Annotated in this window: 50 protein-coding genes, 1 tRNA gene and 1 pseudogene (1 of these 52 only partly in view); 19 read left to right on the forward strand and 33 right to left on the reverse strand. The window is 73.2% G+C overall.

Annotation, left to right across the window (positions count from 1 at the left end; genetic code table 11):
- Positions 1-88: 88 nt before the first annotated feature.
- Positions 89-1,156, reverse strand: a pseudogene (rsgA, locus tag ABTW87_RS27135) (ribosome small subunit-dependent GTPase A); the annotation flags it as partial.
- Positions 1,157-1,326: 170 nt separating this feature from the next.
- On the opposite strand from rsgA, the gene ABTW87_RS27140 reads away from it, so the two are divergent.
- Positions 1,327-2,043, forward strand: coding sequence for a maleylpyruvate isomerase family mycothiol-dependent enzyme (locus tag ABTW87_RS27140; RefSeq protein WP_350653938.1), 717 nt, complete (start codon positions 1,327-1,329; stop codon positions 2,041-2,043).
- An 8-nt stretch (positions 2,044-2,051) separates the two neighbouring features.
- Entirely contained in the window at positions 2,052-2,705 is a 654-nt protein-coding gene (locus tag ABTW87_RS27145; protein WP_350653939.1) for an MBL fold metallo-hydrolase, read from the forward strand.
- A gap of 98 nt (positions 2,706-2,803) precedes the next feature.
- Here ABTW87_RS27145 and ABTW87_RS27150 read toward each other — a convergent pair whose 3' ends face one another.
- Positions 2,804-3,409: a DedA family protein gene (locus ABTW87_RS27150; protein WP_350653940.1), complete on the reverse strand. Its 606-nt coding sequence runs from the start codon at positions 3,407-3,409 to the stop codon at positions 2,804-2,806.
- A gap of 91 nt (positions 3,410-3,500) precedes the next feature.
- Positions 3,501-4,193, reverse strand: a complete 693-nt coding sequence (locus ABTW87_RS27155; RefSeq protein ID WP_502891654.1) for a class I SAM-dependent methyltransferase — start codon at positions 4,191-4,193, stop codon at positions 3,501-3,503.
- A 175-nt stretch (positions 4,194-4,368) separates the two neighbouring features.
- Between ABTW87_RS27155 and ABTW87_RS27160 the strand changes: the two genes are divergently transcribed.
- Complete coding sequence (locus ABTW87_RS27160) at positions 4,369-4,572, forward strand: cold-shock protein (protein ID WP_350653942.1); 204 nt, start codon at positions 4,369-4,371, stop codon at positions 4,570-4,572.
- 87 nt (positions 4,573-4,659) lie between these two features.
- On the opposite strand, the gene ABTW87_RS27165 is transcribed toward ABTW87_RS27160, so the two are convergent.
- From ABTW87_RS27165 to ABTW87_RS27175, 3 genes are all read right to left on the reverse strand, one after another.
- Positions 4,660-5,529, reverse strand: a complete 870-nt coding sequence (locus ABTW87_RS27165) for a hypothetical protein (protein WP_350653943.1) — start codon at positions 5,527-5,529, stop codon at positions 4,660-4,662.
- Positions 5,530-5,688: 159 nt separating this feature from the next.
- A complete protein-coding gene (locus ABTW87_RS27170; protein WP_350653945.1) occupies positions 5,689-7,350 on the reverse strand; it encodes a CocE/NonD family hydrolase in 1,662 nt (553 codons plus the stop codon).
- An 8-nt stretch (positions 7,351-7,358) separates the two neighbouring features.
- A complete protein-coding gene (locus ABTW87_RS27175; protein WP_350654002.1) occupies positions 7,359-7,871 on the reverse strand; it encodes a MarR family winged helix-turn-helix transcriptional regulator in 513 nt (170 codons plus the stop codon).
- A gap of 169 nt (positions 7,872-8,040) precedes the next feature.
- Between ABTW87_RS27175 and ABTW87_RS27180 the strand changes: the two genes are divergently transcribed.
- Positions 8,041-10,137 carry an MMPL family transporter gene (locus ABTW87_RS27180; protein ID WP_350653946.1) on the forward strand — a complete coding sequence of 699 codons (2,097 nt, stop codon included), beginning with the start codon at positions 8,041-8,043 and terminating at the stop codon, positions 10,135-10,137.
- Here the strand turns inward: ABTW87_RS27180 and ABTW87_RS27185 are convergent.
- Positions 10,127-10,975: a lytic transglycosylase domain-containing protein gene (locus tag ABTW87_RS27185; RefSeq protein WP_350653947.1), complete on the reverse strand. Its 849-nt coding sequence runs from the start codon at positions 10,973-10,975 to the stop codon at positions 10,127-10,129. The two genes, ABTW87_RS27180 and ABTW87_RS27185, sit on opposite strands and share 11 nt — an antisense overlap.
- Before the next feature lie 61 nt (positions 10,976-11,036).
- Positions 11,037-12,506 carry a DedA family protein gene (locus tag ABTW87_RS27190; protein WP_350653948.1) on the reverse strand — a complete coding sequence of 490 codons (1,470 nt, stop codon included), beginning with the start codon at positions 12,504-12,506 and terminating at the stop codon, positions 11,037-11,039.
- Between the two features lie 136 nt (positions 12,507-12,642).
- Here ABTW87_RS27190 and typA point away from each other — a divergent pair, with 136 nt between their 5' ends.
- The 3 genes from typA to ABTW87_RS27205 all read left to right on the forward strand — a co-directional run bounded on the left by typA (position 12,643) and on the right by ABTW87_RS27205 (position 16,200).
- Complete coding sequence (gene typA, locus ABTW87_RS27195; RefSeq protein WP_350653949.1) at positions 12,643-14,511, forward strand: translational GTPase TypA; 1,869 nt, start codon at positions 12,643-12,645, stop codon at positions 14,509-14,511.
- A gap of 72 nt (positions 14,512-14,583) precedes the next feature.
- On the forward strand, positions 14,584-15,444 hold the full coding sequence (locus tag ABTW87_RS27200) for a serine hydrolase (RefSeq protein ID WP_350653950.1): 861 nt from the start codon (positions 14,584-14,586) through the stop codon (positions 15,442-15,444).
- A 60-nt stretch (positions 15,445-15,504) separates the two neighbouring features.
- Positions 15,505-16,200, forward strand: a complete 696-nt coding sequence (locus ABTW87_RS27205) for a lysoplasmalogenase (protein WP_350653951.1) — start codon at positions 15,505-15,507, stop codon at positions 16,198-16,200.
- Here the strand turns inward: ABTW87_RS27205 and ABTW87_RS27210 are convergent.
- Positions 16,169-16,966: a tyrosine-protein phosphatase gene (locus ABTW87_RS27210; protein ID WP_350653953.1), complete on the reverse strand. Its 798-nt coding sequence runs from the start codon at positions 16,964-16,966 to the stop codon at positions 16,169-16,171. The two genes, ABTW87_RS27205 and ABTW87_RS27210, sit on opposite strands and share 32 nt — an antisense overlap.
- 44 nt (positions 16,967-17,010) lie before the next feature.
- Between ABTW87_RS27210 and ABTW87_RS27215 the strand changes: the two genes are divergently transcribed.
- Positions 17,011-18,108, forward strand: a complete 1,098-nt coding sequence (locus ABTW87_RS27215) for a mandelate racemase/muconate lactonizing enzyme family protein (RefSeq protein WP_350653955.1) — start codon at positions 17,011-17,013, stop codon at positions 18,106-18,108.
- Positions 18,109-18,167: 59 nt separating this feature from the next.
- Positions 18,168-19,085, forward strand: a complete 918-nt coding sequence (locus ABTW87_RS27220) for a C40 family peptidase (RefSeq protein WP_350653956.1) — start codon at positions 18,168-18,170, stop codon at positions 19,083-19,085.
- A 60-nt stretch (positions 19,086-19,145) separates the two neighbouring features.
- On the opposite strand, the gene ABTW87_RS27225 is transcribed toward ABTW87_RS27220, so the two are convergent.
- The 3 genes from ABTW87_RS27225 to pnuC all read right to left on the reverse strand — a co-directional run bounded on the left by ABTW87_RS27225 (position 19,146) and on the right by pnuC (position 22,229).
- Positions 19,146-20,144, reverse strand: coding sequence for a TerC family protein (locus tag ABTW87_RS27225; RefSeq protein ID WP_350653957.1), 999 nt, complete (start codon positions 20,142-20,144; stop codon positions 19,146-19,148).
- Positions 20,145-20,463: 319 nt separating this feature from the next.
- Positions 20,464-21,579 (reverse strand): AAA family ATPase, encoded by a 1,116-nt coding sequence (locus tag ABTW87_RS27230; RefSeq protein WP_350653958.1) that lies wholly within the window; start codon positions 21,577-21,579, stop codon positions 20,464-20,466.
- The gene (pnuC, locus tag ABTW87_RS27235; RefSeq protein ID WP_350653960.1) at positions 21,576-22,229 is read right to left on the reverse strand and encodes a nicotinamide riboside transporter PnuC; all 654 of its coding nucleotides are present in this window, start codon (positions 22,227-22,229) and stop codon (positions 21,576-21,578) included. The genes ABTW87_RS27230 and pnuC overlap by 4 nt, the downstream gene beginning before the upstream one ends.
- Before the next feature lie 102 nt (positions 22,230-22,331).
- On the opposite strand from pnuC, the gene ABTW87_RS27240 reads away from it, so the two are divergent.
- Positions 22,332-22,625 carry an antibiotic biosynthesis monooxygenase family protein gene (locus tag ABTW87_RS27240; RefSeq protein WP_350653962.1) on the forward strand — a complete coding sequence of 98 codons (294 nt, stop codon included), beginning with the start codon at positions 22,332-22,334 and terminating at the stop codon, positions 22,623-22,625.
- A 108-nt stretch (positions 22,626-22,733) separates the two neighbouring features.
- On the opposite strand, the gene ABTW87_RS27245 is transcribed toward ABTW87_RS27240, so the two are convergent.
- From ABTW87_RS27245 to uvrB, 4 genes are all read right to left on the reverse strand, one after another.
- The gene (locus ABTW87_RS27245) at positions 22,734-23,594 is read right to left on the reverse strand and encodes a helix-turn-helix domain-containing protein (protein ID WP_350653963.1); all 861 of its coding nucleotides are present in this window, start codon (positions 23,592-23,594) and stop codon (positions 22,734-22,736) included.
- A gap of 105 nt (positions 23,595-23,699) precedes the next feature.
- Positions 23,700-24,068, reverse strand: coding sequence for a VOC family protein (locus tag ABTW87_RS27250; protein WP_350653964.1), 369 nt, complete (start codon positions 24,066-24,068; stop codon positions 23,700-23,702).
- A 24-nt stretch (positions 24,069-24,092) separates the two neighbouring features.
- Positions 24,093-24,944, reverse strand: coding sequence for a helix-turn-helix domain-containing protein (locus tag ABTW87_RS27255; protein WP_350653966.1), 852 nt, complete (start codon positions 24,942-24,944; stop codon positions 24,093-24,095).
- Positions 24,945-25,028: 84 nt separating this feature from the next.
- On the reverse strand, positions 25,029-27,131 hold the full coding sequence (gene uvrB, locus ABTW87_RS27260; protein WP_350653967.1) for an excinuclease ABC subunit UvrB: 2,103 nt from the start codon (positions 27,129-27,131) through the stop codon (positions 25,029-25,031).
- A 665-nt stretch (positions 27,132-27,796) separates the two neighbouring features.
- Here uvrB and ABTW87_RS27265 point away from each other — a divergent pair.
- The gene (locus tag ABTW87_RS27265) at positions 27,797-29,200 is read left to right on the forward strand and encodes a hypothetical protein (protein WP_350654004.1); all 1,404 of its coding nucleotides are present in this window, start codon (positions 27,797-27,799) and stop codon (positions 29,198-29,200) included.
- 4 nt (positions 29,201-29,204) lie between these two features.
- On the opposite strand, the gene coaE is transcribed toward ABTW87_RS27265, so the two are convergent.
- Both coaE and rpsA read right to left on the reverse strand, forming a co-directional pair.
- A complete protein-coding gene (gene coaE, locus ABTW87_RS27270; RefSeq protein ID WP_350653968.1) occupies positions 29,205-30,386 on the reverse strand; it encodes a dephospho-CoA kinase in 1,182 nt (393 codons plus the stop codon).
- A gap of 246 nt (positions 30,387-30,632) precedes the next feature.
- Positions 30,633-32,216, reverse strand: a complete 1,584-nt coding sequence (gene rpsA / locus ABTW87_RS27275; RefSeq protein ID WP_350653970.1) for a 30S ribosomal protein S1 — start codon at positions 32,214-32,216, stop codon at positions 30,633-30,635.
- 272 nt (positions 32,217-32,488) lie between these two features.
- Here rpsA and ABTW87_RS27280 point away from each other — a divergent pair, with 272 nt between their 5' ends.
- From ABTW87_RS27280 to ABTW87_RS27290, 3 genes are read left to right on the forward strand one after another with little or no spacing between them, the layout of a single operon-like run.
- The gene (locus ABTW87_RS27280) at positions 32,489-33,298 is read left to right on the forward strand and encodes a class I SAM-dependent methyltransferase (protein ID WP_350653972.1); all 810 of its coding nucleotides are present in this window, start codon (positions 32,489-32,491) and stop codon (positions 33,296-33,298) included.
- A 39-nt stretch (positions 33,299-33,337) separates the two neighbouring features.
- Positions 33,338-33,556 (forward strand): hypervirulence associated TUDOR domain-containing protein, encoded by a 219-nt coding sequence (locus ABTW87_RS27285; protein WP_350653973.1) that lies wholly within the window; start codon positions 33,338-33,340, stop codon positions 33,554-33,556.
- Complete coding sequence (locus ABTW87_RS27290) at positions 33,543-33,977, forward strand: DUF3140 domain-containing protein (protein ID WP_350653974.1); 435 nt, start codon at positions 33,543-33,545, stop codon at positions 33,975-33,977. The genes ABTW87_RS27285 and ABTW87_RS27290 overlap by 14 nt, the downstream gene beginning before the upstream one ends.
- A 10-nt stretch (positions 33,978-33,987) precedes the next feature.
- Here the strand turns inward: ABTW87_RS27290 and polA are convergent, their stop codons facing one another.
- The 8 genes from polA to ABTW87_RS27330 all read right to left on the reverse strand — a co-directional run bounded on the left by polA (position 33,988) and on the right by ABTW87_RS27330 (position 43,964).
- Positions 33,988-36,687, reverse strand: a complete 2,700-nt coding sequence (gene polA / locus ABTW87_RS27295; protein WP_350653976.1) for a DNA polymerase I — start codon at positions 36,685-36,687, stop codon at positions 33,988-33,990.
- Positions 36,688-36,806: 119 nt separating this feature from the next.
- Positions 36,807-37,517 (reverse strand): ABC transporter ATP-binding protein, encoded by a 711-nt coding sequence (locus tag ABTW87_RS27300; RefSeq protein WP_350653977.1) that lies wholly within the window; start codon positions 37,515-37,517, stop codon positions 36,807-36,809.
- Positions 37,507-38,445, reverse strand: a complete 939-nt coding sequence (locus tag ABTW87_RS27305; RefSeq protein WP_350653979.1) for an ABC transporter ATP-binding protein — start codon at positions 38,443-38,445, stop codon at positions 37,507-37,509. Before ABTW87_RS27305 ends, ABTW87_RS27300 begins: the two co-directional genes overlap by 11 nt.
- Positions 38,438-39,595: a branched-chain amino acid ABC transporter permease gene (locus ABTW87_RS27310; RefSeq protein WP_350653980.1), complete on the reverse strand. Its 1,158-nt coding sequence runs from the start codon at positions 39,593-39,595 to the stop codon at positions 38,438-38,440. Before ABTW87_RS27310 ends, ABTW87_RS27305 begins: the two co-directional genes overlap by 8 nt.
- Positions 39,592-40,575, reverse strand: a complete 984-nt coding sequence (locus ABTW87_RS27315; RefSeq protein WP_350653982.1) for a branched-chain amino acid ABC transporter permease — start codon at positions 40,573-40,575, stop codon at positions 39,592-39,594. The genes ABTW87_RS27310 and ABTW87_RS27315 overlap by 4 nt, the downstream gene beginning before the upstream one ends.
- Before the next feature lie 61 nt (positions 40,576-40,636).
- Positions 40,637-41,785 carry a branched-chain amino acid ABC transporter substrate-binding protein gene (locus tag ABTW87_RS27320; RefSeq protein WP_350653984.1) on the reverse strand — a complete coding sequence of 383 codons (1,149 nt, stop codon included), beginning with the start codon at positions 41,783-41,785 and terminating at the stop codon, positions 40,637-40,639.
- A 304-nt stretch (positions 41,786-42,089) separates the two neighbouring features.
- Positions 42,090-43,268 (reverse strand): hypothetical protein, encoded by a 1,179-nt coding sequence (locus ABTW87_RS27325; RefSeq protein ID WP_502891656.1) that lies wholly within the window; start codon positions 43,266-43,268, stop codon positions 42,090-42,092.
- Between the two features lie 75 nt (positions 43,269-43,343).
- Positions 43,344-43,964 (reverse strand): ANTAR domain-containing response regulator, encoded by a 621-nt coding sequence (locus ABTW87_RS27330; protein ID WP_350653986.1) that lies wholly within the window; start codon positions 43,962-43,964, stop codon positions 43,344-43,346.
- A 95-nt stretch (positions 43,965-44,059) separates the two neighbouring features.
- On the opposite strand from ABTW87_RS27330, the gene ABTW87_RS27335 reads away from it, so the two are divergent.
- Together ABTW87_RS27335 and ABTW87_RS27340 are read left to right on the forward strand one after the other, a co-directional pair.
- Positions 44,060-44,134: transfer RNA gene (locus tag ABTW87_RS27335), tRNA-Leu, on the forward strand.
- A 33-nt stretch (positions 44,135-44,167) separates the two neighbouring features.
- Positions 44,168-44,917, forward strand: a complete 750-nt coding sequence (locus tag ABTW87_RS27340) for a helix-turn-helix domain-containing protein (protein ID WP_350653987.1) — start codon at positions 44,168-44,170, stop codon at positions 44,915-44,917.
- A 7-nt stretch (positions 44,918-44,924) separates the two neighbouring features.
- On the opposite strand, the gene ABTW87_RS27345 is transcribed toward ABTW87_RS27340, so the two are convergent.
- On the reverse strand, positions 44,925-46,103 hold the full coding sequence (locus ABTW87_RS27345) for a trans-sulfuration enzyme family protein (RefSeq protein WP_350653988.1): 1,179 nt from the start codon (positions 46,101-46,103) through the stop codon (positions 44,925-44,927).
- An 83-nt stretch (positions 46,104-46,186) separates the two neighbouring features.
- Here ABTW87_RS27345 and ABTW87_RS27350 point away from each other — a divergent pair, with 83 nt between their 5' ends.
- Together ABTW87_RS27350 and ABTW87_RS27355 are read left to right on the forward strand one after the other, a co-directional pair.
- Positions 46,187-46,666: an Lrp/AsnC family transcriptional regulator gene (locus ABTW87_RS27350; RefSeq protein WP_350653989.1), complete on the forward strand. Its 480-nt coding sequence runs from the start codon at positions 46,187-46,189 to the stop codon at positions 46,664-46,666.
- A gap of 46 nt (positions 46,667-46,712) precedes the next feature.
- Positions 46,713-47,723 (forward strand): LLM class flavin-dependent oxidoreductase, encoded by a 1,011-nt coding sequence (locus tag ABTW87_RS27355; RefSeq protein ID WP_502891655.1) that lies wholly within the window; start codon positions 46,713-46,715, stop codon positions 47,721-47,723.
- A gap of 163 nt (positions 47,724-47,886) precedes the next feature.
- On the opposite strand, the gene ABTW87_RS27360 is transcribed toward ABTW87_RS27355, so the two are convergent.
- On the reverse strand, positions 47,887-50,124 hold the full coding sequence (locus tag ABTW87_RS27360; RefSeq protein WP_350653992.1) for a rhamnogalacturonan lyase family protein: 2,238 nt from the start codon (positions 50,122-50,124) through the stop codon (positions 47,887-47,889).
- Between the two features lie 202 nt (positions 50,125-50,326).
- Here ABTW87_RS27360 and ABTW87_RS27365 point away from each other — a divergent pair, with 202 nt between their 5' ends.
- Complete coding sequence (locus ABTW87_RS27365) at positions 50,327-51,760, forward strand: pyridoxal-dependent decarboxylase (RefSeq protein WP_350653993.1); 1,434 nt, start codon at positions 50,327-50,329, stop codon at positions 51,758-51,760.
- A 429-nt stretch (positions 51,761-52,189) separates the two neighbouring features.
- Here the strand turns inward: ABTW87_RS27365 and ABTW87_RS27370 are convergent, their stop codons facing one another.
- The 5 genes from ABTW87_RS27370 to ABTW87_RS27390 form a co-directional block, all read right to left on the reverse strand.
- Positions 52,190-53,215, reverse strand: a complete 1,026-nt coding sequence (locus tag ABTW87_RS27370; protein WP_350653994.1) for a sulfite exporter TauE/SafE family protein — start codon at positions 53,213-53,215, stop codon at positions 52,190-52,192.
- 118 nt (positions 53,216-53,333) lie between these two features.
- Entirely contained in the window at positions 53,334-53,804 is a 471-nt protein-coding gene (locus ABTW87_RS27375; RefSeq protein WP_350653995.1) for an RrF2 family transcriptional regulator, read from the reverse strand.
- 69 nt (positions 53,805-53,873) lie between these two features.
- Positions 53,874-54,758 (reverse strand): acyl-CoA thioesterase, encoded by an 885-nt coding sequence (locus tag ABTW87_RS27380; protein ID WP_350653997.1) that lies wholly within the window; start codon positions 54,756-54,758, stop codon positions 53,874-53,876.
- Positions 54,755-56,203, reverse strand: coding sequence for a pyruvate kinase (pyk, locus tag ABTW87_RS27385; protein ID WP_350653998.1), 1,449 nt, complete (start codon positions 56,201-56,203; stop codon positions 54,755-54,757). Before pyk ends, ABTW87_RS27380 begins: the two co-directional genes overlap by 4 nt.
- Before the next feature lie 227 nt (positions 56,204-56,430).
- On the reverse strand, positions 56,431-56,739 hold the 3' portion of the coding sequence (locus tag ABTW87_RS27390) for a YciI family protein (RefSeq protein WP_350653999.1). Its footprint extends 57 nt past the window's final position; 309 of the gene's 366 nt are visible here — the last part of the coding sequence; the start codon falls outside the window, past its right edge — the gene reads right to left on this strand; its stop codon occupies positions 56,431-56,433.

A 56,739-nucleotide genomic window follows, 5' to 3' on the forward strand; every position in this document is an offset into this window, starting at 1 on the left:
AAACCCCCCCCCCACCCCCGGGCCCCCCCCGCCCCGCGGCCCCCCGGGGCGCCCCCCGGGCGGCGCCCCGGCCCGCGCGGGGGCCCCGGGGCCCCCCGGGCGGGGCGGGCCCCCCCGCCCGCCGTCGCGCCCCGCGCCAGCCGCCCCGCCGCTCGGCCGCCAACCGGGCGTCGCGGCGCCGCGTCTCGTACGCCACCTCCCGCTGCAGCCGCCGCCAGTTCTCCCACCGGCGGACGGACAGCTCCCCGGACTCCAACGCCTCCCGCACCGCGCACGCCGGCTCACCGTCGTGCGAGCAGTCGCCGTACCGGCACCCGGCGGCGAGCGCGGCGATGTCGGCGAACGCCCGGTCCAGGCCGGCGGAGGCGTCGAGCAGGCCCACCGCGCGTACCCCCGGGGTGTCCAGCACCGCGCCACCACCCGGCACCGGCACCAACGCCCGCCACGTCGTGGTGTGCCGGCCCTTGCCGTCCACCCGCCGGATCGACTGGGTCGGCATCACCACCGCGCCGGCCAGGGCGTTGAGCAGGCTCGACTTTCCCGCGCCGGAGGGGCCGAGCAGACCCAGCGTGCGGCCCGGCGCGACCTCGGCGCGCAGCGGATCGAGGCCCTCGCCACGCTCGGCGCTCACCGGCAGCACCGGCACCCCGGGCGCCACGGCGGCGATCTGCCGCGCCAGCGCGGCCGGGTCGGGGGCCAGGTCGGCCTTGGTCAGCACCACCAGCGGACGGGCGCCCGACTCGTGTGCGAGCGCGAGCAGCCGCTCGATCCGCCCGACGTCGGGCTCCGGGTGCACCGGCTCGACCACCGCCGCGGCGGTGAGGTTCGCGGCCAGCACCTGACCGCTGGCGTCCTTGCCGGCGGTCCGCCGGACCAGCGCCGTACGCCGGGGCAGCACCGCCTCGACCGTGACGTTCCGGTCCGGCCAGGTGGCCAGCAGCACCCAGTCGCCAGCACAGGGCAGGCAGGTCAGGTCGCGGGCGGCGGCGGCCAGCACGCCCCCGCCGAGCGTGGCGCGGACCGGGCCGTCCACGCCGAGAACGGTGCACACGCCCCGGTCGACCCGGGCCACGCGGCCCGGGCGGTGGTCGGTGCCCCGCCGTACTTCGGTCGCCCGGTCGGCGTCCCAGCCGAGGGCGGTCAGGTCGATGGTCATGGCTCCCCACGGATGTCGGTTCGGACTGCTCACGCGTGCTGGAACCGGCACGATCACCACCTCCTCCCGACCTTCCGGTGCCGCGTTGCCGCCGACGGTAGGGCGCGCGGCGGTACGCCGAAAGCCATTTCCCCGGCGACGTGCGAGCGCCCGACCGTTAGGGTCGATACGTGACCTCCGATCCGCTTCTGCTGACCGGCGAGGTGGACGACGCCACTGCCCGCCTGCTGCGCACCTCGGCCGCGTTCGACGACGCGGACCTCGCCGCCCCGTCCCTGTTGCCGGGATGGACGCGGGGGCACGTGCTGGCGCACCTCGCCCGCAACGCCGACGGCTTCGTCAACCTGCTCACGGCCGCCCGCACCGGTGAGCCGATCCCGATGTACGCGAGCCCGGCCGCGCGCGAGGCGGACATCGAGGCGGGCGCTCCCCGCCCGCCCGAGGAGCAGCTGGACGACCTGCGGCGCAGCGCGGACCGCTTCGCCGAGGCGGTGGCGGCGATGCCGGTCGAGGCGTGGGGCGCCACCGTCGAGACGCGGCGCGGGCCCTGGCCGGCCGCGATGCTCGTGTGGGGGCGCCTGCGGGAGCTGGAGGTGCACCACGTCGACCTGGCCGCCGGCTACGGGCCGGCGGACTGGCCGGAGGTGTTCGGCCACCGGCTGCTGCACGAGGTCGCCACCGGTCTGGCCGGGCGTGCCGACGCGCCGCCGATGGTGCTGCGGTTCGACGGCAGCCGGCACGAACTCGTCGTCGGCGACCGCGCGGCCGCTCCGACGGTGACCGGCGCCGCCGCGCAGCTCGCCGCCTGGCTCATCGGCCGCAGCCCGGGCACCGTGCTCACCGTCACCCCCGATGGCCCCCTGCCGACCCCACCGGAATGGATATAGACGACCTCATGACCTACACCGGAGACGTCACGCCCGGCGGCCCGCCGGCCGTCCGCCAGCTCGACCGGCTCACCATCACCAAGGTGTCGGTGGGCCCGATGGACAACAACGCCTACCTGCTGCGCTGCACGGCCACCGGCGACCAGGTGCTGATCGACGCGGCCAACGAGGCGCCGCGGCTGCTCGACCTGGTCGGCGACGCCGGGCTCGCCGCGGTGGTGACCACCCACCAGCACATGGACCACTGGGTGGCGCTTGAGGAGGTGGTGGCCAAGACCGGTGCCCGGGTCCTGGTGCACGCCGAGGACGCGGCCGGGCTGCCGATCGAGGCCGAGACCCTGACCGACGGCGACACCGTGCCGGTCGGCGACTGCGCGCTCGAGGTCATCCACCTGCGCGGGCACACACCGGGCTCTGTCGCCCTGCTCTACCGCGACCCGGCCGGCCCGCCGCACCTGTTCACCGGCGACAGCCTCTTCCCCGGGGGTGTGGGCAACACCGACCAGGACCCGGAGCGCTTCGGCCAGCTCATCGACGACGTGGAGCACCGCCTCTTCGACCGGCTGCCCGACGAGACCTGGTTCTACCCCGGGCACGGCCGGGACAGCACCCTGGGCGCCGAACGTTCCGCTCTCCCCCAGTGGCGGGCCCGCGGCTGGTAAGCCGGTCGAATCGGATCCGAGCCGAGGCCCGGGTCGGCGTCGGGCCCGCACCCGCGGCCGACCCGGTGCCACGTCACCGGCGGCCCCACCCCACGACCTCAGCCGACGGGCAGCAACCGACGGCGGGTCACCGCCAGGACCAGGCCGGCGAGCACGACACCGACCGCCATCGTCACCACCATCGGGCTGGGCGCACCCGGCAGCAGACCGGCGAGCGTCCGGGAGACCGTGCCCAGCGCCAGGTAGAGGCCCGCCCAGGCCGCCGCGCCGAGCGCCGCGCAGACGACGAACCGCCGGTACGACATCCGCAGCCCGCCCGCCGCCAGCGGCAGCAGCGCGTTGAACACGGGCAGGAACGGCGCCACCAGCACCATGCGCCCGCCACCGCGGCGCAGGATCCCCTCCGCCGCCGCCCAGCGCTCCTCGCCGATCCAGCCGCCGAACCGGCTGTGCCGCAGCCGGTTCCCGAAGTGCCGGCCGGCCAGGAAGCTCAGCGACCAGCCGGCCAGGCAGCCGACGACGACGGCGGTGACGGTGGCGAGGCCGGCGGTGGGGCCACCCGCCCCCACCGCCGCGAGGATCGCCACGTCCCCGGGAACCAGCACACCCAGCAGCGGCACGGCGTCGAAGAGCATCACCACCCCGAGCACCCCCATCAGCAGGGTGGTGGGAAGCTCTCCGACCTGGGCCAGCCAATCCGCCATGCCACGTACGGTATTGCCGCTGCTCCGGTCGGGCATCCGGTTTGACCCCCCACCCGCCCCTGGTTCCCGCCTCGGGGTCGCCCCTGAGCCGTCAGCCCGGCCGCAGCACCTGCACGGTGCGTACCGGTGAGTCGGGCGCGGGCTCGGTGGTGGGCACCGGGTAGTCCGCCACGACGGCCAGCGCGCCCGGCGGGACGTGGCCGCGTCCGGGATCGCCGACCAGCACCTCGGCGCCGGCGGACGCCGCGCGGAACAGGAAGGACAGCATCCGGGCCGCGATCGCCCGGTCGTAGAGGACGTCGCCGGCCACCAGCAGGTCCAGTCCGGCCGGTGTGGTGTCGAGCAGGTCCTGCGCGGTCGCCTCGACCGCCACATCGTTGGCCCGGGCGTTGACGGTGACGGCCGCGACGGCGTACGGGTCGGTGTCGGCCGCGGTGACGTGGGCGGCGCCGGCGAGCGCGGCGGCGATCGCGACCACACCGGAGCCGGCGGCCAGGTCGAGCACGCGGCGCCCGGCGACCAGGGCGGGGTTGTCGAGCAGGTACCGGGCGAGGGCCTGCCCGCCGGCCCAGACCGACGCCCAGTACGGCGGCGGCAGTGCGCGCCCGGCCCGCGCTTCCATCCGCGCCCACCAGACGATCGGGTCCTCCGCCAGGTGCAGCCGGACCTCGGGCACGAACGGGGTGGGCACCAGGCGAAGCCGGTCCAGGCCGCGGCCGGGCCGGTCGACCTCCCGTTCGAGGTCGACCAGGGCACGCGCGGATCCGCTCACCCGCGCCAGCATGCCGTACCCGGCGGGACGCCACGCCGTGTTCGACCGGTGCGACTTCGAAGGTTCACCGACTCGCCTGCGGCACTTCGCCCAGCAGATCGGGGTTTGGCCGGTTACTGTCGGGAAGGTACCGGGCGATCATCGGCCCCGCGGTCGACGGTCGCCTGCTCGGAACAGGGAGAGATGAATGGCAACCGGCACCGTCAAGTGGTTCAACGCGGAAAAGGGCTTCGGCTTCATCGAGCAGGACGGCGGAGGGCCGGACGTCTTCGTCCACTACTCGGCGATCTCGATGAGCGGCTACCGGGAACTGAGCGAGGGCCAGAAGGTCGAGTTCGACGTCACCCAGGGCCAGAAGGGCCCGCAGGCGGACAACGTCCGCGCGATGTGACCCGGTCGGGACGCGGCGCCCCGCGCACCGGAACGGGCGCCGGTCCCCGCGGCCTGGGGCGGTCGGGTGACCGGCCGCCCCCACCGGTCACTCGGCCAGGCGCCGGGCCAGTTCGTCCGCCACCTGCTGGGCGAGCGTCGGCGGGATCGCCGCGGCGATCTTCTCCGGGGTGAGCCCGGCCAGGACGCCCTGGATGATCGCCGGCTCGTCGACCACGTCGGCGCCGGCCAGGCCGGACAGCACCGGCGCGACCACCAGGGCGGCCAGGTTGGCCTTGATCGACTCGCCGATCGATCCCGGTCCGGTGTAGGCCAGATCGCGGTACGGCCTGCCGTTGGCCGCCACCCACAACGCGTCGTAGATGCCACGTGCGGTCGCCGAACGCACCTTGTCGAGGTCTTCGCTTGTGAGCGGCATGTCGCCCTCCAGGAGTCCGATGCTGGTGAGGTAGCGGCGGAACAGGGGGGTCTGGTCCCGGCCCGCCTTGATCGAGTCGCGGAAGAAGCTGAAGTGGGTGTGCCACAGGTGGGAGCTGTCGCCGCTGCTGCGCCGCCCGAGCCGGTCCCACCGCCGGACCGTCCGACCGTCCGCGCTGTAGATGATCTCGCGGATGTCCCGGGTGTCCGGGGCCCTGGCGACGCACTGCTCCACACACCAGACCGAGAAGGTCCGCAGGGTGTGGGCGCGGCCGCCGGAGGCGACCTCGAAGAGGCCGACGTCGAGCGCGGCCGCGTCGAGGGTCAGGCCGGCCGAGTCCCGGGGTGACTCGACCACCGAGTAGTCGTTGGCGACCACCCGGTCGGAGCCGCAGTGGTAGCCACCCCGGTGGTTGGCGTCGCCGACGATGCCGACCTCGGCCGGTTCGAGGTCCGATCCGCGTACGGTGTTCGGGTCGACGTTGAGATGGGCGAGGAGCAGGCCGCGCACGGCCAGCAGGGTCTCCGGGGCCCGCGTCATGGGTCCCCCTTCCGGGAGGTCGTGGCCGGGCACGACGGTGACACCGCGTACGCGGTGTGGGGGCCTCACGAGCGAGCCCGGTCGAGGTGCGCACAGCGCCGGGCGTAGCCCAACCATAACCCCCTCGGCGAACAAACGCCCAGTTCAGAGCGGCACCGTTTACCGTGGAGACGACCCCGGGCCCTCGTGGACGGTGGGCAGGAACACAGCGGACGGATGCGCCGGATCATGCAAGATCTCTCGCCATCCGGCACGCAGAGTGACCGCCGTGCCGAGGGGTTCACCGGTGCCCGGGTTGCGTGCGTACCGGGGGTGCGCGCCCCCGGAGACCTGCACGCGCAGCCGATGCCCGGGCGCGAACCGGTGGGCCGCCGGCCACAGGTCCACACTCACCCGCGCGGCACCGGTCGCGTCGGCGGGGAACGCGTCCGGGGTGACCCGGACGAGACCGTCGCACACGTTCCAGGACCGCCCTCGGATGTCCACGTCGCACAGTCGCACGAAGACGTCGAGGTGCGGCAGGTCGCTTCGGACGAACACGGTGGCCCGGACCGGCCCGACGATCTCCACCGGCTCCGCCAGCGCGGCGCTGGTGAAGGTGCGCACGTCGGGACGCGCCTCGACGGGCCGGTTGTCGACCGGTCCCGCGCGTTGGGCCACGAGCAGCGGGCCGCCCAGCGACGGGGTGGGGTCGGCCGGGTCGTACCAGAACCCGTCCGGGTCCGACTCCGGCGGCGGCGTGGTGTCCAGCCGCCCGCGCGGGTGCAGGTGCCAGGCGGCCGGCGTCGCCGGCGGGGGCCAGTCCGGCAGCTCCCGCCAGCCGCCGCCGGCGCCGCCGACGTGCACCCGGACCGGGGCGCGGGGCGGGGCGGGGTGACCGCCCAGGTGTTCGTCGAGCCAGTCGAGCCCGTCGCGCAGCGCGGCGACGAACAGTCCGGGGCTGCCGTGCGTCCACGGCCCGACGGTGAGCCGGGGTGCGGCCCCGGCGGCGCGCAGGGCCACGAAGTCGCGCAGTTGCGCGGGCAGGAAGATGTCGTGCCAGCCGCTGATCATGGCCACCGGTGCGCGGACCTCCGCGAGACGGTCGCCGAAGACCCGATTCCGCCAGTACCGCGCGTCGGGGGTGTGGTGACGCAGCCACTCCTGGAAGAAGGGCACGGTCACACCGGTGGCCACCCGGTCCGCCTCGGCCAGCGGCAGGTGGGCCAACGCGGCGGCGAGACGGGGTTGGCCCCGCTTGAGCTCCCACTGCCGGGCCAGCCACGGCACGGTCTGCGCCTGGAGCAGCTCGGCCCAGGTGAGCACCGTGTCCAGGGCGAAGGACTCACCCGCGTACGTCGAGTCGCGGGTGCCGGAGGCGGTCACCACCGCGACCATCGCGCGCAGCTCGTCTCCCGCGTCGGCGGCCAGTGCCCACTGGACGAAGCCCTGGTAGCTGGCGCCGAACATGCCGAAAGCGCCGGTCCACCACGGCTGGCGGCGCAGCCAGTCGAGGGTGTCCAGCCCGTCCTCGCGCTCGTGCACGAGCGGGTCGAACGCCCCGCCGGAGCCGCCGGTGCCCCGGCAGGACTGGATCACCACGTGCTGGCCCCGCTCGGCGGCCAGCCGGCCGAGCAGGCGCATCGGCCCGCCCCGCCCGTACGGGGTGCGGATCAACACGGTGGGCGCGTCCGGCAGGCCGGGCGCGTAATGGTCGGTGCGCAGCGGCACCCCGTCGCGGACCCGGACCGGTATGTCGCGGGTCACGGTGACCCGGCGGGTGCGGGGCGGCGGCAGGCTCAGCACGGCCGTCGCCAACCGGGTCGCCAGGGCCGGCAGCATGGTGGGACTCAGCCGTCCGCGGGGCGCGGGTCGGGACGGGCGGCCCGGACGGCGTCGCGGTGCTCCCGGAGGGTCGCCCCCATCGCGGCGACGAACCGGTGGACGGTCTCCAGCTCGTCGTCGGTGAACTCGGCCATCACCGCGTCGGTGCGGCGGCCGAGCGGCCGGAAGAACTCCATGGCGACGGTGGCGCCCCGGTCGGCGTAGTGCAGCAGGACCTTGCGCCGGTCGGTGGCGTCGCGGTCGCGGCGGATGTGGCCGGCCCGCTCCAACCGGTCGATCAGGGCGGTCACCGATCCGGAGGAGAGATTGAGCTGTTCCCCGAGGCGGCCCGGCGTGATCGGGTCGCCCTGCAGTTCGGCGTCCATGACGGCGATCAGGGCCTGCAGGTCGGTCGCTCCCAGGCCATGCAGGTTGGCGAAGGCGTGGCCGACGTGCTGGGCGTCCACCGCGTACCGCCGGAGGTTGTTGGTGATCTCCGCGGCCAGCTGGTCGCGCCGGGTGTCGCGCCGCCGGTACATGCCGTGAGCTGCCACGTCCCGCTACTTCTCCTCGTTGTCGCCTGCGGTTGCAGCATATCTGAACAGTCGATAATCTCGGTTGTCGAGATACTCGATGGCCAGGATATTCGCGCGTGCGAAGAACTCGGGCGTCGCAGCAGGTCTTCCCGTCCAGCCCCGTGAGGAAACGATGTCCCTCTTCACCCAGGTCGCCCGGGGCCGGTGGGCCGCATGGCTCACCCTGGTCGCCGCGATCGTCCTCGGCGCCGCGATCTTCGGGCTGCCCAGGCCCGACAACCCCGCTCCGGTCTCGGCCACCGGGCTGTCCGAACGGTGGCAGTCCACCCAGGTGGAGCGGCTGCAGGAGGAGCTGCCGTCCAGCGAGGTCCAGCCGGCCATCGTCGTCGTCAGCCGCGCCGACGGCGGGGCGCTCACCGCCGCCGACCGGGAGGCGGTCGCCGGCCGGTCCGGCGAGCTGAGCCGGTTCGCGGTCGGCGGCCGGGTCCCGCCCCCGCAGGTCTCTCCGGACGGCACCGTCGCGCTGGTCGCCGTGCCGCTGTCCACCGCCGGCGGGCAGGAGCGCGTCGTCGAAGCCGTCGACGAGGTGCGCGGCGCGCTGGCCGACCCCCCGCCCGGGCTCACCGTCGACGTGACCGGTGCGCCGGCGTTCACCGCCGACCTGACCAAGGTCTTCGACGGCGCCGACGTCACGCTGCTGGCGGTGACCGCCGGGGTGGTGGCGCTGCTGCTGCTGATCACCTACCGCAGCCCGTTCCTGTGGATCGTGCCGCTTGTCGTCGTCGCGGCGACCGAGCAGCTGACCCTGCGTGCCATCGAGACGATCGTCCCGGCGGTCGGCATCAACCTGCAGACCGGGGCCGTCACCGGCATCGCCAGCGTGCTCGTCTTCGGCGCCGCCACCAACTACGCCCTGCTGCTCATCGCCCGCTACCGGGAGGAGCTGCGCCGCGAGACGGACCGGTTCCTGGCCATGCGCGCGGCGCTGCGCCGCACCGCGGAACCCATCCTGGCCAGCGGCTCGACCGTCGTCCTGGGCGTCCTCACCCTGCTGCTGTCGGAGCAGGAGACCAACCGGGCGCTCGCCGTCGCCTGTGCCACCGGCATCGTCCTGGCGATGCTGTCGGCGCTGCTCGTGCTCCCCGCCGCTCTGGTGCTCCTCGGCCGGGGCCTGTTCTGGCCCTTCATCCCCCGCGTCGGCAGCGCCGCCCGGGAGGGCCGGCTGTGGGGGCGGCTCGGCGCCGCCGTCGTCCGCCGCCCGGCGGCCGTCGCCGTCCTGGCCACCCTGCTGCTGGCCGGTCTCGCCCTCGGCGGCCTAAGCATCCGCACCGGCCTGTCGGAGACCGAGCAGTTCCGGGTGCAGCCGGAGGCGGTCGCCGGGGCGCAGACCCTGGCGCAGGCGTTCCCCGCCGGGACGACCCAGCCGGTCGCCGTGCTCACCAACCCGGCGGCGGCCGGCGCGGTCACCGAGGCCGCGACCGCGGTGCCGGGTGTCGCGTCGGCCCGGCCGGGCAGCGCCGGCGAGACCGTCGCCCAGATCGACGTGGTGCTGGAGTCCGAGCCGGGCACGGCCGCGTCCGACCGGGCGGTGGCGGCGCTGCGCGAGGCGGTCGCCGCCGTCCCCGGCTCGGCCCCGCCCGCCGTGAACGGCGTCGGCCCGTTCGCCGGGGCCGTGGTGGGCGGCACGGTCGCCGCCACCTACGACTCCGACGAGGCCAACGCGGAGGACCTGCGACTGATCCTGCCGATCATCCTGCTGCTCGTCGCCGCCGTGCTGGTGCTGCTGCTGCGCGGGCTGCTCGCCCCGGTGCTGCTGGTGCTCACCGTGATCGCGTCGTACTTCGCCAGCCTCGGAGCGGCGTGGCTGCTCTTCGAGCACGTCCTGGGCTTCCCCGCGCTGGACAGCGGCGTCATCCTGCTCGCGTTCGTGTTCCTGGTGGCCCTCGGCGTGGACTACAACATCTTCCTCGTCACCCGCGCCCGCGAGGACGCCCGGCGCACGGGCACGCGCGACGGGATGCTCTCCGCGTTGCGGGTCACCGGCGGGGTCATCACCAGCGCCGGCGTGCTGCTCGCCGCCGTCTTCGCCGTCCTCGGCGTGCTCCCGCTGATCCTGCTGACCCAGATCGGGATCATCGTCTGCATCGGTGTCCTGCTCGACACCCTGCTCGTGCGGACGGTGCTGGTGCCGGCACTGGCGTTCCTGCTCGGCGACCGGTTCTGGTGGCCCGGCCGGGTCCACCGCGAACCCGGGCCGGTCAGTACGTGAGGCAGACGCACTCGGTCATCAGGGCGCGGACGTTGCGCACGTACCGGGGGTTGGGGATGGTGAGCGGCTCCCCCTCCCGGGCGACCGCGCCGTGCCCGTAGTTGTACCCCGCGATCACCGCGTTGAGCAGGCACGAGTTCAGCTCGGTGGTGCACAGGGCGGCGTCGAGCCGGTAGTCGGACTCGAAGTACATGTCGCCGATGTACTTCGTCAGCCAGGCCAGGTAGTTCGCGCCGAGGTACGCGTTGTCGCGGTAGTCGCGCACGTCGTAGCTCTGCCCGAACCGCTGGTTCATCCACTCGGCGGTCGCCGGCATCACCTGCATCAGGCCGATGCCGCCGTCGCAGGCGATGATGTCCGACTGCCAGCCGCTCTCCTGCCAGGCCGTCGCCTTCACCAGGTCCAGCGGGATCCGGATGTCCGGCGCGGAGGTCGGCCAGTAGGTCCTCGCCGCCGCGTCGGCAAGCGCCGACTTCACCTGTGCCCGCGAGGCGCGGGTCCCCTCGTAGTGGGGCGTGCAGGCCGTCGACGACGGCTTCGGCGGCGCCGGCGGGACCTGCGTCTCCTTCGGCGGTCGGGCCGCCGCTCGTGGGGCGGTGGCCCGGGTCGGCTTGGGCTTCGCCCGTGAACTGGGTGAGGCGCTGGGACGCGGTGCCGCCCCCATCGACTGCCGGGCGGACGGCGTGGCCGTCGCGGCCGGCTCCTGCGGCGCGGTCGTCGCCGCGGTCGTCGCCCCGGCCGGGGCGGCGACGGGCTCCACGGCGTCCCGCGCGCAGCCGGCCAACCCGGTCACCAGGACGACCGAGATCACCGCCGCGCACACCGGACGTCTGTCCATATCGGCCCCTCTCCCCGTGCCCGCCGCACGGTAGCAGGCACCGAGGCCGGCCGCCGCCCCGTCACACGCCGGCGACGTCCTGCGGGGGCCGCGGAACCGGGTCGGTCTCCGCCGCTCCCGGCAGGTCCACCGCGCCCCGGTCCCGGGCGTCCTGACCCCCGGCGCTCTGGTCCGCGACGTCCTGATCCCCGGCGACCACGGCCCGGTCCCGGGTCACCCACGCCACCATGAACACCGCCGTCCAGGCGACGCCCAGCAACGCGCCGGTCAGGGCGCTGCTGGCACTGCTCAGGCCCAGGTAGAGACGGGCGCCGCCGAGCCCGACCACGCCCGCGGCAGCGACCGTCCACGCCGCCACCGCGACCGGCCAGCGCGCACCCCGGGAAAGCAGCCACGCGAGGGTGCACAGGCTCGCGGTGACCACTGCGGTCTGGGTCGGGAACAGCACCGGTGGGCCCGCCTGATCCGGCCCGGCCACGTCGGCGGCGACCGCCAGCACCACCAGCGGCACGAACGCGCCGGCGGTGCCCAGGACGCTGAGCAGATCGGCCTGCCACGGCCGCTGCCGCCAGGCGACCACCGCGGCCACCAGCGCCACCGCCACGATCAGCACCGGCGCGCGCAGCACCGAGACCACCGCCAGTGTCACGTCGACGGCCTCCGGCGTACGACGGGCGGCGAACCAGTCGGCGATCGCGCCGTCGATCACCGCCAGCCCGCTGTGCCGGACCACCAGGTCGAGCAACCAGGCCACCGCGATCCCGGCCACGAACAGCAGCAGCAGTCCGGCGGCCAGGTTCAGCAACAGCGTCCAACCCGGCCCGATGTGCATGGCGAGCAGGAAGAACAGCACCCCGTACCGGCCGGAGAGCCAGCTCACCGGCGGCAGCGCGCCGGCCCGAGCCAGCAGCGACCGCACCGGATCCGGGTTGCGGCCCAGCCAGCGCCCGGCCAGCAGCACCGCGACCACCGCCCCGAGCAGCACCAGCACCGCGCCGGTGGCCCGGCCGAGCAGGTGCGACACCTTCTCGTACGACTCCCCGGCCAGGTTGCCGGCGATCACCGAGCCACCCACCCAGGTCATCACCCCACCGAGGTTCCACGGCGCGAACCGCCGGTACGGCATCCCGGCGGCGCCGGCCAGCCGGGGTACCAGGGTGCGGGCGAAGGCCACCCAGCGGGCGGTGAACACCCCCCGGCCGCCCACCTTCCCGAGGAGCGCGTCGGCCCGCCGCCACCGGTGCGGCCCGACCCGGGCACCGAAGCGGCTGGCCCGCAGCCGGGGCCCGTACCGGCGGCCGGCGCGGAAGGCGAGTGTGTCCCCGATCACCGCTGCGGCCACCATCACCAGCAGCGCCGGGCCGAGCCGTAACGTCCCCGCGTACGCTAGAAAGCCAACCAGCAGCAAGGTCGCCTCGCCCGGCACCAGCAGTCCGAAGATCACGGCGGTCTCCGCCATGACGATCAGGGCGGCGACCAGGTAGATGAGCAGGGGCGGCAGACCCTGCAGCGCGGTCAGCAGGTCGTGCACGTGGCCCCCATGAACACGAGGGTCAGCATGCCAGCCGGCCGAACGGCTGGGACAGGAGTTTCACCAGAGACCCGGGCCAACTGGGGGTTGACCCCGACGCGTCCCGGGCGACCGCAGACAGGAGAGTATGGAGGGTATGCAGCTTCGCACCGACCTCCGCAACGTCGCCATCATCGCTCACGTCGACCACGGCAAGACCACCCTGGTCGACGCCATGTTGCGGCAGGCCGGCGCCTACGGCGCCCGGGGCGAGGTGACCGAACGGGTGATGGACTCGATGGACCTCGAACGCGAGAAGGGCATCACCATCCTCGCCAAGAACACCGGCGTGCGGTACCTGCCCGCCGACGGTTCCGACCCGGTCACCATCAACATCATCGACACCCCCGGGCACGCCGACTTCGGCGGCGAGGTGGAGCGGGGCCTCACCATGGTCGACGGGGTGCTGCTGCTGGTCGACGCCAGCGAGGGCCCCCTGCCGCAGACCCGGTTCGTGCTCCGCAAGGCCCTCAAGGCCCGGCTGCCGATCATCCTGGTGATCAACAAGGTGGACCGCCCGGACGCCCGGATCAAGGAGGTCGTGGACGAGGCGTACGAGCTCTTCCTCGACCTGGACGCCGACGAGGAGCAGATCGACTTCCCGATCGTCTACGCCTGCGCCCGCGACGGCATCGCCTCGCTGACCCAGCCCGCCGACGGCTCCGTACCCCAGGACAGCCACAGCCTGGAGCCGCTGTTCCGCACCCTGCTGGACACGATCCCGCCGCCCGCCTACGACGAGACGGCCCCGCTCCAGGCCCACGTCACCAACCTGGACGCCTCGCCGTTCCTCGGCCGGCTCGCCCTGTGCCGGGTGCGGCAGGGCACCATCGCCAAGGGCCAGACCGTGGCCTGGTGCCGCACCGACGGCAGCACCCAGCGGGTACGCATCTCCGAGCTGCTGATGACCGAAGGGCTGGAGCGCAAGCCCGCCGACTCCGCCGGACCTGGCGACATCATCGCCGTCGCCGGCATCCCGGAGATCATGATCGGTGAGACGCTCGCCGACGCCGAGGACCCGCAGCCGCTGCCGCTGATCACCGTCGACGAGCCGGCCATCTCGATGACCATCGGCACCAACACCTCGCCGCTGGTCGGCCGGGTCAAGGGCGCCAAGGTCACCGCCCGGATGGTCAAGGACCGCCTCGACAAGGAGCTGGTCGGCAACGTCTCGCTGCGGGTGCTGCCCACCGAGCGCCCCGACGCCTGGGAGGTGCAGGGCCGCGGCGAGCTGGCCCTGGCGATCCTGGTCGAGCAGATGCGCCGCGAGTCGTACGAGCTGACCGTCGGCAAGCCGCAGGTGGTCACCAGGGAGATCGACGGGAAGACCTGCGAGCCGGTCGAACGGCTGACCATCGACGCACCCGAGGAGTACCTGGGCGCGATCACCCAGCTGCTGGCCACCCGCAAGGGCCGCATGGAGCAGCTGGTCAACCACGGCACCGGCTGGATCCGGATGGAGTGGCTGGTCCCGGCGCGCGGCCTGATCGGCTTCCGCACCGAGTTCCTCACCGAGACCCGGGGCACCGGCATCCTGCACCACGTCTTCGAGTCGTACGAGCCGTGGTTCGGCGAGCTGCGGACCCGCAGCAACGGCTCGCTGGTCGCCGACCGGGCCGGCGCCGCGACCGCCTTCGCGATGATGAACCTCCAGGAACGCGGCACGCTGTTCGTGGAGCCGGGCACCGAGGTGTACGAGGGCATGATCGTCGGGGAGAACTCCCGCTCCGACGACATGGACGTCAACATCACGAAGGAGAAGAAGCTCACCAACATGCGCTCCTCCACGGCGGAGGAGACGGAGAAGCTGATTCCGCCGCGCAGGCTGTCCCTGGAGCAGGCGCTGGAGTTCTGCCGCGAGGACGAGTGCGTCGAGGTGACCCCCGCCGCGGTCCGCATCCGCAAGGTGGTGCTCGACCAGACCCAGCGGGCCCGTGCCGCGGCGCGGCGCAAGCACGCCGGCTGAGTGTTAAGAAGGGGCCCCTTCACCTCGCGAGGCGTTAAGAAGGGGCCCTTCCTTACCGGCTACCCTCGGCGGGTGATCTTCGACGCTCTCGACGCGCGCCTGGACCGGGTGCCCGGCACGGTCTCGGCGTACGTGGGGCGCCTCGACGCCGCCCCCACCTGGACCCGGCACCCGGACGCCACCCACTACGCGGCCAGCACGATGAAGGTGGCCGTCCTGGTGGCGTTGCACCGCGCCGCCGAGGCCGGCCGCCTCGACCTGGACGCTCCGGTGCCGGTACGCAACGAGTTCGACTCCGCCCAGCCCGGCGCGCCGCGGTTCTCCTGCGCGCGCCACTACGACAACGACGACGCCGTCTGGGAGCGGCTCGGCGACGTCGCCCCGCTGCGCTGGCTCGCCGAACGCATGATCATCCGCTCCAGCAACCTCGCCACCAACCTGGTCATCGGCCACGTCGGCCTGCCCGCGGTGTCCGACGTGTGGGCCCGCGCCGGAGCCCGGCACAGCGTCACCGGTCGCGGCATCGAGGACTTCGCCGCCCGCGACGCGGGCGTCACCAACCTGGTCACCGCCGCCGACCTCGCCGCCCTGCTGGGCGGCCTGGCCCTCGGTGCCGGCCGGCCGGGCCCGCTGGCCGCCCCGGGCAGCTGCGTCGTCATGCTCGACACCCTCGCCGCGCAGGAGCACCTCGAGGACATCGCCGCCGGCCTGCCCGACGGCACCCGCGTCGCGCACAAGAACGGCTGGGTCCGGGGCGTCCGCCACGGCGCCGGCGTCGTCTACCCCGACGACGCGCCCCCGTACGCCATCGTCGTCTGCACCACCACCGACCTCGCCGACGGCGGCCCGAGCGGCGAGGACGACGACGACGCCTGCCGCCTGATCGCCGACATCTCCCGCGCGGCCTGGACCGCCCGCCACGACCTGACCTGACGCTGGCCGGGGCGGCCCGGTGCCGCCTACGCTGCTGCCACCTGCCCCGAGGAGCCGCACATGCCGTCCCGCCGCGCCCTGCTGGCCGCGTTCGCCGTCGTGACAGCGGCCAACCTGCTCGCCAACGCCACCGACAGCACCACCGGCGTACTGCTGACCAAACCGCTGCTGATGCCGCTGCTCGCCGCGTACCTCTGGCGGGCCGCCACCGCACGCGGCGCCCGACCGGACCGGCTGGTCCTCGCCGCTCTGGCCTTCTCCACCGGCGGCGACGTCGCGCTGCTCGGCGACGGCGACGCGGCCTTCCTCGCCGGCATGGCGCTCTTCCTCGCCGCCCACGTCTGCTACGTCGCGGCCTTCACCCGGGGCGGCGCCGCCGCCGCGCTGCGCCGCCCGCCGCTGGTCGCCGTCCCCCTCGGGTACGCGGCACTGACCGCCGCCGCCCTCGCCTGGATGTGGCCGGGCCTCACCGACGCCGGCCTCGCCGTTCCCGTGGCCGGGTACGCGGTGGCCCTCGCGACAATGGCGAGCACCGCCGCGGCGCACGGCTGGCGGGTCGGCCTCGGCGGCGCGCTCTTCCTCGGCTCCGACCTGCTCATCGCGACCGGTGTCGCCGAGGTGGCCACCCTGCCCGGCCCGCCGGTCTGGGTGATGGCGACCTACGCCGCCGGTCAGGCCCTCATCGTCACCGGCTGGGCCGCCCGCCGGCCCGCCGCCACGGCGGTCACTCCAGCAGCCGCCCCCGCAACGCCGTGACCGTCTCCCGGTCGACGCCGAGCCCGTCGCGCAGGTACGCCCCGAACGAGCCGTGCACCCGCCGCACCTCGGCGTAGCCGGCGTCGAGGTACTCGTCGCGCACCTCCAGCACCGGCCGGACCGCGTCGACGTCCAGCTCCGGGTTCCGCCGGCGCATCGCGCTCAGCAGCACCTCCCGCAGGCTCTCACTGAGCGCGTTGTTGGCGAGGTAGTCGGCCCGGATCGCCGCCTCGTCCACCCCGAGGGCGTGCAGCAGCACCACGGTCAGCCAGCCGGTCCGGTCCTTGCCGGCCGAGCAGTGGTAGAGCAGGGGGAGGTTCTCCGCCTCCGCCGCAAGCCGTACCGCCGTCCCGAAACCGGCCCGCGCCGACTCACCGGTCACGAACCAGCGGTAGATGGCCGCCATCGCCGACGGCGTGCCCTCCCCGGCCAGTTCGTCGTACGCGCTCAGGTCGTGGCCGAGCAGCACCGCCGACACGTACGTGAACACCGGGTGCGCGGCGTCGTGCACCGGCAGGTGCACGACCCGCGGCTCCCCCGGCAGCCGGTCCGGCGGGGCGACCGCCTGCTCCGCGACGTCCCGCAGGTCCACCACACACGCCGGCCCGAGCTTCGCCAGCACCGGCAGGTCCTCGTCGGTCAGCCGGCCGAGCGCCGGGGTACGGATGAGCACCCCCGGCCGGACCCGCCGCCCGTCCGCGCCGACCAGCCCGCCGAGATCGCGGGCGTTCGGCGCACCCACCAGCTCCCAGTGCCGCTCCGACATGCAGCCTCCCCATCGTCCGTCGGTCCCCTTATAGGGTGCCCGACATGACGATCACCGCGGTACGCACCCACCGGCTCTCCGCGCCCCTGCACACCCCGTTCGTCACCGCGCTGCGCCGCACCACCACCGTGGACACCCTGGTGGTGGAGGTCGTCGACGCCGACGGGAGGCGCGGCTTCGGTGAGGCGCCGCAGGTGTGGCAGGTGACCGGCGCGTCCGTCGCCGGCTCCGAGGCGTGCGTCCGCGAGGTGCTCGGCCCCCGGATCGCCGGCCGCGATCCGGACGATCTGGTGGCGCGCTGCGCCGAGGTGCAGCGGGCGGTCGCCGGCAACGAGGCCGCCAAGGCCGCCGTCGACGTCGCCCTGCACGACCTGGCCGCCCGGCGGCTCGGCGTACCGCTGGTGCGGCTGCTCGGCGGCGCCGGCCGCCGGGTCCCCACGGACGTCACGCTCGCCGCGGGCGACGCGGTGGACCTGGCGGCCGCCGCGCGGGCCCGCCAGGCGGAGGGGTTCGGCGTGCTGAAGCTCAAGGTCGGCACGGACGCCGCCGGGGACCTCGACCGGGTCCGCGCGGTCCGCTCCGCGGTCGGCAACCGGGTCCGCATCCGGCTCGACGCCAACCAGGGCTGGACGCCCCGGGAGGCGGTCCGGGTGATCCGGGGCATCGAGGACGCCGGGCTGGACGTCGAGCTGGTGGAGCAGCCGGTGCCCCGGTGGGACCTCGACGGGCTGGGCTGGGTGAGTGACCGGGTGAGCACGCCCATCCTCGCCGACGAGGCGGTCTTCGGCGTCCGCGACCTGGTGGAGGTGATCCGCCGCCGCGCCGCCGACCTGGTCAACGTCAAGCTCGCCAAGTGCGGCGGTCTGCACCCCGCGCGCACCCTGCTCGACCTGGCCGTCGCGCACGGTATGGGCACGGTGGTCGGTTCGATGATGGAGAGCCAGGTCGGCATCGGCGCGGCGGCGAGCCTGGTCGCGGCGTACGGCACGACCGCGGTGTCGGACCTGGACGCCGCCTGGTGGCTGGCCTGGTCACCGGTGCGGGGCGGCCCCCGGTACGACGGGGCGTCCGTCGTCCTGCCGGACGCGCCCGGACTCGGCATCGATTCCGTCGATGAAGTAAAGATTCAGACCGACGTTTGATCTTTGGTGGAAACTTTCATAGGGTCGCGACAGCGCACGGGGCGAGCTGGGGGTGGACCGTGGAGCTGCAACCAGGCCGCGAGGCCGTCGTCCGGGTCGGCGTCGCCACCCTCTGGGCCGCACCCGAGGCGGTACGGAAGGTCGACGGCCCGGCCCTCTCCCCGCAGGCCGACCTGCCCACCTGGATCGCCGCTCTGGACACCGACCAGCAGGTCGGCGACTGCGTCCTGAGCCAGTTGCTGCTCGGCGAGCGGGTGCTCGTCACCGAGTCACGCACCGACGGGTGGGCCCACGTGATCGCGGTCGAGCAGCCCGCCGCGAAGCTGGACCCGCGCGGCTACCCCGGCTGGGTCCCGGCCGTCCAACTGACCCCGGTGACCGCGCACCCCGCCGGCGACCCGCTCGTCGTCGACGCCACCGTCACCGCCCTGCACGCCACGCCGGACGGCCCGGTACGGCTGCCCGGCGTCATCCTGGGCACCCGGCTGTCCGCCGCCGGCCCCGTCGTGGCCGGGTGGCGCCCGGTGCACGCCCCCGGCCACGACGCGCCGCTGTGGCTGCCGGCCGCGCACACCGCCGGCCTGCCGACCGCCGCCCCGAACGCCGAGCAGGTGCTCGAGGTCGCCCGCCGGCTGCTGGACGTCGGCTACGTCTGGGGCGGTGTCTCCACGTACGGCATCGACTGCTCCGGGCTGGTGCACCTGGCCTGGCGACGGTTCGGCGTGCTGCTGCCCCGCGACGCCGACGACCAGGCCGGCGCGACCACGCCCCTGGAACCCGGTCGCGAACGCCCCGGTGACCTCTACTTCTTCGCCCGCCCCGGCCGACGGATCCACCACATCGGGATCGTCACCGCCGATCCGCGCCCGGGCGACGACCGCCGGATGCTGCACGCCTGCTACCGGCAGCGCCGCGTCCTCGAGGAGCGGCTGCCCGCCGAGCGCACCGCCACCCTGGTCGGCGCCCACCGCGTCTGACGACGCCGCCGAGGGCCCCGGTCGGAGGCCCTCGGCGATCGCGTCACGCGGACAGGGCGGTCAGCCGCGGGCCTTGACCAGACTCCGGCGTCGGTCCCGGGACGACTTGACCAGGCTGGCCACCGTCGCCACCAGCAGCGTGCCCAGGATGACCGTCAGCGAGAGCCAGATCGGAATGTGCGGCGCCCAGCCGACGTGCTCGCCGCCGTTGATGAACGGCAGGCGGTTGTCGGCAAGGGCCTCCAGCACCAGCTTGACGCCGATGAAGCCGAGCACCACGGCGAGGCCGTAGCTCAGGTAGATCAGCCGGTCCAGCAGGCCACCGAGCAGGAAGTAGAGCTGCCGCAGACCCATCAGGGCGAACACGTTCGCGGTGAACACCAGGTACGGCTCCTGGGTGATGCCGAAGATCGCCGGAATCGAGTCGAGCGCGAAGATCAGATCCGTCGTGCCGATCGCGATCATCACGATCAGCATCGGGGTGAACAGCCGCCGGCCGTTCTCGTGCGTGGTCAGCTTCGCGCCGTCGTAGTCCCGCGAGATGGGCAGCGCCCGGCGGCTCCACCGGATCAGCACGTTCTCGGTGAACTCCTCCTCGGCCGGCTCGCCCTGCCGCGCCAGGTTGACCGCCGTGTAGATCAGGAACGCGCCGAAGATGTAGAAGACCCAGGAGAACTGGGAGATCAGCGCGGCACCGGCGGCGATGAAGCCGCCACGCATCACCAGGGCCAGCACGATGCCGATGAGCAGCACCTTCTGCTGGTACGGGCGGGGCACGCCGAAACGCGCCATGATGATCACGAAGACGAAGAGATTGTCCACCGACAGGCTGTACTCGGTGAGCCAACCGGTGTAGAACTGCCCCGCCACGCTCGGCCCGGAAGCGAACCAGAGGCCCGCGCCGAAGATCAGGGCCAGCCCGACGTACAGGCCGACCCAGATGCTCGACTCGCGCACGCTCGGCTCGTGGGGTCGCCGGCCGATGATCAGCAGGTCGACCACGAGGATCGCGGTCAGTGCGACGAGTGTCCCCGCCCACACCAGTCCGGACACGTCCAAGATTCATTCCTCCGGCAGACACGCAACGACCGGCACACCGTACGCCCCCCAGGGGGCGCGGCGTGCCGGCGACGCTGACTCTGGTGACTGTCGGAGGTCTCTTCCGCCACCGCCCGGAGGCGGCGACCGACGGGGCCGGGTCACGTCACCGAGGGGCGGTGGGCGACCGTGCTGACGACTCCGTCGCGGGGGAATACTCCCCTCCGTCGTTCATTCTCACCTATCGGGCCAGTGACCGCAGCCCGGGGGCTGGTGTCCCTCCCCACGTCGACACCTCTCGCCGCGACCGAGTGCGACCCCGCTCGCCGCGTAGGGCGTCCTAGGAGGCTAGCCTCGATTGGTCGGCGGAGGTGGCGGGCAGGAGCGGGTCGGCCAGTGCCCAACCGGCAGCCAGCAGCTCGTCGCAGGCCGCGACCGCCCGGGCCAACCGCCGCTCGTGCGGACCCGTCAACTCGACCACCGGCACGCCGCACTCGGCGAGCGCCGCGCGGAACCGGCCGGTCATCCACGCCCGCAGATGCTCCCCGTCGCGCAGCCCATCGTCGTCGAAGGGCACGCCGACGTGGTCGGTGAGCAGGTACAGCGCCGGGCGCCGGGCCGCCGCCCGCACCTGCGGGGAGGTCGAACCGAGGTACCGCTCCTCCCAGACCGCGGTGGCCCGCGCGTCGGTGTCGCAGAACAGCAGCGGCCCGGACGATCGGGCGGCGGCGTCCTCGGCGGCCTGCTGCTCCCGCACCACCTCGACGAAGTCGTTCCGGTCCCAGGTGACGTCGAACACCGTCGCGTCCGGCCGGTCCCGCCGCAGCCGCGCCAGCTTGCGCGCGGTCAACTCCCGGCCGTACTCGGGCACCCACGCGGTGCCGAAGTAGGCGGCGAGCGAGGCGGCCATCGTGGTGGTCCCGGTCGACTCGGCGCCCACCACGACGACCCGCCGGACGAACCACGCCCGCACCGCCGGGTGGAGCCGGTCCCAGTGCGCTGCCGGGTCCCTGCGCACGGCCGTACCCGAGACCGGCACGGCGCGCCGGCCCGGATCCACACAGACCGGTACGGCATCGAAGCGGCGCGCCAACTCGTCACCGTACGCCTCGGAGGAGAAGACCGCGTCGACCCGCTCCCCGCCCAGCGCCGCCCGGAACACCCCGCAGTGCAGATCCCAGACCGCCGGGTCGGCGTAGTCGACGGGATGGTCGTCGTACGCGCCGACGAACCCGACCCACGGCGTCTGCGCGTGTGCCTCGCGCAGCCAGTCCAGGCGAAGGTCGAGGGGGATGGACTCGCGGTGCGACGGCGCCACCACCACGGTGACCCGGGCACACCGCGCGGCGGCGGCCTCGATCAACGCGTGGTGCCCGGCGTGCGGCGGGTAGAACTTCCCCACCACCAGGCCGTGTCGGAAGTCCACCGGCCGGTCCGCGGCGGTGCCCGCGCTCACGCCACCACCGGCGCCGGGCCGACCGGTGTCACAGTGGCCGACGCTCCGCGTCGCAGGTCGGTGCGCCACTCCCGCAGGCCGAGCACGCACAGGCCGAGAAAGATCACGTAGAGGGTGGCGGTCAGGTACAGACCCTTGTAGGCGTACAGCGGAACGTAGACAAGGTCGGCGGTGATCCACAGCCACCAGCTCTCCACCCGCTTGCGGGTCTGCCCGTACGTCGCCAGCAGCGACAGCACCGTGGTCAGCGCGTCCGGCAGCGGCACCGTCGAGTCGGTGGCCCGGTCCAGCAGCAGCCAGATCACGCCGGTCAGCACCACCCCGACGGCGGCCAGCGCCCACCACTCCCCCCGGCCGGTCCGGCTCACCGTGAGCCGGGTCCGCCGCTCGCCACCGAAGAGCCAGGCCCACCACCCGTAGAGGCCCAGTCCGACGTAGACGATCTGGAGCGCCGCGTCGGCGTACAGGCCGGCGGTCCAGAAGAGCAGCATGAGAAGCAGGACGTTCGCGATGCCGAGCGGCCAGTTCGCGATCCGCTGCCGGACCACCAGCCAGACGGTGAGCACCCCGGTGGCGAAGCCCAGCAGCTCCGCCCAGGTGGTCGGCGTGCCCGCCACGACGAACGCCGTGCCGGTGAGCCAGTCGATCATGCCGCTCCCCTTTCCCGAGCGATCACCCTAGGGATCCGCCCGCCGGATGGGAACCGGCCCCCGGGGCGACGGCCACGCGGGCCCACGTGCGAGGCTGCGCACATGGTGCTTGAGGTTGCGCTGATCGACGTACTGCCCGGACACGAGGACGCGTTCGCCGCCGCGTACGCCGAGGGGCACCCGGTACTCGCCGGCACACCCGGCTGCCGGTCGGTGCGGATGACCCGGGGCGTCGAGTCCCCAACGCGGTTCGTGCTGCTTGTCGAGTGGGACTCGGTCGAGGCGCACAACGAGAACTTCCGCGCCACCGAGCGGTTCACCCGGTGGCGGGAGCTGATCGGCCCGCACTTCGCCAACCCGCCGCTCGTCGAGCACTTCGTCGACGTACCGGCCTGAGATTCTGTCGTACCCCCCGCCTATCGTGCTGTCGCACGTGGCCGGCCGCCGGTCCCGGCGGGCTCGGGGGCGCCGGGCCCGGCGGCCGCGCCGATCCGCCGTCGCCGGTCAGCCGGCCAGCCGCTCGCCGAGGGCCGCGACGGTCTCCTCCGGCGTGAGCGCGGCGTCCAGCAGCCAGGTGGTCAGCCGTTCGTAGCGGTCCACGTCCATCGGGGCGACCAGCCGGACGTCGGTGGTCAGGGCCTCCAGCATCACGGTGCGGGGATCCGCCGGGTCCGGGAAGGCGTAGCAGGAGAAGGGCGTCAGCGGCTGCACCCCGCCGCGCGGCACCCGGTCCCGCGGGAGCAGGCGGATCGTGACGTTCGCCAGCTCGGTCAGATCGAGCAGGTGCCGCAACTGCTCCCGCCACACCTCCGGCGGCGCGTCACCTTGGTCGCACACCGCCTCGGCCAGCACCGCCGTGTACCGGGGCGGGTCCTCCCGCCGCAGCACGTCGTGCCGGATCAGCCGGGCGCGCACGTCCCCCTCGACGTCCACTGTGGAATCGACCAGGTGGGCCGCGGTGATGCGCAGCCGCGCGTACGCCGGGGTCTGCAACAGCCCCGGCACGACGGCGGGCTGCCAGTCCACGATGCTCGCCGCGCCGGCCTCCAGCTCGGCGTACGTGCGCTGCCGCTCCCCCATCTCGCCGAGCGCCCGCCACCAGCCCCGGCTGGTCGCCGCGTCCCGGGCGATGACGATGAGCGCGTCCCGGTGCGCCGGCGCCACCTGGTAGACGTCGAGCAGGTCGAGCACGTCGGCGAGGTCCGGCCGGCTCTGGCCCAGCTCGATGCGGGACAGCTTCGACGTCGAGGCCCAGCCGAGCCGTTCGCAGACCTGCTCCAGGGTGAGCGCCTCGCGTCGGCGCAGTTGGCGCAGCTCGGCACCGAGTCGCGCACGTCGGATGACCGGACTTGTTGGCAACGGCATTCGCGCCTCCCCACCGAGGGAGAGTACGCAGGACGGTCACCCAGTGCAATAGTGTGCTCGCGGAAAGCGACGGCCCCGGGCCTGGCGCGTGCGCCGGACGCCCGTTCAGGGCCGGTACGTGCCGAACGACCACACCCTCCCGGCGAGGTCACGGGCCACGTAGTCACGAGAGCCGTAGTCGGTGTCGAACGGCTCACGGACGATCTCGGCGCCGGCGGCCCGGGCCCTCTCGTGGTGCCCGTCGAGATCGTCCACGGCCACGTAGACGGTGTAGTCGTCGTCCGCCGGCCGGGTCGCCGGTCCGGTCCCGGTGCCGAGCATGATCATTCCGTCGCCGAAGACGAGTTCGGCGTGCGCGACCGTGCCGTCGGGCGCCTCGTGCACGGCGTGGACCTGGAAGCCGAAGGTCTGGCAGAGCCACTCGATCGCGGCCTGGGCGTCGGGGTACCGGAAGGTCGGGTAGATGTTTCGCATGCCCCGATCCTGCCGCCGCGCGCGTCAGGCCGGATTGGACGAATGTGATCCGGCGAGCGCGGCCGGGGTGTCGCCGGCGAACTGCCGAAAGTCCCGGATCAGGTGCGACTGGTCGAAGTACCCGCAGCGTACGGCCAGCTCGGCCCAGCCGGCACACTCCCCCACCGGTGCCGCGCCGCCGGGCGGGCCGGGCAGCACGTCACGCGACACGGTCGCGTACGCGCGCTGGAACCGCAGCAGCCGCGCCGCGGTCTTCGGCGGCAGGCCGATCTCCTCCCGGAAGCGGACGGCCAGATGCCGGCGGCTCCAGCCGAGCTCCTCGGCGAGCTGGGCGACGCCGACCCGCCCCGCGCTGCGGGCGAGCCGGTGCCACGCGTGACCGAGCCGGTGTCCCAGTGGCGCGGTCTCCGCCAGCCGGCCGGCCACCGCCCGGTCCAGCAGCGCGAACCGGGCGGACCAGGTCGCCTCCTCGGCCAGCCGGTCGCGCAGCCGGGCCAGCCACGGGTCGGCAAGCAGGTCGACCGCGACCGCCCGGTTGGTCAGCTCACCGAGCGGAAGGCCGAGCAGCCGGCGTGCGGCGACCGGCGTGAGGATCAGCTCCACACCCGTCCCGACGCCCTGCGTCGACGTGGCGCACCAGCCGTCGTACGGCCCGGCGACGAACGACGTCACGCCGGTGGCACCGCGAGCGGGCATACGCGGGTCGACGACGTCCAGCGGGTCGCCCCAGCCGAGGATGAGCACGACGAAGGCCCCGGCCGCCTGCCGGCGGACCAGCGGGGCCGGCGCCGTCTCCCGGTAGCCGAGGTAGTGGTCGACGAACGGGCGCAGCCGCGCCTCGGGAACGCCGAACACCATCTCGTCCAGCGGGCTCACGACGGCGCTCCGCTACGCCGCGTGCCCACGTGCGGCGCCGACGCACAGAGCTGATACTTCGCTCGCCGACGCTCGCTCATGCCCTCACTTCACCCCGGCGGCGTCCATGCCGCGCAGCTCCTTCTTCAGCTCGGAGATCTCGTCGCGGATCCGGGCGGCCAGCTCGAACTGCAGCTCCCGCGCGGCGGCGAGCATCTGGTCGTTCAGCTCCTGGATCAGCTCGGCCAGCTCGGCGCGGGCCATCCCCTCCCGGGCCGGCCCGGCGGCGGACCGGGACCGGCTGCGGGTCTCCTTGACCGGGGCCTTGCCCCGGGAGAGCTGCCGCACCGCGCCGCCGATGCGGGTGTCGGTGTCCTCCGCCTCGCGGTAGATGTCGTCGAGGATGTCGTGGATCTTCTTACGCAGCGGCTCCGGGCTGATCCCGTGCGCCTCGTTGTGCGCGATCTGCTTGGCCCGCCGCCGGTTGGTCTCCTCGATCGCCTCCGCCATCGACGGAGTGATCTTGTCCGCGTACATGTGCACCTGGCCGGAGACGTTGCGCGCCGCCCGGCCGATCGTCTGGATCAGCGACCGGCCGCTGCGCAGGAAGCCCTCCTTGTCGGCGTCCAGGATGGCGACAAGCGACACCTCGGGCAGGTCCAGACCCTCGCGCAGCAGGTTGATGCCGACAAGCACGTCGTAGTCGCCCTTGCGCAGCTCGCGCAGCAGCTCGACCCGGCGCAACGTGTCGACCTCGGAGTGCAGGTAGCGCACCCGGATGCCGTTCTCCAGGAGATAGTCCGACAGGTCCTCGGCCATCTTCTTGGTCAGCGTGGTGACCAGCACCCGCTCGTCCCGCTCGGTGCGCAGCTTGATCTCGTGCATGAGGTCGTCGATCTGGCCCTTGGTCGGCTTGACCACCACCTCCGGGTCGACCAGACCGGTGGGCCGGATCACCTGCTCCACGTACTCGCCCTGCGCCTGCTCCAGCTCCCACGGGCCGGGGGTGGCGGACAGGAACACCATCTGGCCGACCCGCTCGAGGAACTCGTCGAACCGCAGCGGCCGGTTGTCGGCGGCGCTGGGCAGCCGGAAGCCGTGGTCGATAAGCATGCGCTTGCGGGAGGCGTCACCCTCGTACATGCCGCCGATCTGCGGGATCGTCACGTGCGACTCGTCGATGACGGTGAGGAAGTCGTCCGGGAAGTAGTCGAGCAGGCAGTGGGGCGGGCTGCCGGGCAGCCGGCCGTCGATGTGCATCGAGTAGTTCTCGATGCCGGAGCAGAAGCCGACCTGCCGCATCATCTCGATGTCGTAGGTGGTGCGCATCCGCAGCCGCTGCGCCTCCAGCAGTTTGCCCTGCCGCTCCAGCTCGGCCAGCCGCTCGCCCAGCTCGGTCTCGATGTCGCGGATCGCCCGCTCCATCCGCTCCGGGCCGGCCGCGTAGTGGGTGGCCGGGAAGATCAGCAGGTGGTCGACCTCGCGGACCACGTCGCCCGTCAGCGGGTTGAGGTAGTAGAGCTTCTCCACCTCGTCCCCGAACAGCTCGATGCGGACCGCCAGCTCCTCGTACGCCGGGATGATCTCCAGGGTGTCGCCGCGGACCCGGAACGTGCCCCGCTGGAAGGCCATGTCGTTGCGCGTGTACTGGATGTCGACGAGCCGGCGCAGCAACTGGTCGCGGTCGAGCTCCTGGCCGACGGTCACCCGGACGGCGCGGTCCAGGTACTCCTCCGGGGTGCCCAGGCCGTAGATCGCCGAGACGGTGGCGACCACCACCACGTCCCGCCGGGTGAGCAACGACATCGTCGCCGAGTGCCGCAACCGCTCCACCTCCTCGTTGATCGAGGAGTCCTTTTCGATGTAGGTGTCGGTCTGCGGGATGTACGCCTCGGGCTGGTAGTAGTCGTAGTAGGAGACGAAGTATTCGACCGCGTTGTGCGGCAGCAGCTCGCTGAACTCCTTCGCGAGCTGGGCGCAGAGCGTCTTGTTGGGAGCCAGGACGAGCGTCGGGCGTTGCAGCCGCTCGACCAGCCACGCCGTGGTGGCGCTCTTGCCGGTGCCGGTCGCACCGAGCAGCACCGTGTTGCGGTCGCCGTGCCGCACCCGCCGCTCCAGCTCGTCGATCGCCGCCGGCTGGTCGCCGGCCGGCTGGAACTCGCTGACGACCTGGAAGCGGCCGTCGAGCCGGGGAATGTCGAGCGCCATGACCCCAACGGTACGCCCGGGGTCCGACACTCCGGTGCCACTACCGACGGTCCGTGATCGGCTTCGATATTCCCATTGTGTGCCCCAACCCACAGGGCTACGCTTTTCGCGTAGGCCGCTCGCGGCGGCCGACCGGGCAGGCGGCCCGGCCCTCGACGGCCGGTCGCCCCCGGCACAAGGGGTCGCAGCACCCGCTTCCGGCGTGCGCACCCGACGTGGTCGCGCGGATCGCGCTGACCGGCCGCCGCGAGCGCCCCTGCTCGTCACCCCCGGCGGGTGAGTTCCGTTCAACATCCGTGGAGTCCTCCGCCCGTCCCCGCCGCAAGCCCACCGGCTCCGGCCACCGGCCGCTCACCGGTCCCCGCCCGAACGAGCCGGATTCGAACAAGCCGGAACCGACCGGGCCGGACCCGAACGGACCGGACCCGAACGAGCCGGATCCGAACAAGCCGGAACCGACCGGGCCGGACCCGAACGGGCCGGACCCGGTGGGAGACGATCCGGTCGGGCCGGAGCCGGTCGAGCCGCGCCGACCGGACGCGGCCACGGCACCACCCGGCGCCCGCCGTCCCCGACCCCAGAAAGCGGCGCGGGAGGGCGGCCGCCCTCCCGGTCCGCCGGAACCGGCGTGGGGCGTCGGCCGCCGGCGGCGGGCACCCGCCGCCATCCCCGCGCCGCCCGCGCACCGGCCGCTGCCGGACGGCACCCAGACCGGCCAGTTTCCCCGGGTCGTCACCGGTCGCCGCCGCACCGTCCTCGGCGCACTCGCCGCGGTGGCCACGACCTCCGCCGCCGCCCTGGTCGTCGGGCTCAGCTGGGCGCCCGACCGGTCCGAGCCGCACCGCGCGCTCACCGCCGAGGAGCGGACCCGCCTCGCGGCGGTGCGCGTCACCAACTACCGCGACCTGCGGGCGGGGGTGCACGTCACGACCGGCACCGGGGCCGGGCGCACCGAGCTGATCGGCTGGGTCGACTGGTCCCGCCCGCTGGTCTACCTGGACATCGGCGGTCCGGGCGCCGGCGCCGAACGGGGACTGCTCCAGGCCACACCCGGGGTGGCTCTGCTTCGCCCGGACCCGGCTGCCGTACCGACTCCGGCCTCCCCACCGCTGGTGCCGCCCACCGGTGGGTGGCGCCGGGCCGCGCTGCCCGCCGACGGGCGCCTCACGCCGCTCCTCGACCTGCTGTTCGGGCTCGCCGCCGACCGGCCCGACCCACCCGCACCGGACGCCGCCCGCTGGACCGGGCGAGCCGACGCGGCGGCCGGGCCGGTGGACGTCCTCGACGCGCCCCTGCCGACGGCCGGCCCCGGCGCTCCCCCCGGCACGGCGGGGCCCGCACGCTGGTGGGTCGACCGCGACGCCCGGCTGCACCGCCTGGAGGTCCGGTTGGCCGGTGTCGGCCCGGTCGCCGTGCAGGTGAACCGCACCGACCGGCCCACGCTGCGCCCGGTGGAGGCCCTCGGCGGGCGGCCCGGAACCCCGCGGGCGCTCACCCCGACCGAACGGCGGCGGCTGGAGGCGCTACCCGCCCGGCTGCGCGCTGCCGCCGGGGCGAGAGCCACGCTCGCCGCTCCCCTCGCGCCGGCCCGGAACCTGACCGGGACGGGGTGGATCAGTTGGAGCCGGCGCAGCGCGTACCTCGCTCTCACCGACCTCGACGCGCCGGGACGGCAGACGCTGCTGCGGCACGACGGCGGCCGCGCGACCCAGGTCCAGGTGCCGGGCCCCGTCGAGGTCGCGACGCCGGGAGAGCCGCCCCTACCGGCACCGGCGCGCGGCTGGGCGCCGGCCCCGTCCGACGGGCTCACCGCGCTTGTCGACACCGCGCTGCGTACGGCGGTCGCCGTTCCCGCTGGCTCGGCGCAGCGGATCCGGGGCGAGCGGCTGGGCGGAACCGCTCTCGACGTCGTGGAGGTGGCCGCGCCGGGCGCAGCGGTGCGGTACTGGCTCGACCGGGCCGGGTTCCCACACCGGCTGGAGTTGCGCACCTCGGCGGGCACGTGGGCGCAGCTGGACCTCGTGCCGGGACCGGTGCCCCGCCTGGCCGGCGCCACCGCCCGACGCTGAGCGGTCAGGGCCGCCAGCCGGTCTGCCCGGCCCACTCCTCCGCGCGCAGGTGCTCCTCGTCGAACCACGGGTCCTTGGCGGTGGTGTACGCGGCGCTGTCCGGCGCGGACGCCGCCAGCTCACGCTTGAGCAGCAGGTACGCGGACCGCTGGTCCGGGTCGGCCCGCAGGTGGTCCCGCATCAGCAGCGCGTAGCGCCAGCCGGGTGAGGCCGCCTCGCGGATGTGCAGGTTCACCGGCCGGCCCGGGTCGGCGCTGCCGTGCAGCCGCTTCGGCCACCGGTCCCCACCCGGAAGCCGGGGCGTGTCCCACCACTGCCCGGGCAGCCGGGGGAACCCGGCGTCCGCGAGGCGCTCGGCGAGCGGACCGTCGGCGTCGTCGAGGCGCGGCACCGTGAGCTGGATGTCGATCACGTCCTTGGCCGCCAGCCCCGGCACGGCCGTCGAGCCGATGTGGTCGATGCGCAGGTCCGCCGGTGCGAGGGCGTGCCGGATCCGGGCGGCGAGACGCGCGTACTGCTGCGGCCACGTGGGATCGGCCTCGGACAGTTGGACCTGGGTCTGGCGGACCGCCCGCCGCTCGCGGACGTTCGCCTCGTAGGGCAGCAACCGGTCCGCCCACAGGGCGTCGACCGCGGCGTGCAGCTCGGCGAGCGTGCCGTCGTTGAGCAGCACCACGTCCGCCGCCGCCCGGCGACGAGCGTCGTCGGCCTGGGCGGCGATGCGCCGCCGGGCCTCGGCCGGGTCCATCCCCCGGTCGCGGGTCAGCCGCTCCATCCGGGTCGGCACGGCCGTCTGGACGACGAGCACCAGGTGGTACGTGGCTGCGAGCCCGACCTCCACCAGCAACGGCACGTCGTTGACGACGACCGCGTCGGGCGGTGCCGCGGCGACCAGCTCGGCGGTGCGGGCCCGTACCCGCGGGTGGGTGATGGCCTCCAAGGTGCGCCGGGCCCCCGCGTCGGCGAAGATCACGGCGCCCAGAGCGGCCCGGTCGAGCGCGCCGTCCGGGCGGAGCACCCGGTCCGAGAACGCGGCGACGATCTCGGCCAGGCCTTCCGTGCCCGGCGCGACCACCTCACGGGCGACGACGTCGGCGTCCACGACCACCGCGCCCCGCTGCGCCAGCCGGCCCGCGACCGCGCTCTTGCCCGAGCCGATTCCGCCGGTCAGTCCCACCCTCAGCACCGCACCAGTCAACCGGATCAAGCCCCACCCCGCCAACCCGCCGCTCCCCCTCGCCCCCTCCCTCCCGCGATCTTGCACTTCGTGCCCGCGAGACGCGGCTTTCGCGGCTCACGTCGGGGCGGAAACTGCAAGATCGCGACCGGGGTGGGGAAAGGGCCCCGTCTCCGGCGATCTCTCGATCGCGGGGGACGGGGCCCTTTCAGTGACTGCGCCCGGCCGCTGCGCGGCGACCCGGACTGCGTCGGGTCACTTGCCGCCGGCGAGCTTCTCCCGCAGCGCGGCGAGCGCCTCGTCGGTGGCGAGGGTGCCGGCCGGCTCCTCGGCCTGCCGGCTCGGGGCCGGGCTGGTCGTGGTGGTGGTGCCGGTGGCCGGGGCCGGGTTGGCGGCGGCCTCGGCGTCGGCGGCGCGGGAGGTCTGCACCTGCTTCTGGTGCGCCTCCCAGCGCTGACGCGCCTCGGCGTACTGCGTCTCCCAGGTCTCGCGCTGCTTCTCGTAGCCCTCGAGCCACTCGCCCGTCTCCGGGTCGAAGCCCTCCGGGTAGATGTAGTTGCCCTCGGCGTCGTAGGTGGCGGCCATGCCGTAGAGGGTCGGGTCGAAGTGCTCCTCGCCCTCGACGAAGCCCTCGTTGGCCTGCTTCAGCGACAGCGAGATCCGGCGACGCTCGAGGTCGATGTCGATGACCTTGACCATGACCTCGGAGCCGACCTGGACGACCTGCTCCGGGATCTCCACGTGGCGCTCGGCCAGCTCGGAGATGTGGACCAGACCCTCGATGCCGTCGTCGACCCGGACGAACGCGCCGAACGGCACCAGCTTGGTGACCTTACCGGGCACGATCTGCTGGATCGCGTGGGTGCGGGCGAACTGGCGCCACGGGTCCTCCTGGGTCGCCTTCAGCGACAGCGAGACCCGCTCGCGGTCCAGGTCGACGTCCAGGACCTCGACCTCGACCTCCTGGCCCACCTCGACGACCTCGGACGGGTGGTCGATGTGCTTCCAGGACAGCTCGGAGACGTGCACCAGGCCGTCCACGCCGCCCAGGTCGACGAACGCGCCGAAGTTGACGATCGAGGAGACGACGCCCTTGCGGACCTGGCCCTTCTGCAGCTTGTTGAGGAACTCGGTGCGTACCTCGGACTGCGTCTGCTCCAGCCAGGCCCGGCGGGACAGGACCACGTTGTTGCGGTTCTTGTCCAGCTCGATGATCTTGGCTTCGAGCTCGCGGCCGACGTACGGCTGCAGGTCACGCACGCGGCGCATCTCGACCAGGGAGGCCGGCAGGAAGCCGCGCAGCCCGATGTCGAGGATGAGGCCACCCTTGACCACCTCGATGACCGAGCCGCGGACGACGCCGTCCTCGTCCTTGATCTTCTCGATCGTGCCCCAGGCGCGCTCGTACTGGGCGCGCTTCTTCGAGAGGATCAGACGCCCCTCCTTGTCCTCCTTCTGGAGGACAAGGGCCTCGATGTGGTCACCGACCGAGACGACCTCGGCGGGATCCACGTCGTGCTTGATCGACAGCTCCCGAGAGGGGATGACGCCCTCGGTCTTGTAGCCGATGTCGAGCAGGACCTCGTCCCGATCGACCTTGACGACGGTGCCTTCGACAATGTCGCCGTCGTTGAAGTACTTGATGGTCTCGTCGATCGCGGCGAGGAAAGCCTCCTCTGAACCGAGATCGTCGACGGTGACCTTGGTGGCGCTCGAGGGGGCCTCGATGCTGCTCGTCATGTGGGCGGTTGCTCCGGTCGGTGGGTTGTCATCGCGGACGTGGGCCGCGGTGACCTGTTCGCGCCAGCGGATCCGCCGCCGGGCACAACGAACAATCACCAAGTGAGATCATGATGAAGCTCCGCCTGTGGTCCCGGAGACCGCGCACCTGCTCCCTGCCGAGGCACACGATCCGCGAGCGCATCGTCTAGCCTACCCGCTGCATTACCACAGCGTGCAAGCCCTCCCACCTCATCGCCACCTCGTCAGCTGCGAAAGCGGAGATTTCGCCCGGAACTCGCCTCGGCTGTCACGCTGGTCACACCCGTCCCACCGGTCACCGTAGCGGCCCCGCCGGCCGGCGGCGAGCCGGCGCCGCCTAGCGTGAGGCGGTGGACGACGACAGCCGGGTGACCCGCCGCGCCGTCGGCGACGCCGAGGCGCGCCGGGCCAACCGCCGCTGGTGGGACGCCGACGCCGACGCCTACCAGACCGAGCACGGGACGTTCCTCGGCGAGGTGGACTTCGTCTGGTGCCCGGAAGGGCTGCGCGAGCAGGACGCCCGGCTGCTCGGCGAACTGAGCGGGCAGCGCGTGCTGGAACTCGGCGCCGGCGCCGCCGCGGCGGCCCGCTGGCTCGCCACGCAGGGCGCCCGGCCGGTCGCCCTGGACCTGTCCGCCGGCATGTTGCGGCACGCCGCGCTCGCCGCCGACCGCACCGGCGTACGCGTGCCGCTGGTGCAGGCCGACGCGCTGGCCCTGCCGTTCGCCGACGGCGCGTTCGACGTGGTGTGCACGGCGTTCGGGGCGGTGCCGTTCGTCGCCGACTCGGCGGCCGTGATGCGGGAGGTCGCCCGGGTGCTGCGCCCGGGCGGGCGCTGGGTCTTCTCGGTGACCCACCCGATGCGCTGGATCTTCCTCGACGATCCCGGGGAGGCCGGGCTGGCGGCGGTGCACTCGTACTTCGACCGCTCGCCCTACGTGGAGCAGGACGAGCACGGGGTCGCCACGTACGTCGAGCAGCACCGCACGCTGGGCGACCGGGTCCGCGAGCTGGTCGGCGCCGGTTTCCGGCTGGTGGACCTGGTGGAGCCGGAGTGGCCGCCGGGGCACGAGGGGATCTGGGGCCAGTGGAGCCCGCTGCGCGGCCGGCTGTTCCCCGGCACCGCCATCTTCGTCGCCGAGAAGCCGTCGGGCCGGTAGCGGTCGTTTCCGCCACCGCGCGCCGGGTACCCGGGCGGCATGGCCGAGCAGGAGTTCCACGAGGGTGACCACGTGTCCTGGGCCAGCCACAGCGGCCGGGCGTACGGCGTGGTCAAGGAGAAGTTGATCGACCGGACCCACGTCCGGGGGCACACCGTCGACGCCTCGCCGGACGACCCCCAGTACCGCATCCGCAACGACCATTCGGGGCGGGACGTCGTCCACCGGCCGGAGGTGCTGCGCCGTGAGCCGTCGTGACGATGATCCGCAGGAGACGTACCGGGAGTTCACCGAGGCGGTGAACATGAAGCCGGGCGAGCTGTCGAAGTGGCTGGAGACCGACGAGTCGAAGCACGTCGGCTGGCGCAAGGGCGGCACCAGGGGCGGCGAGTCGGTCGGGCACGAGTCCGGCCGGCGGATCATCGACCTGCTGCGGCGCAAGCGCAGCGAGCTGTCCGAGGCCGACTACCGGCACATGCGCAAGGTCGTCGGCTACGTCCGGCGGCACATGGCGCAGCGGCCGAGCGGTGACGTCCGCGAGACCCGTTGGCGCTACTCCCTGATGAACTGGGGCCACGACCCGGTCAAGGGCCCGCTGCCGCCGCCGGGCGGCCCGTCCCGCAAGGCGCTGCAGCGGCACGGCGCCCCGCCGAAGGAGCGCCGGGGCCCCGGACGCTGACCCGCGGAGGTCAGTGGTCGGCGCTGTTCCAGTCCCGGCCCTCGCCGACCGACACCTCCAGCGGCACCGACAGCGGGTACGCCCCGCCCATCCTCCGCCGCACCAGGTCCTCGAGGGCCTCCCGCTCGCCCGGGGCGACCTCGAAGACCAGCTCGTCGTGCACCTGAAGCAGCATCCGGGAACGCAGCCCCGCCTCGCGCAGGGCCGTGTCGACGTGCAGCATCGCGACCTTGATGATGTCGGCGGCGGAACCCTGGATCGGGGCGTTGAGCGCCATCCGCTCGGCCATCTCGCGCCGCTGCCGGTTGTCGCTGACCAGGTCGGGCAGGTAGCGCCGGCGGCCGAGGATCGTCTCCGTGTAGCCGTCGTGGCGGGCCCGCGCGACGACCTCCTGCAGGTAGTCGCGCACCCCGCCGAACCCGGCGAAGTAGTCCTCCATCAGGCCACGCGCCTCCTCGGCGGTGATGCCGAGCTGCTGGGACAGACCGAAGGCGCTCAGCCCGTAGGCCAGGCCGTAGTTCATCGCCTTGATCTTGCGCCGCTGGTCGGCGGTGACCGCCTCCACCGGCACCTTGAACACCGACGACGCGGTGGCGGCGTGGAAGTCCCGGCCGGAGTTGAACGCCTCGATCAGGGCGTCGTCCGCCGACAGGTGCGCCATGATCCGCATCTCGATCTGGCTGTAGTCGGCAGTGAGCAGGCACTCGAACCCCTCGCCGACCACGAACGCCCGGCGGATCCGCCGGCCCTCCTCGGTGCGGATCGGGATGTTCTGCAGGTTGGGCTCGGTGGAGGAGAGCCGACCGGTGGCCGCCACCGTCTGGTTGAAGGTGGTGTGGATGCGGCCGTCGTCGGAGACGGACTTGAGCAGGCCGTCCACCGTGGTCTTGAGCTTCGCCACGTCCCGGTGGCGCAGCAGGTGCGCCAGCACCGGGTGCGGGTTCTGCGCGTAGAGCCACTGCAGGGCGTCCGCGTCGGTGGTGTAGCCGGTCTTGATCCGCTTGGTCTTGGGCAGACCCAGCTCACCGAAGAGGATCTCCTGCAGCTGCTTCGGCGAGCCCAGGTTGAACTCCCGGCCCACCGCCTCGTACGCGCCCTGCGCGGCGGCCTTCACCTCGGCGGCGAAGTGCGCCTCCAACTCGGACAGGTAGTGCGTGTCGGCGGCGATGCCGGTGCGCTCCATGCCGGCGAGCACCCGCATCAGCGGCAGCTCCACCCCGGCCATCAACCGGGCCGACTGTTCGCCGTCGCGGGACAGCTCGGCGTCGATCGCGTCGGCCAGGTCGAGGGTGGCCCGGGCCCGCAGCATCAAATTCTGTTCGGCTTCGCCGTCGTCGCCGAGGCCCGCGAGGGTGAGCTGACCGTTGTCCGGCGTGTCGACCCGCAGCTCGCGGTGCAGGTAACGCAGGGCCAGGTCGGTGAGGTCGTAGGACCGCTGGTCGGGCCGGGCCAGGTAGGCGGCGATCTGGGTGTCCCGGGCGATGCCCTCGAGCGCCCAGCCGTGCGCGGCGAACGCGAGCACCGCCGGCTTGCTGTCGTGCAGCACCTTGGGGCGGGTCTCGTCGGCCAACCACCCGGCCAGGGCGGACTCGTCGGCGGCAGCCAGCCGGGCCGGGTCGAACCACGCCCCCGCCCCGGCGGCGGTGGCCACCGCCAGCCCGGTCACCGAGGCGGTGTGCCGCCGGTTCGGACCGGTGTCCAGGGTGACCGCGACACCCACGGGCGTGCCGGCCGGCGCGTGGGCGCCCAGCCAGGCGGCCAGCGCTCCGGGCTCGGTGAGCACCTCGCCGGCGAGGTCGAAGCCCGCCTCGGCCTCCGGCTCCACGGCTTCCAGGTACTGGTACAACCGGTCCCGGAGGATGCGGAACTCCAGGGTGTCGAAGACCTGGTGGACCGCCTCCCGGTCCCACCCGGCCCAGCGCGCGTCCTCCGGGCGCAGCGGCAGCTCCAGGTCGGACACCAGGCAGTTGATCTCGTAGTTGCGGATCACGTCGGCGAGCCGCTCCCGCAGGCTCTCGCCGGCCTTGCCCTTGATCTCGTCGGCCCGCGCGACGACCCCCTCCACGCCGCCGTAGGTGGCGATCCACTTGGCGGCGGTCTTGGGCCCGACGCCCGGGATGCCGGGCAGGTTGTCGCTGGTCTCACCGACCAGCGCGGCCAGGTCGCGGTAGCGCTCCGGGGGCACCCCGTACTTCGTCTCGACCGCCGCCGGGTCCATCCGGGCCAGGTCGGAGACACCCTTGCGGGGGTAGAGCACCGTGATGGCGTCGCCGACGAGCTGGAAGGCGTCCCGGTCGCCGGTGGTGATCAGCACCTCCATGCCCTGGTCACGGGCCTGGCAGGCGAGGGTGGCGATGACGTCGTCGGCCTCGTAGCCCTCCTTCTCGACCACCGGGACGCGCAGCGCCGCCAGGACCTCCTTGACCAGGCTGACCTGGCCCTTGAAGTCGGTCGGGGTCTCGCTGCGGCCGGCCTTGTACTCCGCGTACTTCTCGGTGCGGAAGGAGCGCCGGGACACGTCGAACGCCACGACGATGTGGGTGGGCCGCTCGTCGCGCAGCACGTTGATCAGCATGGAGGTGAAGCCGTAGACCGCGTTGGTCGGCTGGCCCGTCGTGGTGGAGAAGTTCTCCACCGGCAGGGCGAAGAACGCCCGGTATGCCAGGGAGTGTCCGTCGACGAGGAGCAGGCGCGGCGTCGTAGCTGTCACGGTGGCGACTCTAGTCCGTACCCCCGACAGGCCCCGGCGGCGGCACCGGGCCGCCGGGGTGGAAAACCCGGCGGCCGGCCGCCCCCCGACGGGACGACCGGCCGCGCGGTGCGGTGACGTCAGGCGACGCCGAGGTACGCCTCCTTGACCGCCGGGTCGTGCAGCAGGTCCTGGCCGGTGCCCTCCTTGACGATCCGGCCGGTTTCCAGCACGTAGCCCCGGTGGGCGCGGGAGAGCGCCTGCTGGGCGTTCTGCTCCACCAGCAGGATCGTGGTGCCCTGCTGGTTGATCTCCGTGATGATGTCGAAGATCTGCTGGATGATCATCGGGGCGAGGCCCATCGAGGGCTCGTCCAGCAGCAGCAACTTCGGCCGGCTCATCAGGGCCCGGCCGACGGCCAGCATCTGCTGCTCACCGCCGGAGAGCGTGCCGCCCGGCTGCTTCCGCCGCTCCCGCAGCCGCGGGAACATGTCCAGGACCCGCTCCAGGTCGGCCGCGATCCCGGCGTGGTCCCGCCGGGTGTACGCGCCCATGTCCAGGTTCTCCAGCACCGTCATGCCGGGGAAGATCTGCCGGCCCTCGGGCGACTGGCACAGGCCCCGGACCACCCGCAGGTCGGCCCGGAGCTTGCTGATGTCCTCGCCGTTGAACGTGATCCGGCCGCCGGAGAGGGAACGCGTGCCGGAGATGGCCCGCATCGTGGTGGTCTTGCCGGCGCCGTTCGCGCCGATCAGCGCCACCACCTCGCCCTCGTCGACGGTGAGGCTGATGCCGTGCAGCGCCTCGATCCGGCCGTACGACACAGTGACGTTGTCCAGCTCAAGCAGCATCGGCGGGCTCCCCCAGGTACGCGGCGATCACCCGCGGGTCACGGCTGACCTCAGCCGGCGCGCCCTCGGCGATCTTGCGGCCGAACTCCAGCACGACGATCCGCTCGGTGACGTCCATGACCAGGCGCATGTCGTGCTCGATCAACAGCACGGTGACGCCCATGTCCCGGATCTTCCGGATCAGGTCGTTCAGCTGCTCCTTCTCGGCCGGGTTGAAGCCGGCCGCCGGCTCGTCCAGGCAGATCAGCTTCGGCTCGGTGCCGAGCGCCCGGGCGATCTCCAGCCGGCGCTGGTAGCCGTACGGCAGGTTGCGCGCGGCGTCGTTGGCCCGGTCGGCGATGCCGACGAACCGCAGCAGGCCCATCGCCTTCTCCTCGGCCGCCCGCTCCTCCAGGACGTGCCGGGACAGGCCGAACGTCTTGGCGAAGCTGCGCCGCACCTGCTGCCAGGTGCGCACGACACCGCCGCTCGCGGTGACCTGCGGCAGTTCCTCCGGCTTGGGCCGCCTACGCGGGATCCGGAACAGCGCCCCGGGCACGCTGGTCTTGTGCCGGGAGTCCGTGCCGACGATGACGTTCTCCAGCGCGGACATCTCCGGGAAGAGGCGGATGTTCTGGAACGTCCGGGAGATGCCCAGCCGGCTGATCTGGTGCGGCTTGCGCCCGGTCACCCGCTGCTCGCGGAACCGGACCGCACCGGACGTCGGCTTGTAGACGCCGGTCATCACGTTGAAGCAGGTCGTCTTGCCGGCACCGTTCGGGCCGATCAGGCCGAGGATCTCGCCCTCGTGGATCTCGAAGCTGATCCCGTCGAGGGCGACCACGCCGCCGAAGCGGAGCGTGACGTTGTCGATCTCCAGCAGCGGCTTGCGCGGGCCCGGCTGCGCCGGGATCTTCGGCGCCGCCGTGGTGGTGGTCTCATCAGACATGAGCGGGCGCCTCCTCCGCCTCCGCCGCGCGGTCCTTCAACTCGCGGGCACGTCGCCGGCTGGGGATCAGACCCTGCGGGCGCAGGATCATCACCAGCACCATCGCCAGGCCGAACGCCAACCACCGGTAGTCGGCGATCTCCCGGAACCGCTCCGGCAGGTACGCCAGCAGCACCGCACCCAGCGACACGCCGACCATGTTGCCCGAACCACCCACGACGACCATCGCCACGAACAGGATTGAGAGGTTGACGTTGAACTGGGTCGGGTCGATGAACGCGTACCGGCTGCCGAACAGGAAGCCGGCGAAGCCGCCCAGCGCCGCGCCGATGGCGAACGCCCAGAGTTTGAACTTGAACGGGTAGACGCCCATCACCGCGGCGGCGTCCTCGTCCTCGCGGATCGCCAGCCAGGACCGGCCGACCCGGCTGTGCTCCAGCCGGCGCACCGCGAACACCATCACCAGGACGACCGTCAGCGCCAGCCAGTACCACGGCTTGACGTCGACCAGCCCGAAGATCTGGTTGTCCGGCGACGGCGGGCCCTCCGGCCCGGGAATCGCCGAGATGCCCTGCGGGCCGTTCGTGACGTTCTCGGAGTTCCGCGCCACGATCCGGATGATCTCGCCGAAGCCCAGCGTCACGATGGCCAGGTAGTCACCGCGCAGCCGCAGCGTCGGCCAGCCCAGCAGCACCCCGGAGATCAGTGCCAGCACCAGAGCGATGAACGCGCAGACCGCCCAGGTGACCGCCCAGGTCGGGGGCAGGTCGAACTCCTGCTGGAACCACTTGACGACCGGCGAGTTCACCGAGCCGAACAGCGCGACGGCGTACGCGCCGATCGCGAAGAAGCCGATGTAGCCCAGGTCGAGCAGGCCGGCAAGACCGATCACGACGTTCAGGCCGATCGCCACCAGCACGTAGACGGCGCAGGTGAACAGCACACCGGCCCAGTTGCTGCCGCCGGAGATCGAGTCGGTCCGCAGCCAGGTCAGCCCCGGAATGCCGAGCAGCGGCAGGTAGTAGAGGAACACCACGAAGGCGAGGAAACCCAGGGCGCGCTGCCACTTGGGCAGTGCCCGCCAGCGGTCGCCGACCGCCGCCAGGGCACCGACACGCCGGCGATCGGCGTTGCGAAGCTTGTCGATCATGCTCGGGCCCTCCCCAGCGACTCGCCCAGCAGACCGGTCGGGCGGAACATCAGCACCACGACCAGCACCACGAACGCGATGACGTCCTCCCAGTTGGACGCGAAGAGCGTGGCGCCGTAGACCTCGACGATGCCGAGGACGAAACCGCCAAGCAGCGCGCCGCGCAGGTTGCCGATGCCGCCGAGCACGGCCGCCGTGAACGCCTTCAGGCCGAGCACGAAGCCGATGCTGCTCTGGGTGAAGCCGAACCGCATGCTCCACAGCAGCGCCGCGGCACCGGCCATGATCCCGCCGAGCACGAAGATCAGCATGATCACGCGCTCCTGGTTGACGCCCATCAGGGCCGCCGTCTCGGGGTTCTGCGCCACCGCCCGCACGCCCCGGCCGTAACGGGTCTTGTTGATGAACCAGTCCAGGACCGCCATCATCGCGACGGCCGCCACGAAGACAGTCAGCTGAATGTTGTTGATCTCGGTGCCGAAGATGGTGAACAGCGTCTTCTGCTCGAAGATCGTCGGCATGCCGAGAATGATCCGCTCCCGCGCGAACATCGACGGCACCACGTCACCCAGGAGCCTCGGCAGCAGCAGGCCGAAGACCTCGACCAGCACCAGCGACAGGCCGATCGCGGTGATCAGGAAGATGAGCGGCGGAGCGTTCTTGCGCCGCAGCGGTCGGTACGCGATCCGTTCGATCGCCAGGGCCGTGCCGCCCGAGGCCAGCGCCGCGACGATCAGGCCGAGCACCAGGAACAGCACCGCCTGGCCGACCGGAGGGTTATTTTCCACGCCGAACGCGGTCCACAGACCGAGCACCGCGAAGGTGCCGACCATGAACACCTCGGAGTGGGCGAAGTTGATCAGACGCAGGACGCCGTAGACAAGGGTGTAGCCCAGAGCGATCAGGGCGTAGATCGCTCCTTTGGACAACCCGTCGACGGTGTGCTGGCCGATGTGGCCGAAGAGGTCGTCGAAATTCACCGGGGTCTCCTTGCATCGAGTGCGGCCGGGGTGAACACCCCGGCCGCACTCCCAATGCTGGTCAGCTGAGCTTCAGCTCCTGCAGCGGCTCGAACGTCGTGCCCTTGATCTGGTACGACCAGATCACGACCTTGCTCGGGTCGACGTCGCCGTTGTCAGCGAACTTGATGTACTTCGACACGCCCTGCTTGTCGTACGACTTCACGTACTCCAGGATCTCGGCGCGGGTCTTCTTGCCGTCCTTGAAGGCGTCCGCGAAGATCTTCGCGGCGTCGAAGCCCTCAGCACCGTACGAACCCGGGGCCTGGCCGAACTCCTTCTGGTAGTCGGCCGAGAAGGTGCCGCCGGCCTTGTCCGCCGGGAGGCACGGGCAGGTGATGATGGAGCCCTCGGCGCCGCCGGAGGCACCCTGCGGGAACGCCGGGTCGTAGAGACCGTCCGGGCCGACGAACTTCGCCTGCACGCCGGCGGCGCGCATCTGGCGGACCAGCGGAGACGCCTCACGGGTGTAGCCGCCGTAGAAGACGAAGTCGGCGCCCGCCGCCTTGATCTTCGAGATCGTCGCGTCGAACTGCGACTGCCGCTCCTGGATCTTGTCGCTGCCGGCGAGCGCGGCGCCCAGGTTCTTGGTCAGCTCGGCGGTGATGCCCGCGCCGTACGCGCTGCCGTCGTCGATGAGGAACACCTTCTGCGCGTTCTGCGACTTCAGGTACGTCGCCACCGCGCCGGCCTGGGTGCCGTCGTTGCCGACCACCCGGAAGAACGACTTGTTGCCCTTCTGGGTCAGGTCGGTCCGGGTCGCCGACGGGGCGACCATCGCCATGCCCGCGGCCTCGTAGACCGGCATCGTCGCGTCGGACTCACCGGAGAAGTGACCACCGATGACACCGAGGAACGACTGGTCACCGGCGACCTGGTTCGCGACCGGGGTCGCCTGCGCCGGGTCACCCTGCGTGTCGAACTCGACCATCTCGACCTTGCAGTCCGGGTTGGCCTCGTTGTGCTGCTTGATCGCCAGCTTCGCGCCGTTCAGCGACGGCAGCACCAGACCCGCGTTGTCACCGCTGAACGCGCCGAAGATGGCGATCTTGCCGCCGCAGTCGCCCGACGCGGTCCCACCGTCACCGCCAGAGTCCTGGCACCCCGCGGCGGCGACCAGCACCGCGGCGAGCGCGGCAGTACCCAGCGCCCTTGAATAGCTACGCCTCACGGCTTCCTGACCTCCTCCAGAAGCAGGTCGGCGCCTGACTGCGAGGGGTGACGACAGACCATCCCGCGACCACCACCACCGGCAGGGACGCCCCCTGCGTTACGGCTCGTGATGGCGGAGCGTACCGACACTCACACCCGCTAGGAAGGGCCTGACGCGGGGTCTGCGAAACCGTTACGAAGACGTGCGCGATCGACCCGGAAGCCGTAACAGGTCAATCCCCTGACCGGTCCTTAGACAGTTGCCGTCCGGAAAGTGAGACGGTTTCGGACGCTCCCATCCCGGATACCGGCACACCGCGCTCTCAGCAGTCCGACTCTGCCGGAGCCCCCCACAGCCGCCCACCCTCGCCGTCGTCCGTCGCCACCCACCAGCGGTCACCCACCGCGACCACCGTGACGTCCTGATCGATCCCCGTCGGCACCGCGACCGGCAGCGCCACCTCCCGCCACGACCCACCCCGGTCCCCGGAACACCACAGCGCGTGCCGCGCTCCGTCCGAGACCGCCGCCAGGAGCCCCCCGCCCCCGGAAGCGAGACCGGCGACCGACGGCACCCCCGACGAACCCGCCGCGCCCAGCCCGCCGGCCGCGACCCAGTCGCCCCCGTCCCGCCGCCAGGCGCCGAACGCCCGGCCCCGCAGCCCGACCGCCACCGGGCCACCGCCGTCGAGGGCGACCCGCTGCAACTCCTCGTACTCCGTCGTGCCGGGCAGCACCGTGCGCTGCCAGGACCGCCCGTCACCGGAAGTCCACACCGCCGGATCCCGATCGATCCGGCCCGGCGGCAACAGCCCGCCCACCGCCACCCACCCCGTCTGGCCGGCCGCCACCACGTCGAACGCCCAGGTGACGCCCCGCTCGTCGGTCGCCAGCCCGGGGGCGCCCTCGACGAGGTCGAACTCCGCCGCGTCCGGCGACACCCACGCCGCCGCGCCGCTGGACCGGTTTCCCACGATCAGCCACCCGGCGCCGCCGCCGGCCAGCCGGGACACGTTCACCGCCTTCGGCCCGCCGTACGTCTCGAACGACGCCGCCTGCACCTCGACAAGCGTCCCGTCCGAACGCTGCCGCCAGGTGCTCACCCGGGGGTTGCCGTGCGCGCCGCCGACCTTGCCGCCGACCACGGCGGCCACCCCGTCCCGGCAGCCGACCGAGAACAGCACGCTCTGCCGGCCGTAGAAGGAGTCCGCGGCCACCGGCACCGACGCCCAGGCCACACCGTCAGTGCTGGACCAGGCGGCCGGGCGGGTCGCCCCGGACGGGTCGGTCACACCGCCGACCGCGTACCACCCGCCCTGGCACGCGACCGCGTCGCGCAGCAGCACGCGACCCGGCGGGCCCGGCGGGGCCGGCAGATCGACCTGCGACCACGCCGGACGCAGCGGCTCGGGCGGCGGGTCACCATCCACTGTGGTCGCCCGCTCGCAGCCGGCCGGCAACAGCACCGCGACAGCCGCGAGCAACGCCGTCCACCACCGCATCCGCACGGATGCAATGCTATCGATCATCCCGCGCGGCGCGAGGGCCACAACGGCAGCGGTGGCCCGGAGAGAACGTCAGGTGGCCGGTCGGGTCACCTCACCGCCGGCGGTCTCCTGAAGGATCCGCTCGGCGACCTCCTTCATGGTCATCCGGTGGTCCATCGCCGTGCGCTGGATCCACTTGAACGCCTGCGGCTCGGTCATCCCGTAGGTCGTCATCAGCGCGCCCTTGGCGCGCTCGACGGTCTTGCGCACCTCGAGGCGGTCGGTCAGCCCGGCGACCTCCGACTCCAGCGCGGCGATCTCCGAGTAGCGCGACAGCGCGATCTCCACCGCCGGGACCAGGTCGCTCTTCTGGAAGGGCTTCACCAGGTACGCCATCGCGCCGGCCGCCCGCGCCCGCTCCACCAGGTCCCGCTGGCTGAACGCGGTCAGGATGATCACCGGGGCGATCCGGGCGCCGGCGATCCGCTCGGCGGCGGCCAGCCCGTCCATGATCGGCATCTTGATGTCGAGGATGACCAGGTCGGGCTTCAGCTCCTCGGCGAGCCGCACGGCCGTCTCGCCGTCACCGGCCTCCCCGACGACCTCGTAGCCCTCCTCGGCGAGCATCTCGGCGAGGTCCAGCCGGATGAGCGCCTCGTCCTCGGCGATCAGTACCCGCCTGCGCTCGGCATCCGTCTGCGTCTCGGCCACGAGCCACTCCCACCAGTCCGTACCCGACACCCGACCGACCGGGTGCCGCGACCCTTAGCGTAGTGGGTACCCTATTCAGGCAGGATCACGGAGCGGCCCCCGTAGCCCAACTGGCATGAGGCAATGCACTCAAACTGCATAAAGTGTGGGTTCGAGTCCCACCGGGGGCACAAAGTGTCATACAGGCGTTCGAAGATGCGTCGATGCATCCGCTCGAACTTCGTCTCCGTGCGCGCCAACGCTTCCTGGCGGGCCACACCGTGGCGGACGTCGCCAACCACTTCGGCCTGCCATACCCCACGGTCCGCCACTGGTGCAAAGACCGGCCCGAGCCGAAACAGTGGGGCAGCCAGGTGCGGTGTTTCCGCTGCCGAGACGATGTCGACAATCCGACAAGCCCACCGGCCTACGCCTACCTGCTCGGCCTCTACCTGGGCGATGGTCACTTGGTCACCACGGGTCGTGTGCCCGTCCTCCGCATCTACTGCTCCGACTCCTGGCCCAACCTGATCGACCTTTGCGAAAAGGCGATGAGGGAGGTGTTGGCTAGCTCGGTACAGCGGGTGCAGAAGAAGGGCTGCGTCGGCGTACAGAGCTACGCGATGCACTGGCCCTGCCTGCTGCCGCAGCACGGGCCGGGCAAGAAGCACGAACGGCCTATCGTTCTCGCCGACTGGCAGCGCGAGATCGTCGAAGCCCACGCTGGCAGCCTCTTACGCGGCTTGTTCCACTCGGACGGATGCCGAGTCAACAACCGGGTGACGACGCGCGGCAGAAACTACGTCTACCCGCGCTACATGTTCACCAACGAGTCCACCGACATCATGCGGCTCTGCCAGTGGGGGCTGGACCTGCTCGGCATCGCCTGGCGGATGAACCGCCGGAATTCGCTGTCCGTCGCCCGCCGGGAGGCGGTCGCAGCCCTCGACGTACACGTCGGACCGAAGTTCTGACCGAACGTCAGCACGCCGCGCCGAGCGCCGCCTCCAGGTCCGTGCGCAGGTCCTCCGGGTCCTCCAGGCCGACCGACAGCCGCAGCAGCCCGCCGACCGGCTTGGCCTCCCCCTCCACCGGCCGGTGGGTCAGCGACGCCGGGTGCTGGATCAGGGTGTCGACGCCGCCCAGCGAGACGGCGTGGGTGATCAGCCGACAGGCGCCGGCGACGGCGGCCGCGGCGGGCGCGCCGCCGCGTACCTCGAAGGCGAGGAGGCTGCCCGGGCCGGACATCTGGCGGCCGACGAGCCCGGCGGGGTCGTGCTGCGACGGGTGGTGGACGCGCTCGACGGCGGGGTGGTCGGCGAGCCAGGCGGCGATCTTCTCGGCGCCGGCCTGCTGGGCGCGGACGCGCAGCGGGAGGGTCTGCAGGCCGCGGTGTGCGAGGTACGCGCCGAGCGGGTGCAGGATCGCGCCGGTGAGGGCGCGGATCTGCCGGAGCCGGGCGGCCCAGTCGGCGTCGCAGGCGATGACGCCGGCGAGCACGTCGCCGTGGCCGCCGATGCTCTTGGTGGCGCTGTGCAGGACGAGGGCGGCGCCGTGCCGGGCGGGCTGCTGGAGCACGGGCGTGGCGACGGTGTTGTCGACGAGCAGCGGCGCGGGGCCGGCGGCGCGGGCGAGCGCGGCGATGTCGACGAGGTCGAGGGTGGGGTTGGCCGGGGTCTCGACGAGGACGAGCGCGGTGTCCGGTCGGACGGCGGCGGCGACCTCGTCCGGTCTGGCCCAGGTGACCTCGGTGCCGAGCAGGCCGGTGGCGAGGACGTGGTCGGTGCCGCCGTAGAGGGGGCGGACGGCGACGAGGTGCCGCTTCCCGTCCCGGGTGGCGGCGAGCAGGGCGGCGGTGAGGGCGGCCATGCCGCTGCCGAAGGCGACGGCGTCGGTGATGCCCTCGAGGTCGGCCAGCGCGGTCTCGAAACGGGCCACGGTGGGGTTCCAGAGCCGCTGGTAGACGGCGGTGTCGCCGGGCGGGAGGGTCCCGCCGGTGGCGAGGGTCTCGTACGCGTCGCCGCCGGTCTCGACCGACGGCAGCGGGTTGGTGGTGGACAGGTCGATGGGGGCGGCGTGGACGCCGAGGGCGGCGAGGTCGTCGCGGCCGGCGTGCACGGCTCGGGTGTCCACGGTCGTCATGGCGGAAGAATCGAACATACGGCCCTTGGGAGGCAATAGTTCCGAAGATGATTCGGCAATTGCCCTTGAGTGGCCGCTCGGATTCGGGAGAGGATGACGCCATGCCCGTTGCACCGAATGTTGTGCGGCCGTACGCGAGCCTCGACGAGACCGATCGCGCGATCCTGGCGGAGCTGGTTGCGGACGGCCGCCTGCCGAACAACGCCCTGGCCGAGCGGGTGGGGGTGGCGCCCTCCACCTGCCTGGCGCGGACGAGGGCGTTGCGGGAGTGCGGGGCGATCCGCGGGTTCCACGCCGAGGTCGACCCGGCGGCGGTCGGGCTGCCGCTCCAGGCGCTGGTCTCCGTGCGGTTGTCGGCGCACGACCGGGCGGTGGTGGACGCGTTCCGGGCGCGGTCGGTGCGGCTGCCGGGAGTGGTGGCGGTGTTCCACGTGGCGGGCGCGGAGGACTACGTGCTGCACGTGCGGGCGGCGTCGGCCGACGCGCTGCGGGACTTCGTGCTCGACCATCTCGCGGTGGATCCGGCGGTGCAGCACACCCAGACCAGCCTGATCTTCGAGCAGGCGCGGGGCGTGGGATAGCGCACGACCCGGAACAACGGTGAACACGGCCGGGTTGGGTCGGGTTGTGATCGACGTACCGCTCTCTGTTCTTGATCTTGCTCCGGTGGCCCGTGGCGCGAGCGCCGGGGAGGCCCTGCGGCACACGACCGAGTTGGCCCGGCGCACCGAGGAGCTCGGGTACCACCGGTTCTGGGTGGCCGAGCACCACAACATGCCGGCGATCGCGTCGTCGGCGCCGGCGGTGCTGCTGGCGCACCTGGCGGCGCACACGTCCACGATGCGGTTGGGTTCGGGCGGGGTGATGCTGCCCAACCACGCGCCGCTGGTGGTGGCCGAGCAGTTCGGCACCCTGGAGGCGCTGCACCCGGGGCGCATCGACCTGGGTGTCGGGCGGGCGCCGGGGACCGACCAGGTGACCGCGCTGGCGCTGCGCCGGACGATGGAAGGGCTGTCGGCCGAGGGGTTCCCGCGGGAGCTGGCGGACCTGATGAACCACTTCACCGGGGAGGAGCCCGGGCCGATCACGGCCACCCCGGGCCGGGGCCTGCGGCCGGAGATCTGGCTGCTCGGGTCGAGCGGGTTCAGCGCGCAGCTGGCCGGGCTGCTGGGCCTGCCGTTCTCATTCGCGCACCACTTCAGCGCGCAGAACACGCTGCCGGCGCTTGCGCTGTACCGGCAGAGCTTCCGGCCGTCGCGGTGGCTGGAGCGGCCGTACGCGATGGTGGCGGTCAACGCGGTGTGCGCGGAGACCGACGAGCGGGCGCAGTGGCTGGCCGGTCCGGCGGCGCTGTCGTTCCTGCGACTGCGCGCGGGCCGCCCGGAGCCGCTGGCCACGCCGGAGGAGGCGGCCGCGTACCCGTACACGGAGCTGGAGCGGGAGTTCGTCGCGCAGCGCCGGGAGGGGCAGGCGACAGGGTCACCGGAGACGGTCGCGCGGCAGCTCGGGGACCTGGTGGCGCGCACCGGGGCGGACGAGCTGATGCTCACCACGCTGGTGTACGACGTGGCGGACCGGGTGCGCTCGTACGAGCTGATCGCCGAGCGGGTCGCCGGTGGCCTGCGCCGGAAGGCGTGAAACACGATCTTTACGCCGACGTCACCCCCGGGACGCGTGGCGCCCGTAGCTTTGGTTCCGGTGGTGGTACGGCGTTCCCGGTCGGGACGGGTCGGGAATGCCACGGTGTGGCGCACCGGGCCGGAGCTGGCGGATTCCGCGGCTCCGGCCCGGTGCCTCATGCTCAGCGCAGGTGGATGTCCGGCGCGGGCGGGGTGCTCATCCCGGCTCCGAGGAAGAAGCTCGGGTGCGGGGGCTGGTTGTAGGCGGTGTTCTGCCAGGCGATCGCCACCCGGTACTGCGGGTCGTGCATGAGGGTGTGCAGGCGGACGTCGGTGCTCGTCGGGCTGCTGTAGATCCGCAACGCACGGCTGTCGGTGGTACGCCAGACGACCTCCTCCCGCCAGTCGCCGAGCAGGTCGGCGGAGAGCGCCGGGGTGGCCTTGGTGCCGTTGTTGGCGGCGACGTCGCTGCCGGTGAGCAGGCGGGTGTCGCCGCCGGTGCCGTACTTGTCGATGCGGGTGGCGTCGAGCAGTTCGCGGACCGGGTCGCCGTCCCACCAGACCAGGAAGTTGGCCGAGGAGGGCTTGCGGCCGATGTTCTGGCCGCGGGTGTTGGCCAGGCCGCTCACCGCCGACGACCACGATTCGGCGCCGGCGCTGCCGGCCCAGATGTCGGCGGAGACACCGCGACCGTTGTCGCCGGAGGCCGGGGTGGACCAGATGACCTGGCCGGTGCGGGCGTCGGCGAAGTACGAGCTGGGCTTGCTGCCGTCCTCGTTGACCTTGAACACCTCCAGGCCGGCGCGGCCCGGGTCGAGGTCGCCGACGTGCATCGCGTCGCCGTGGCCGAGCCCGGTGGAGTGCAGCAGGCGGCCGTCGTCGTCGATGGTCGCCGCGCCGTACACGATCTCCTGCCGGCCGTCGGCGTCGACGTCGGCGACGGAGAGGTTGTGGTTGCCCTGCCCGTGCGCGGCGCCGTTGCCGGCGGCGTTGGAGTCGAAGGTCCACCGCTTGCGCAGGGTGCCGTCGCGGAAGTCCCAGGCGGCGACGACCGCGCGGGTGTAGTAGCCGCGGGCCATGATCAGCGACGGGCGCCGGCCGTCGAGGTACGCGGTGGCGGCGAGGAACCGGTCGACGCGGTTGCCGTAGTTGTCGCCCCAGGAGGAGACGTTGCCGCGCGGCGGGTCGTAGTCGACGGTGGACAGGGCCGCGCCGGTGCGGCCGTCGAACATGGTGAGGTACTCGGGGCCGGCGAGGACGTACCCGCTGGAGTTGCGGTGGTCGGCCGAGGCGTTGCCGATGACCTGGCCGGTGCCGGAGCGGGTGCCGTCGGCGGTCTTCATGGCCACCTCGGCGTCGCCGTCGCCGTCGTAGTCGTACACCTGGAACTGGGTGTAGTGGGCGCCGGCGCGGATGTTGCGGCCGAGGTCGATGCGCCACAGCCGGGTGCCGGTGAGGTTGTACGCGTCGACGTGGACGTTGCCGGTGTAGCCGGACTGGGAGTTGTCCTTGGCGTTCGACGGCTCCCACTTGAGCACGAACTCGTAGTCGCCGTCGCCGTCGAGGTCGCCCACGCTGGCGTCGTTGGCCGAGTAGCTGTACGCCTCGCCGGAGGGGGTGGTCCCGCCGGGTGGGACCTGCAGGGGCACGTCCAGGTGGCCCGACGGGAACTGGAGGGCGGAGGCCGAGGCGGCCTGTTCGACGCCGCCCACCACGGCCCGGACGGTGTACGAGGCTCCGGCGGCGGCACCGCTGTCCAGCCACGTGGTGGCTCCGGTGATCGGGCTGCCGTTGACCCGGGTGCCGCCGCGGTAGAGGTTGAAGGCGACGCCGCTGGTCTCGGTGCCGAGCAGCCGCCAGGACACCAGGTTGCCGCTGCCGGAGCGGACGCTGACCAGGCCCCGGTCGAGGTCCTCCATCTGTACCCGGCCGGCCGGCGGCGGGCTTGTCGGTGGCGGCGTGGTCGGTGGCGGCGGCGTGCTGGGCGGCGGCGCGGTGGTGGCCGGCGCGCCGGTGCAGGTGGTGCCGTTGAGGGCGAAGGTGGTCGGGTCGGGGTTGCTCCCGGACCAGGAGCCGGTGAAGCCGAAACCGACGCTCCCGTTGGTGGCGATCGAGCCGTTGTAGTCCACGTTGCGCACGGCGACCTGCGCGCCGGCCTGGTCGACCACGCCGTTCCAGAGGTGGGTGACCTGTTGCCCGGCGGGCCAGGTCCAGGTCAGCGTCCAGCCGGTGACCGGGTCGCCGAGATTGGTCACGGTGACGTCGGCGCCGAAGCCGCCGGGCCACTGGTTGGTGACCCGGTAGTCGACGCGGCAGCCGGCGGCCGCCGCCGCGGCGGTCAGCGCCGTGAGCCCTCCGGCGGTGAGGATGGTCGTGGTGGCCGCGGCCAGCAGGGCGACACGGCGGGTGGTGCGGGGCATGGGGCGTCCTCCGATGGAGGTGGGCGCGCTCCGGATCGGTCCGGCCTGCCCGGGGCCGGCGGGGAACGCGCTGGCGGCAGAGGCGACGTATCGACGTCGATCAGGATGGCTCCGCGCAGCTGTGATGCTAAGGCAAGCGCTTTCTCAGCACAATCCGCCACCGTCCCTTGCCCGGCCCCGACATTCTTGATCCACTCGCGGGGTGGCTGCGCACATGACCCCGGAGGAGTTCCGCCGCGCCGGGCACGCCGTGGTGGACTGGATCGCCGACTACTGGAGCGCCCTGCCCGAGCGCCCGATCACCTCACCCGCCCCGCCCGGCGCCGTGTCCGCCGCACTGCCGGCCGCCCCACCGGAACGCGGCGAGCCGGTCGAGGCGGTCCTCGCCGACCTGGACACGCTTGTCACGCCACACCTCACGCACTGGCAGCACCCCGGCTTCTTCGGCTACTTCCCCGCCAACACCTCCGGCCCGAGCGTCCTGGGCGACCTGGTCAGCGCCGGGCTCGGGGTGCAGGGCATGCTCTGGGCGACCGGCCCGGCCTGCACCGAACTGGAGACGGCGATGCTGGACTGGCTCGCCGACCTGCTGGACCTGCCGAAGCGGTTCCGCAGCGACGGCCCCGGCGGCGGCGTCATCCAGGACTCGGCCTCCTCGGCGGCCCTCGTCGCAACCCTGGTCGCCCTGCACCGCGCCAGCGGCGGCCGGTGGCGGGAGGTCGGGATCGACCGGCGCTACCGCGCGTACACGTCCACCCAGGGCCACTCCTGCATCGAGAAGGCGGCGCGGATCGCCGGGCTGGGCGACGAGGGGGTACGGGTTGTCGAGGTGCATCCGGACAGCCTCGCGATGTCCCCGGCGGCGCTGCGGGCGGCGATCGAGGCCGACCGCGCTGCCGGCGTGGTGCCCGCGCTCGTGGTCGCCACCGTCGGCACCACGTCCACGACCGCGATCGACCCGCTGCCCGAGATCGGCGCGATCTGCGCCGAGTACGGGATCTTCCTGCACGTGGACGCCGCTTACGCGGGTGCCGCCGCGGTCTGCCCAGAACTGCGCTTCGGGCACGCCGGCCTGGAGCACGCCGACTCGTACTGCTTCGACCCACACAAGTGGCTGCTCACCGGGTTCGACTGCGACGCGTTCTGGGTGGCCGACCGCAGCGAGTTGATCGAGGCTCTGAGCGTGCTGCCGGAGTACCTGCGCAACGCGGCCACCGAGTCCGGCGCCGTCATCGACTACCGGGACTGGCAGGTGCCGCTGGGCCGGCGGTTCCGGGCCCTGAAACTGTGGTTCGTGCTGCGCTGGTACGGGGTGGAAGGGCTGCGCGCCCACATCCGGTCCGGCGTGGCGCTCGCCGCGCGGTTCGCCGAGCGGGTCCGTGCCGACGAGCGCTTCGAACTGGTCGCGCCACACCCGTACTCGCTTGTCTGTTTCCGCCTGCGGGCCGACGACGCGGTCAACGCGGAGCTGCTCGCCCGGGTCAACGCCACCGGGCGGGTGCACCTCACCCACACGCGGGTGGCGGACCGGTACACGCTGCGGCTGGCGGTCGGCTCACCGCAGACCGCGCAGGCGCACGTGGACGAGGCCTGGCGCCTGCTGGCCGAGGCGGCGGAGAGCCTGCTCCCCCGCTGACCCGGCGGGCGGCCCGGTCGCTTCTGCGCCGCCGGGCTGCCCGGTCGCTACCGACCGACCCGGGTCGGTTGGAGCCAGGAGCGTGGAGCCGGCGGCCTGGCGCCGGGAGCCTGGCGCCGGTAACCCGGATCGACGGTATGCCTGTCAGTCATATTCATGCCGCACAGGAATACCGCTGACTCGGGACATTCGTCGCCGGGCGGGCCGTAGCGCAAGCCGCACCGGCCCTCGCCGCGCAAGCCGCACCGGCCCTCGCCGCGCAAGCCGGGCGGGCCGGACCGCCACTGCCGTGCCGTGTCGGCCACGCGCTCGCGGGTGGAACCGCCAGCCGGCGCCGGAGCACCAGCTCGGCGGGAACTACCGGGCGGCGGCCACCGGTTCGGCCCGGGTGGGACCGCCGGCCGGCGCCGGAGCACGGCTCGACGGGGACTACCGGGTCGGCGTGGCCACCGGTTCGGGTGCGGCTTCGTCAGCCGCTGCGGGACCGGCGGCGCGGTGCGGGTCGGCGGCGACGGTTTCGGCGCCGCGCGAATCGGCCCCCCGGGCCTCGGCGCCGTGCGGGTCGGCGGCGAGGGCGGTGGCGGCGATCGCCCGGGCTCGGCGGGCCCGCAGCAGCGCCCGGACGGCGAACGCCAACGCGGCGATCCAGGCGGCGGCCAGCAGCGCGTAGACGGCGGGTCGGGCGTCGCCCCCGACGTCGGCGGCGCGCATCAGGGTGCGCGCGTTGGTCAACACGATCACGCCGCCGATCGCCGCTCCGAGCAGCTGGGCGGGAACGATGCGCACCAGCCAGGCGGCGACCGGGGCGGCGACGAGCCCGCCCACCAGCAGCGCGGCCACGATCGGCAGCAGGAACCCCTCGGAACCGAGACCGATGAGGAACCCGACGCTGGCGGCGCCGGCGACGAGGAACTCGGCGGTGTCCACCGAGCCGATCACCTTGCGGGGCTCCATCCGGCCGCTGACCAGCAGGGCGGGAGTGGCGACCGGGCCCCAGCCCCCGCCGCCGGTGGCGTCGACGAAACCGGCGACCAGCCCGAGCGGGCCGAGGAAGCGGCCCCGCAGCCGGCCGGCGCGCCGCTCGGTGCGCAGCGGCCGGGAGAAGCGCACCAGCAGGTACGCGCCGAGGCTGAACAGGATGGCCGCCATCCAGGGCGCGGCGGTCTCGGTGGAGATGGCGGACAGGAAGGTCGCCCCGGCGAACGCCCCGAGGGCGCCGGGCACGGCGATCCGGCCGACGACCCGCCAGTCGACGTTGCCGAATCGCCAGTGGGCGACGCCCGCGGCGAGGGTGGTGCCCATCTCGGCCAGGTGCACCGACGCCGAGGCGGCCGCCGGCGCGATGCCGACGAGCAGCAGCAGCGTCGAGGAGGTGAGCCCGTACGCCATGCCGAGCGCGCCGTCGACGAGCTGCGCGACGAGCCCGACGAGCGCGAGGACGAGCAGCTTGCGCACGGCACCTCCCAGTTTTCGGCTATCTCCTATCGACTTGGTCGACAATGCGGGACGGGCGGCACCGGGTCAACCCTCTGTTCGGTCAGTGGGACGGCGGTCCGATCCGCTGGGACGGCGGTCAGCTCCAGGCGCGCGGGTCGGCGGCCAGCTCGGTGACCCGCGGCGGCAGCGTGCCGCCGGCCACGTCGGCGATCGTCACCAGCTCGAGGATCTGCCGCTCACTGGCCCGCAGGGCGATCCACACGTCCTGCAGCGCCCGCGCCGCTCCGTGGTAGCCGAGTTCCTCCGGCCGCTGCCCGCGTACGTGCGCCAGCGGCCCGTCGATCACCCGGATCACCTCGGCGAGGGAGATCTCCCCCGGCGGCCGGGCCAGCCAGTAGCCGCCCTCCGGTCCCCGCTGGGCGTGCACGACGCCGCCCCGGCGCAGCTGCAGCAGGATGCTCTCCAGGAACTTCGGCGGGATGTCCTGGGCACGGGCGATCTGGTCGGCGGTCACCGGCCGCCCCCGCCCGTGGGTGGCACCGCCGGTCACCGAGGCGAGCTCGGCGACCGCGCGGAGGGCGTAGTCGACCCGGGCGGAGAGGCGCATGCCGGACAGGTTATCCGGCCGGGTGCCCCGGCCGGCTGATCGCCCCTCGGCCGTACGGGCAGGGGCCGGTCAGCCGCCGACCCGGCGCAGCAGGCCCTCCTGCACGGCGCTGGCGATGTGCCCCCCGTCGCGGGTGAACATCCGGCCGGTGGCCAGCCCCCGCGCCCCGGACGCCGACGGGCTCCAGCAGTCGTAGAGGAACCACTCGTCGGCGCGGAACGGCCGGTGGAACCAGAGGGCGTGGTCGAGGCTGGCGCCCACCACGCCGCCGGGGCCCCAGACCTCGCCGTGCACCGACAGCACCGAGTCCAGCAGGGTGAGATCGGAGGCGTACGCCAGCGCGCACGCGTGCAGCAGCGGGTCGTCGGGGAGCTTGCCGTCGATGCGCATCCACACCCGCTGGTGCGGCTCGGCCGGGCGGTCGCCGGGGCGGACCCACCCGGGCTCACCGACGTAGCGGACGTCGATCGGGCGCGGGATCTGCGCCCAGATGCCGAGCCGCTCCGGGTACCGGGAGAGCCGGTCGGTCATCGTCGGCACCTCGTCCGGGCCGGGCACGTCCGGCGGGAGGGGCGCGTGGTGGTCCAACCCGTCCTCCGTGCGCTGGAAGGACGCGGACATGAAGAAGATCGGCTTGTCGTGCTGGAGCGCCACCGAGCGGCGGACCGAGAAGGAGCGCCCGTCGCGGACGTTCTCCACCTGGTACTCGATCGGTTCCGAGGGGTCGCCGGGGCGGACGAAGTAGCCGTGCAGGGAGTGCACGAACCGCTCCGGGTCGACGGTGCGGCCGGCGGCCACCAGCGCCTGGCCGGCGACCTGGCCCCCGTACACCCGCTGCGGCCCGACCGGCGGGCTCATCCCCCGGAAGGTCATCTCGCCGGTCGAGCTGAGGTCGAGGACCTCCAGCAGCTGGTCGACGGCGGCCTGGCCGACCGCGGCGCCCGGCCCGCTCACTGGAGCGCCCGCGCCGCGGCCGCGTCGACAAGCGACCCGAGCTGGTGGACGCGCAGGGTGTTGGTCGAACCGGGGGTGCCGGGCGGGCTGCCGGCGACGATCACGACGTACTCACCGGGGTTGGCCCGGCCCAACCCGAGCAGCGCCTCGTCGACCTGCCGGAACATGTCGTCGGTGTGCTCCACGAAGGGCATCAGGAACGTCTCGACGCCCCAGGAGAGGGCGAGCTGGTTGCGCACCTCCGGAACCGGGGTGAACGCGAGCAGCGGCAGGTCGCAGTGCAGCCGGGACAGCCGCCGGACGGTGTCGCCGGTCTGCGAGAACGCGACAAGGGCCTTGGCGTCGATGGCCCGGGCGATCGAGGAGGCGGCGATGGTGAGCGCGCCGCCGTGCGTACGCGGGTCGTGCTGGAGCCGGGGCACCCGGATCGAGCCGGACTCGGTCGTCGTGACGATCTTGGCCATGGTGCTGACCGTGAGCACCGGGTACTTACCGACGCTGGTCTCGCCGGAGAGCATCACCGCGTCGGCGCCGTCGAGCACCGCGTTGGCCACGTCGGAGGCCTCCGCGCGGGTCGGCCGGGAGTTCTCGATCATCGAGTCGAGCATCTGGGTGGCGACGATGACCGGCTTGGCGTTCTCCCGGCAGAGCTGCACCGCGCGCTTCTGCACCAGGGGCACCTGGTCCAGCGGGAGCTCCACGCCCAGGTCGCCGCGGGCCACCATCACACCGTCGAACGCCAGCACGATCGCCTCGAGGTGGTCCACCGCCTCCGGCTTCTCGACCTTGGCCAGCACCGGCCGGTGCACGCCCTCCTCGGCCATGATGGCGTGGACCAGTTTGATGTCGTCGGCGGAGCGGACGAAGGAGAGCGCGATCAGGTCGACGCCGAGGCCGAGGGCGAACCGCAGGTCCGCGGCGTCCTTCTCGGACAGTGCGGGCACGCTGACCGCCACGTTCGGCAGCGACACGCCCTTGTTGTTGGAGACCGGGCCGCCCTCGGTGACCAGAGCGCGGATGTCGTTGCCGGTGACGTCGGTGACCTCGACCGCGACCCGGCCGTCGTCGATCAGCAGCCGGTCGCCGGGCTTCACCTCCTGCGGGAGCTTGCGGTAGGTGCAGGAGACCCGCTCCCGGGTGCCGGGGACGTCGTCGCTCGTGATCACGACGGAGTCGCCGGTGCGCCACTCGTGGGGGCCGTCGGCGAACCGGCCGAGCCGGATCTTCGGCCCCTGCAGGTCGGCCAGCACCGCGACCGGGCGCCCGGCCGCGTCGGCGGCCTCCCGCACCAGGCGGTAGACGGCTTCGTGGTCGGCGTGGCTGCCGTGGCTGAAGTTGAGCCTCGCCACGTTCATGCCGGCCTCGACGAGCCCCCGGATACGTTCGGGCGAGGACGTGGCGGGGCCAAGTGTGCAGACGATCTTCGCGCGGCGTGTCACGCCCATCAGGCTAGTCTCTCCTCCGGGCCGGACCACGGGCCGACCCCTGTCGCACAGCGAACACGGTTGTCCGACGACGCGCGGATGCGCGACCGGCGGTGGACCCGCCGGGACGTCGTGAGGGGCGGGCATCGGCGACCGCGCGCCCGGAATCGTACCGTCCGCCGGCACCCGCCCCGGAAGGCGCGGGTGAACGGTATCCGGGCGGTCGACGAACGTCGCTGGACCCGCGCTCAACTCTCGGTCTTGGCCAGCGGGAACTCCAGCGAACCGGCCGGGCAGTAGAAGGTCATCACGTCGACCTTGTAGAGGCCGGCCTGCACGGCCGGGTCGGCCTCCATCACACTGCGCACGTCGTCCACCGAGCCGGTGCGGGCGAGGCCGAACCCGAGCGGCGGGTCGGGCTCCCGGGCCGGGCCGTCGACCGCCCCGGCGACCAGGATGATCCCCCGCCGCTGCAGGGCCTGCATGTGCGCGAGGTGCTCGGCCTGGAGCCGCTGCACGGTCTCCGCCGGCAGCGCCCGGCCGGACGCGCCGGGATA

It is taken from the genome of Micromonospora sp. NPDC126480 (genome assembly GCF_040302465.1).
Lineage (GTDB): Bacteria > Actinomycetota > Actinomycetes > Mycobacteriales > Micromonosporaceae > Micromonospora.

What these genes read in the sequence shown, in the direction of transcription:
- ABTW87_RS27180 (WP_350653946.1), top strand. Translation starts at nt 8,041, where the DNA reads ATGTCCCTCTTCACCCAGGTCGCCCGGGGCCGGTGGGCCGCATGGCTC.
- ABTW87_RS27215 (WP_350653955.1), top strand. Translation starts at nt 17,011, where the DNA reads ATGACGATCACCGCGGTACGCACCCACCGGCTCTCCGCGCCCCTGCAC.
- ABTW87_RS27150 (WP_350653940.1), bottom strand. Translation starts at nt 3,409, where the DNA reads ATGGCGGATTGGCTGGCCCAGGTCGGAGAGCTTCCCACCACCCTGCTG.
- ABTW87_RS27300 (WP_350653977.1), bottom strand. Translation starts at nt 37,517, where the DNA reads ATGCTGCTTGAGCTGGACAACGTCACTGTGTCGTACGGCCGGATCGAG.
- ABTW87_RS27305 (WP_350653979.1), bottom strand. Translation starts at nt 38,445, where the DNA reads ATGTCTGATGAGACCACCACCACGGCGGCGCCGAAGATCCCGGCGCAG.
- pyk (WP_350653998.1), bottom strand. Translation starts at nt 56,203, where the DNA reads ATGGGCGTGACACGCCGCGCGAAGATCGTCTGCACACTTGGCCCCGCC.
- ABTW87_RS27375 (WP_350653995.1), bottom strand. Translation starts at nt 53,804, where the DNA reads ATGCGCCTCTCCGCCCGGGTCGACTACGCCCTCCGCGCGGTCGCCGAG.
- ABTW87_RS27250 (WP_350653964.1), bottom strand. Translation starts at nt 24,068, where the DNA reads ATGCGAAACATCTACCCGACCTTCCGGTACCCCGACGCCCAGGCCGCG.
- ABTW87_RS27310 (WP_350653980.1), bottom strand. Translation starts at nt 39,595, where the DNA reads ATGATCGACAAGCTTCGCAACGCCGATCGCCGGCGTGTCGGTGCCCTG.
- ABTW87_RS27345 (WP_350653988.1), bottom strand. Translation starts at nt 46,103, where the DNA reads ATGTTCGATTCTTCCGCCATGACGACCGTGGACACCCGAGCCGTGCAC.
- ABTW87_RS27170 (WP_350653945.1), bottom strand. Translation starts at nt 7,350, where the DNA reads ATGCTGCCGGCCCTGGCGACCCGGTTGGCGACGGCCGTGCTGAGCCTG.
- ABTW87_RS27285 (WP_350653973.1), top strand. Translation starts at nt 33,338, where the DNA reads ATGGCCGAGCAGGAGTTCCACGAGGGTGACCACGTGTCCTGGGCCAGC.
- ABTW87_RS27210 (WP_350653953.1), bottom strand. Translation starts at nt 16,966, where the DNA reads ATGTCGGAGCGGCACTGGGAGCTGGTGGGTGCGCCGAACGCCCGCGAT.
- ABTW87_RS27160 (WP_350653942.1), top strand. Translation starts at nt 4,369, where the DNA reads ATGGCAACCGGCACCGTCAAGTGGTTCAACGCGGAAAAGGGCTTCGGC.
- uvrB (WP_350653967.1), bottom strand. Translation starts at nt 27,131, where the DNA reads ATGGCGCTCGACATTCCCCGGCTCGACGGCCGCTTCCAGGTCGTCAGC.
- ABTW87_RS27240 (WP_350653962.1), top strand. Translation starts at nt 22,332, where the DNA reads ATGGTGCTTGAGGTTGCGCTGATCGACGTACTGCCCGGACACGAGGAC.
- ABTW87_RS27145 (WP_350653939.1), top strand. Translation starts at nt 2,052, where the DNA reads ATGACCTACACCGGAGACGTCACGCCCGGCGGCCCGCCGGCCGTCCGC.
- ABTW87_RS27165 (WP_350653943.1), bottom strand. Translation starts at nt 5,529, where the DNA reads ATGACGCGGGCCCCGGAGACCCTGCTGGCCGTGCGCGGCCTGCTCCTC.
- pnuC (WP_350653960.1), bottom strand. Translation starts at nt 22,229, where the DNA reads ATGATCGACTGGCTCACCGGCACGGCGTTCGTCGTGGCGGGCACGCCG.
- ABTW87_RS27155 (WP_502891654.1), bottom strand. Translation starts at nt 4,193, where the DNA reads ATGCTGGCGCGGGTGAGCGGATCCGCGCGTGCCCTGGTCGACCTCGAA.
- ABTW87_RS27350 (WP_350653989.1), top strand. Translation starts at nt 46,187, where the DNA reads ATGCCCGTTGCACCGAATGTTGTGCGGCCGTACGCGAGCCTCGACGAG.
- ABTW87_RS27245 (WP_350653963.1), bottom strand. Translation starts at nt 23,594, where the DNA reads ATGCCGTTGCCAACAAGTCCGGTCATCCGACGTGCGCGACTCGGTGCC.
- ABTW87_RS27340 (WP_350653987.1), top strand. Translation starts at nt 44,168, where the DNA reads ATGCATCCGCTCGAACTTCGTCTCCGTGCGCGCCAACGCTTCCTGGCG.
- ABTW87_RS27205 (WP_350653951.1), top strand. Translation starts at nt 15,505, where the DNA reads ATGCCGTCCCGCCGCGCCCTGCTGGCCGCGTTCGCCGTCGTGACAGCG.
- ABTW87_RS27175 (WP_350654002.1), bottom strand. Translation starts at nt 7,871, where the DNA reads ATGTACCGGCGGCGCGACACCCGGCGCGACCAGCTGGCCGCGGAGATC.
- ABTW87_RS27360 (WP_350653992.1), bottom strand. Translation starts at nt 50,124, where the DNA reads ATGCCCCGCACCACCCGCCGTGTCGCCCTGCTGGCCGCGGCCACCACG.
- ABTW87_RS27185 (WP_350653947.1), bottom strand. Translation starts at nt 10,975, where the DNA reads ATGGACAGACGTCCGGTGTGCGCGGCGGTGATCTCGGTCGTCCTGGTG.
- ABTW87_RS27325 (WP_502891656.1), bottom strand. Translation starts at nt 43,268, where the DNA reads ATGCGGTGGTGGACGGCGTTGCTCGCGGCTGTCGCGGTGCTGTTGCCG.
- typA (WP_350653949.1), top strand. Translation starts at nt 12,643, where the DNA reads ATGCAGCTTCGCACCGACCTCCGCAACGTCGCCATCATCGCTCACGTC.